At 72.0% G+C, this 57,671-nt stretch carries 46 protein-coding genes and 1 pseudogene (2 of these 47 only partly in view); 35 read left to right on the top strand and 12 right to left on the bottom strand.

Annotated features, from left to right (window positions below):
- The 6 genes from L3K22_RS05410 to L3K22_RS05385 form a co-directional block, all read left to right on the top strand.
- Positions 1 to 52, top strand: partial view of a F0F1 ATP synthase subunit delta gene (locus L3K22_RS05410; protein ID WP_263310498.1) — the end only. Its footprint begins 761 nt before the window's first position; 52 of the gene's 813 nt are visible here — the last part of the coding sequence; the start codon falls outside the window, past its left edge; it ends in the stop codon at positions 50 to 52.
- Positions 53 to 135: 83 nt separating this feature from the next.
- Positions 136 to 1,761: a F0F1 ATP synthase subunit alpha gene (gene atpA, locus L3K22_RS05405; RefSeq protein ID WP_263310497.1), complete on the top strand. Its 1,626-nt coding sequence runs from the start codon at positions 136 to 138 to the stop codon at positions 1,759 to 1,761.
- Positions 1,762 to 1,833: 72 nt separating this feature from the next.
- A complete protein-coding gene (locus tag L3K22_RS05400; protein WP_029360186.1) occupies positions 1,834 to 2,748 on the top strand; it encodes a F0F1 ATP synthase subunit gamma in 915 nt (304 codons plus the stop codon).
- A 62-nt stretch (positions 2,749 to 2,810) separates the two neighbouring features.
- Complete coding sequence (gene atpD, locus L3K22_RS05395) at positions 2,811 to 4,283, top strand: F0F1 ATP synthase subunit beta (protein ID WP_053917592.1); 1,473 nt, start codon at positions 2,811 to 2,813, stop codon at positions 4,281 to 4,283.
- On the top strand, positions 4,280 to 4,561 hold the full coding sequence (locus L3K22_RS05390; protein WP_263310496.1) for a F0F1 ATP synthase subunit epsilon: 282 nt from the start codon (positions 4,280 to 4,282) through the stop codon (positions 4,559 to 4,561). The genes atpD and L3K22_RS05390 overlap by 4 nt, the downstream gene beginning before the upstream one ends.
- Before the next feature lie 17 nt (positions 4,562 to 4,578).
- On the top strand, positions 4,579 to 5,028 hold the full coding sequence (locus tag L3K22_RS05385; protein WP_263310495.1) for a DUF2550 family protein: 450 nt from the start codon (positions 4,579 to 4,581) through the stop codon (positions 5,026 to 5,028).
- 108 nt (positions 5,029 to 5,136) lie between these two features.
- On the opposite strand, the gene L3K22_RS05380 is transcribed toward L3K22_RS05385, so the two are convergent.
- Both L3K22_RS05380 and nucS read right to left on the bottom strand, forming a co-directional pair.
- Positions 5,137 to 6,375 (bottom strand): N-acetylglucosamine-6-phosphate deacetylase, encoded by a 1,239-nt coding sequence (locus tag L3K22_RS05380; protein ID WP_263310494.1) that lies wholly within the window; start codon positions 6,373 to 6,375, stop codon positions 5,137 to 5,139.
- Positions 6,376 to 6,409: 34 nt separating this feature from the next.
- Positions 6,410 to 7,117, bottom strand: a complete 708-nt coding sequence (nucS, locus tag L3K22_RS05375; protein ID WP_010549588.1) for an endonuclease NucS — start codon at positions 7,115 to 7,117, stop codon at positions 6,410 to 6,412.
- Positions 7,118 to 7,349: 232 nt separating this feature from the next.
- On the opposite strand from nucS, the gene L3K22_RS05370 reads away from it, so the two are divergent.
- The 3 genes from L3K22_RS05370 (at position 7,350) to L3K22_RS05360 (ending at position 10,452) form a co-directional block, all read left to right on the top strand.
- The gene (locus tag L3K22_RS05370) at positions 7,350 to 8,336 is read left to right on the top strand and encodes a hypothetical protein (RefSeq protein ID WP_263310493.1); all 987 of its coding nucleotides are present in this window, start codon (positions 7,350 to 7,352) and stop codon (positions 8,334 to 8,336) included.
- A gap of 41 nt (positions 8,337 to 8,377) precedes the next feature.
- The gene (locus tag L3K22_RS05365; RefSeq protein ID WP_263310492.1) at positions 8,378 to 9,421 is read left to right on the top strand and encodes a hypothetical protein; all 1,044 of its coding nucleotides are present in this window, start codon (positions 8,378 to 8,380) and stop codon (positions 9,419 to 9,421) included.
- 137 nt (positions 9,422 to 9,558) lie between these two features.
- Positions 9,559 to 10,452: a co-chaperone YbbN gene (locus L3K22_RS05360; protein ID WP_263310491.1), complete on the top strand. Its 894-nt coding sequence runs from the start codon at positions 9,559 to 9,561 to the stop codon at positions 10,450 to 10,452.
- A gap of 113 nt (positions 10,453 to 10,565) precedes the next feature.
- Here the strand turns inward: L3K22_RS05360 and glgB are convergent, their stop codons facing one another.
- From glgB to glgX, 3 genes are all read right to left on the bottom strand, one after another.
- Positions 10,566 to 12,776: a 1,4-alpha-glucan branching protein GlgB gene (glgB, locus tag L3K22_RS05355; protein ID WP_263310490.1), complete on the bottom strand. Its 2,211-nt coding sequence runs from the start codon at positions 12,774 to 12,776 to the stop codon at positions 10,566 to 10,568.
- A 1-nt stretch (position 12,777) separates the two neighbouring features.
- Positions 12,778 to 14,805: an alpha-1,4-glucan--maltose-1-phosphate maltosyltransferase gene (locus L3K22_RS05350; protein WP_263310489.1), complete on the bottom strand. Its 2,028-nt coding sequence runs from the start codon at positions 14,803 to 14,805 to the stop codon at positions 12,778 to 12,780.
- Positions 14,806 to 14,901: 96 nt separating this feature from the next.
- Complete coding sequence (gene glgX, locus L3K22_RS05345) at positions 14,902 to 17,112, bottom strand: glycogen debranching protein GlgX (protein WP_263310488.1); 2,211 nt, start codon at positions 17,110 to 17,112, stop codon at positions 14,902 to 14,904.
- A gap of 320 nt (positions 17,113 to 17,432) precedes the next feature.
- On the opposite strand from glgX, the gene L3K22_RS05340 reads away from it, so the two are divergent.
- From L3K22_RS05340 to L3K22_RS05290, 11 genes are all read left to right on the top strand, one after another.
- Positions 17,433 to 18,623 carry an AAA family ATPase gene (locus L3K22_RS05340; RefSeq protein WP_263310487.1) on the top strand — a complete coding sequence of 397 codons (1,191 nt, stop codon included), beginning with the start codon at positions 17,433 to 17,435 and terminating at the stop codon, positions 18,621 to 18,623.
- A gap of 24 nt (positions 18,624 to 18,647) precedes the next feature.
- Entirely contained in the window at positions 18,648 to 19,544 is an 897-nt protein-coding gene (locus L3K22_RS05335) for a DUF58 domain-containing protein (protein ID WP_263310486.1), read from the top strand.
- On the top strand, positions 19,531 to 20,046 hold the full coding sequence (locus tag L3K22_RS05330) for a hypothetical protein (protein ID WP_263310485.1): 516 nt from the start codon (positions 19,531 to 19,533) through the stop codon (positions 20,044 to 20,046). Before L3K22_RS05335 ends, L3K22_RS05330 begins: the two co-directional genes overlap by 14 nt.
- Complete coding sequence (locus L3K22_RS05325; RefSeq protein WP_239639325.1) at positions 20,043 to 21,059, top strand: vWA domain-containing protein; 1,017 nt, start codon at positions 20,043 to 20,045, stop codon at positions 21,057 to 21,059. The genes L3K22_RS05330 and L3K22_RS05325 overlap by 4 nt, the downstream gene beginning before the upstream one ends.
- Positions 21,059 to 22,054: a vWA domain-containing protein gene (locus L3K22_RS05320; RefSeq protein ID WP_263310484.1), complete on the top strand. Its 996-nt coding sequence runs from the start codon at positions 21,059 to 21,061 to the stop codon at positions 22,052 to 22,054. The genes L3K22_RS05325 and L3K22_RS05320 overlap by 1 nt, the downstream gene beginning before the upstream one ends.
- Positions 22,051 to 23,016 (top strand): hypothetical protein, encoded by a 966-nt coding sequence (locus L3K22_RS05315; RefSeq protein WP_263310483.1) that lies wholly within the window; start codon positions 22,051 to 22,053, stop codon positions 23,014 to 23,016. Before L3K22_RS05320 ends, L3K22_RS05315 begins: the two co-directional genes overlap by 4 nt.
- A complete protein-coding gene (locus L3K22_RS05310) occupies positions 23,013 to 24,206 on the top strand; it encodes a cysteine desulfurase family protein (protein WP_263310482.1) in 1,194 nt (397 codons plus the stop codon). The genes L3K22_RS05315 and L3K22_RS05310 overlap by 4 nt, the downstream gene beginning before the upstream one ends.
- A gap of 113 nt (positions 24,207 to 24,319) precedes the next feature.
- Positions 24,320 to 25,435: a tRNA 2-thiouridine(34) synthase MnmA gene (gene mnmA, locus L3K22_RS05305; RefSeq protein ID WP_263310481.1), complete on the top strand. Its 1,116-nt coding sequence runs from the start codon at positions 24,320 to 24,322 to the stop codon at positions 25,433 to 25,435.
- Positions 25,432 to 26,556: a hypothetical protein gene (locus tag L3K22_RS05300; RefSeq protein ID WP_263310480.1), complete on the top strand. Its 1,125-nt coding sequence runs from the start codon at positions 25,432 to 25,434 to the stop codon at positions 26,554 to 26,556. The genes mnmA and L3K22_RS05300 overlap by 4 nt, the downstream gene beginning before the upstream one ends.
- Before the next feature lie 47 nt (positions 26,557 to 26,603).
- On the top strand, positions 26,604 to 29,165 hold the full coding sequence (locus tag L3K22_RS05295; protein WP_263310479.1) for an NAD-dependent DNA ligase LigA: 2,562 nt from the start codon (positions 26,604 to 26,606) through the stop codon (positions 29,163 to 29,165).
- Positions 29,162 to 30,061, top strand: a complete 900-nt coding sequence (locus L3K22_RS05290; protein WP_263310478.1) for a dihydrodipicolinate synthase family protein — start codon at positions 29,162 to 29,164, stop codon at positions 30,059 to 30,061. Before L3K22_RS05295 ends, L3K22_RS05290 begins: the two co-directional genes overlap by 4 nt.
- Before the next feature lie 396 nt (positions 30,062 to 30,457).
- Here L3K22_RS05290 and L3K22_RS05285 read toward each other — a convergent pair whose 3' ends face one another.
- From L3K22_RS05285 to L3K22_RS05275, 3 genes and pseudogenes are all read right to left on the bottom strand, one after another.
- On the bottom strand, positions 30,458 to 30,850 hold the full coding sequence (locus tag L3K22_RS05285; RefSeq protein ID WP_263310506.1) for an arsenate reductase ArsC: 393 nt from the start codon (positions 30,848 to 30,850) through the stop codon (positions 30,458 to 30,460).
- Positions 30,851 to 30,906: 56 nt separating this feature from the next.
- Positions 30,907 to 32,072, bottom strand: a pseudogene (locus tag L3K22_RS05280) (IS3 family transposase).
- 70 nt (positions 32,073 to 32,142) lie between these two features.
- Positions 32,143 to 34,362 (bottom strand): RecQ family ATP-dependent DNA helicase, encoded by a 2,220-nt coding sequence (locus tag L3K22_RS05275; RefSeq protein WP_263310477.1) that lies wholly within the window; start codon positions 34,360 to 34,362, stop codon positions 32,143 to 32,145.
- A 165-nt stretch (positions 34,363 to 34,527) separates the two neighbouring features.
- On the opposite strand from L3K22_RS05275, the gene L3K22_RS05270 reads away from it, so the two are divergent.
- Both L3K22_RS05270 and L3K22_RS05265 read left to right on the top strand, forming a co-directional pair.
- Positions 34,528 to 35,079 carry a hypothetical protein gene (locus L3K22_RS05270; protein WP_263310476.1) on the top strand — a complete coding sequence of 184 codons (552 nt, stop codon included), beginning with the start codon at positions 34,528 to 34,530 and terminating at the stop codon, positions 35,077 to 35,079.
- Positions 35,076 to 35,975: an HTTM domain-containing protein gene (locus L3K22_RS05265; RefSeq protein WP_263310475.1), complete on the top strand. Its 900-nt coding sequence runs from the start codon at positions 35,076 to 35,078 to the stop codon at positions 35,973 to 35,975. The genes L3K22_RS05270 and L3K22_RS05265 overlap by 4 nt, the downstream gene beginning before the upstream one ends.
- 6 nt (positions 35,976 to 35,981) lie before the next feature.
- On the opposite strand, the gene L3K22_RS05260 is transcribed toward L3K22_RS05265, so the two are convergent.
- On the bottom strand, positions 35,982 to 36,236 hold the full coding sequence (locus L3K22_RS05260; RefSeq protein ID WP_263310474.1) for a hypothetical protein: 255 nt from the start codon (positions 36,234 to 36,236) through the stop codon (positions 35,982 to 35,984).
- 99 nt (positions 36,237 to 36,335) lie between these two features.
- Here L3K22_RS05260 and L3K22_RS05255 point away from each other — a divergent pair, with 99 nt between their 5' ends.
- The 7 genes from L3K22_RS05255 (at position 36,336) to ilvD (ending at position 45,645) form a co-directional block, all read left to right on the top strand.
- Positions 36,336 to 37,139 (top strand): GNAT family N-acetyltransferase, encoded by an 804-nt coding sequence (locus L3K22_RS05255; RefSeq protein ID WP_263310473.1) that lies wholly within the window; start codon positions 36,336 to 36,338, stop codon positions 37,137 to 37,139.
- Positions 37,140 to 37,226: 87 nt separating this feature from the next.
- Positions 37,227 to 37,523 (top strand): Asp-tRNA(Asn)/Glu-tRNA(Gln) amidotransferase subunit GatC, encoded by a 297-nt coding sequence (gene gatC, locus L3K22_RS05250; protein ID WP_053916864.1) that lies wholly within the window; start codon positions 37,227 to 37,229, stop codon positions 37,521 to 37,523.
- A gap of 17 nt (positions 37,524 to 37,540) precedes the next feature.
- Complete coding sequence (gene gatA, locus L3K22_RS05245) at positions 37,541 to 39,055, top strand: Asp-tRNA(Asn)/Glu-tRNA(Gln) amidotransferase subunit GatA (protein ID WP_263310472.1); 1,515 nt, start codon at positions 37,541 to 37,543, stop codon at positions 39,053 to 39,055.
- Positions 39,052 to 40,563 carry an Asp-tRNA(Asn)/Glu-tRNA(Gln) amidotransferase subunit GatB gene (gatB, locus tag L3K22_RS05240; RefSeq protein WP_263310471.1) on the top strand — a complete coding sequence of 504 codons (1,512 nt, stop codon included), beginning with the start codon at positions 39,052 to 39,054 and terminating at the stop codon, positions 40,561 to 40,563. The genes gatA and gatB overlap by 4 nt, the downstream gene beginning before the upstream one ends.
- A 399-nt stretch (positions 40,564 to 40,962) precedes the next feature.
- Entirely contained in the window at positions 40,963 to 42,657 is a 1,695-nt protein-coding gene (locus L3K22_RS05235) for an alanine/glycine:cation symporter family protein (RefSeq protein ID WP_263310470.1), read from the top strand.
- A 202-nt stretch (positions 42,658 to 42,859) separates the two neighbouring features.
- Positions 42,860 to 43,735 (top strand): IucA/IucC family protein, encoded by an 876-nt coding sequence (locus tag L3K22_RS05230; protein WP_308445905.1) that lies wholly within the window; start codon positions 42,860 to 42,862, stop codon positions 43,733 to 43,735.
- Positions 43,736 to 43,812: 77 nt separating this feature from the next.
- Positions 43,813 to 45,645, top strand: a complete 1,833-nt coding sequence (ilvD, locus tag L3K22_RS05225) for a dihydroxy-acid dehydratase (protein ID WP_263310469.1) — start codon at positions 43,813 to 43,815, stop codon at positions 45,643 to 45,645.
- 76 nt (positions 45,646 to 45,721) lie between these two features.
- Here ilvD and cobA read toward each other — a convergent pair whose 3' ends face one another.
- Genes cobA through nirB form a run of 3 tightly spaced genes read right to left on the bottom strand, consistent with a single transcriptional unit; the run spans position 45,722 to position 50,351 of the window.
- The gene (cobA, locus tag L3K22_RS05220) at positions 45,722 to 47,272 is read right to left on the bottom strand and encodes a uroporphyrinogen-III C-methyltransferase (RefSeq protein ID WP_263310468.1); all 1,551 of its coding nucleotides are present in this window, start codon (positions 47,270 to 47,272) and stop codon (positions 45,722 to 45,724) included.
- The gene (locus L3K22_RS05215) at positions 47,269 to 47,676 is read right to left on the bottom strand and encodes a nitrite reductase (NAD(P)H) small subunit (RefSeq protein WP_263310467.1); all 408 of its coding nucleotides are present in this window, start codon (positions 47,674 to 47,676) and stop codon (positions 47,269 to 47,271) included. Before L3K22_RS05215 ends, cobA begins: the two co-directional genes overlap by 4 nt.
- The gene (nirB, locus tag L3K22_RS05210) at positions 47,676 to 50,351 is read right to left on the bottom strand and encodes a nitrite reductase large subunit NirB (protein WP_263310466.1); all 2,676 of its coding nucleotides are present in this window, start codon (positions 50,349 to 50,351) and stop codon (positions 47,676 to 47,678) included. The genes L3K22_RS05215 and nirB overlap by 1 nt, the downstream gene beginning before the upstream one ends.
- Before the next feature lie 430 nt (positions 50,352 to 50,781).
- Between nirB and L3K22_RS05205 the strand changes: the two genes are divergently transcribed.
- The 6 genes from L3K22_RS05205 to L3K22_RS05180 form a co-directional block, all read left to right on the top strand.
- Positions 50,782 to 52,539: an acetolactate synthase large subunit gene (locus L3K22_RS05205; protein WP_263310465.1), complete on the top strand. Its 1,758-nt coding sequence runs from the start codon at positions 50,782 to 50,784 to the stop codon at positions 52,537 to 52,539.
- 50 nt (positions 52,540 to 52,589) lie between these two features.
- Positions 52,590 to 53,105 carry an acetolactate synthase small subunit gene (gene ilvN / locus L3K22_RS05200; RefSeq protein ID WP_029360997.1) on the top strand — a complete coding sequence of 172 codons (516 nt, stop codon included), beginning with the start codon at positions 52,590 to 52,592 and terminating at the stop codon, positions 53,103 to 53,105.
- 102 nt (positions 53,106 to 53,207) lie between these two features.
- On the top strand, positions 53,208 to 54,239 hold the full coding sequence (gene ilvC / locus L3K22_RS05195) for a ketol-acid reductoisomerase (RefSeq protein ID WP_053916833.1): 1,032 nt from the start codon (positions 53,208 to 53,210) through the stop codon (positions 54,237 to 54,239).
- 183 nt (positions 54,240 to 54,422) lie between these two features.
- Positions 54,423 to 56,030 carry a phosphoglycerate dehydrogenase gene (serA, locus tag L3K22_RS05190; RefSeq protein WP_263310464.1) on the top strand — a complete coding sequence of 536 codons (1,608 nt, stop codon included), beginning with the start codon at positions 54,423 to 54,425 and terminating at the stop codon, positions 56,028 to 56,030.
- Between the two features lie 31 nt (positions 56,031 to 56,061).
- Positions 56,062 to 57,132 (top strand): 3-isopropylmalate dehydrogenase, encoded by a 1,071-nt coding sequence (locus tag L3K22_RS05185; RefSeq protein ID WP_263310463.1) that lies wholly within the window; start codon positions 56,062 to 56,064, stop codon positions 57,130 to 57,132.
- 51 nt (positions 57,133 to 57,183) lie between these two features.
- A protein-coding gene (locus tag L3K22_RS05180) for a branched-chain amino acid aminotransferase (RefSeq protein WP_263310462.1) crosses the window boundary here: on the top strand, positions 57,184 to 57,671 show its 5' portion. The gene runs 604 nt beyond the window's last position; 488 of the gene's 1,092 nt are visible here — the first part of the coding sequence; it begins with the start codon at positions 57,184 to 57,186; the stop codon falls past the right edge of the window.

Here is a 57,671-nt window from a genome sequence, read left to right as displayed (position 1 = left end):
CGCCACCGTGCTGGCCAGGCTCTCGCGGGCCCGGTCCTCGCTCGTGGCCTGAACCAGCCCTCGACGCCCCGGCGTCCCCCAGCACTGACCAGACACTCCCCATCGCGGGGAGACCGAGAGGAAGCGAAGCACCAGATGGCGGAGCTCACGATCAGCCCGGAGGAGATCCGGAACGCCCTGGACACCGCAGTGTCCACCTACCAGGCAGGCGCCACCGAGCGCGAGGAGATCGGTCGCGTCAGCGAGGCCGCCGACGGCATCGCGCGCGTCGAGGGCCTCCCGAACGTCATGGCCAACGAGCTCGTCCGCTTCGAGGACGGCACCCTCGGCCTCGCCCTGAACCTCGAGCTGCGCGAGGTCGGCGTCGTCGTCCTCGGCGAGTTCAGCGGCATCGAGGAGGGCCAGCAGGTCCGCCGCACCGGCCAGGTGCTCTCGGTCCCCGTCGGCGACGGCTACCTCGGCCGCGTCGTGGACCCGGTCGGCGCCCCGATCGACGGCCTCGGCGAGATCGAGACCGTCGGCCGCCGCGCCCTCGAGCTGCAGGCGCCCGGCGTGATGCAGCGCAAGGCCGTCAAGGAGCCGATGCAGACCGGTCTGAAGGCCATCGACGCGATGACCCCGATCGGCCGCGGCCAGCGTCAGCTGATCATCGGCGACCGCCAGACCGGCAAGACCGCGATCGGCATCGACACGATCCTGAACCAGAAGGCCAACTGGGAGTCCGGCGACCCCTCGAAGCAGGTCCGCTGCATCTACGTCGCCGTCGGCCAGAAGGGCTCGACCATCGCCTCCGTGCGCGCCACCCTCGAGGAGGCCGGCGCGCTGGAGTACACCACGATCGTCGCCGCCCCCGCCTCGGACCCCGCGGGCTTCAAGTACATCGCCCCTTACACCGGCTCGGCCATCGGCCAGCACTGGATGTACGAGGGCAAGCACGTCCTGATCGTCTTCGACGACCTGTCGAAGCAGGCCGAGGCCTACCGCGCCGTGTCGCTGCTGCTGCGCCGCCCGCCGGGCCGCGAGGCGTACCCCGGCGACGTGTTCTACCTGCACTCCCGCCTCCTCGAGCGCTGCGCCAAGCTCAGCGACGAGATGGGCGGCGGCTCGATGACCGGCCTGCCGATCATCGAGACCAAGGCGAACGACGTCTCGGCGTACATCCCGACCAACGTCATCTCGATCACCGACGGCCAGTGCTTCCTGCAGTCGGACCTGTTCAACGCGAACCAGCGCCCGGCGGTCGACGTCGGCATCTCGGTCTCCCGCGTCGGCGGCTCCGCGCAGACGAAGGCCATGAAGGCGGTCTCGGGCACCCTGAAGCTCTCGCTCGCGCAGTTCCGCGACCTCGAGGCCTTCGCGATGTTCGCCTCCGACCTGGACGCGGCCTCGAAGCAGCAGCTGCACCGCGGCGCTCGCCTGATGGAGCTGCTCAAGCAGTCGCAGTACTCGCCCTTCCCGATGGAGGAGCAGGTCGTCTCGATCTGGGCGGGCACCAAGGGCAAGTTCGACGACGTCGAGGTGGAGGACGTCCGCGACTTCGAGGCCCAGCTGCTGGAGCACCTGCGCCACAACGGCGGCGTGCTCGAGACCATCCGCACCACCGGCAAGTTCGAGTCCTCGACCGAGGAGGAGCTCTCGAGCATCCTCGACCAGGTCAAGCAGGACTTCCTGGCAGGGATGGGCGAGGGCACCGCGCGCACCGACGAGAACGAGCGCATGGACGCCGGCGAGATCGAGCAGGAGCAGATCGTCCGAGGCTGATGCGAGCTGCCGCCGTCCCGCACGGGGCGGCGGCACCCGCCGGCCACGCACCGATCTCGCACGAGGAGAGCAATGGGAGCCCAGCAGAGGGTATACAAGCAGAGGATCCGCTCCGCCCAGGGGATGAAGAAGATCTTCAAGGCCAAGGAGATGGTCGCGGCCTCGCGCATCGCCAAGGCGCACGCCAGGGTGGAGGCGACCACGCCGTACGCCGAGGCGCTCACCCGCGCGATCGGCTCGGTGGCGACGCACTCCACGGAGATCTCGCACCCGTTCCTGGACAGCGAGCGGCACGAGACCGGCCGCGTCGGCATCCTGATGATCACCGCGGACCGAGGCATGACCGGCCCCTACTCGCACAACGTGATCCGGGCTGCCGAGCAACTGGCCAACACGCTGCGCGACGAGGGCAAGACCCCCGTGATGTACGTCGTCGGCCTCAAGGGCGAGTCGTACTACCGGTTCCGCAACCGGCCCCCGCACCGCGCGTGGACGCCGTACAAGGAGAACGAGATCCCGGAGCTCGGGCGGGAGATCGCCTCGGTGCTCACCGAGGACCTCCTCACCGAGGACCCTGAGGTCCACCTCGATGAGATGTACGTGGTCGGCACCCGCTTCGAGTCCCGGTTCCTCCAGCGCACCACGTCCGTCCGCATGGTGCCGATGGGCCTGGTCGAGGCGGGCGCCGAGCAGGACGCGCCTACCTACCCGCTCTACGAGTTCGTGCCGGACGCGGACGCGGTGATCGAGGAGCTGCTGCCCCGGTACATCCGCTCGCGCATCACCAACATCCTGCTGCAGGCGATGGCCTCCGAGCACGCCTCCACGCAGCGTGCGATGAAGACCGCGACCGACAACGCCCAGACGCAGATCGACAAGTTCACCCGGTTGGCGAACTCCGCCCGCCAGGCGGAGATCACCCAGGAGATCACGGAGATCGTCGGCGGCGCCGACGCGCTCTCGGGATCCGGCCGCACCGAACGCTGAGACATCCGCCGACAGATTGTGGCCGACCTCGCCCCAGCGTCGGCTCGACATGGAGAGAACACATGACCACCACCACTGACAGCCAGGCCCCCGTCGCCTCGGCGCCGACCGCCACCGGGCGCGTCGCGCGCGTCACCGGCGCCGTCGTCGACATCGAGTTCCCCCCGGGGAACATCCCCGACCTCTACAACGCGCTGACCATCCAGATCGAGGACACCGGCTCGGGCCTCGAGGCGTCGACCCTGACCCTCGAGACCGCCCAGCACCTCGGCGACGGCATGGTGCGCGGCATCGCGCTGAAGCCCACCGACGGCGTGGTCCGCGGCCAGGCCGTGACCGACACCGGCGCCCCGATCTCGGTGCCGGTCGGCGATGCGACCCTCGGCACCGTGTTCGACGTGATCGGCACCCCGCTGAACAAGCCCGCCGATCAGCTGCAGATCTCCGAGCGCTGGCCCATCCACCGCAAGGCACCGAACTTCGACCAGCTCGAGTCGGCCACCCAGATGTTCGAGACCGGCATCAAGTCGATCGACCTGCTCACCCCGTACGTCAAGGGCGGCAAGATCGGCCTGTTCGGCGGCGCGGGCGTGGGCAAGACGGTGCTCATCCAGGAGATGATCTACCGCGTGGCCAACAACCACGACGGCGTGTCGGTGTTCGCGGGCGTCGGCGAGCGCACCCGTGAGGGCTGGGACCTCATCGAGGAGATGACCGAGTCCGGCGTCATCGAGAAGACCGCCCTGGTCTTCGGCCAGATGGACGAGCCGCCGGGCACCCGTCTGCGCGTCGCGCTCTCGGCCCTGACCATGGCCGAGTACTTCCGCGACGAGCAGGCGCAGGACGTGCTGCTGTTCATCGACAACATCTTCCGCTTCACCCAGGCGGGCTCCGAGGTCTCCACCCTGCTGGGCCGCATGCCCTCCGCGGTGGGCTACCAGCCGAACCTGGCCGACGAGATGGGCGTTCTCCAGGAGCGCATCACCTCGACCCGCGGCCACTCGATCACCTCGATGCAGGCGATCTACGTCCCGGCCGACGACTACACCGACCCGGCCCCGGCGACGACCTTCGCCCACCTCGACGCCACCACGGAGCTCTCGCGAGAGATCGCCTCGCGCGGCCTCTACCCGGCGATCGATCCGCTGGCCTCGACCTCGCGGATCCTCGACCCCCGCTACGTGGGCCAGGACCACTACGACACCGCGGTGCGCGTGAAGCAGATCCTCCAGCGCAACAAGGAGCTGCAGGACATCATCGCGATGCTGGGCGTGGACGAGCTGTCCGAGGAGGACAAGGTCATCGTCTCGCGGGCACGCCGCATCCAGCAGTTCCTCTCGCAGAACACCCACCTCGCCAAGCAGTTCACCGGCGTGGACGGCTCGGACGTCCCCATGAAGGACACCATCGAGGGCTTCAAGGGCATCTGCGACGGCGAGTTCGACCACATCACCGAGTCGGCCTTCTTCAACGTGGGCGGCATCGACATGGTGCTGGAGAACCAGCACCGCATCGACAAGGAGCTCGGCGCGTGAGTGCGCTCGAGGTCACCTTCGTCACCGCCGACCGGACCGTCTGGACAGGGCAGGCCTCGCAGGTGGTCGTGCCCGCGATCGACGGCTCGATGGGCATCCTGCCGCAGATGCAGCCGACGCTCACGATCCTCGGCGACGGCGTCATCCGGATCCACGACCTGGACGGCCACGTCGACGAGCGCTTCGTGTCGGGCGGCTTCGTCTCCGTGGACTCCGACGTCGTGACCATCGGCGTCGACGATGCGGAGGCCCAGGCGCCGCACGCCGACCGGATCTGAGCGGCGGCGCATCGCAGATGGACGACAAGGGCATCCCGATCCTCCTGGTGGGGGTCGGGATGCTCGTCGTTCTGGTGGTGCTCGCAGTGATGCTGGTCGCCCAGCGCCAGGTGCTGGGCTCGCGCACCCGGGGTGCCTTCGAGTGCTCGCTGCAACGGCGGGGGATCGTGGGCGGTGAGCGCTGGCAGCACGGCATGATGCGCTTCGGCACCGACCGCCTGCGCTGGTTCCGTGCGTTCTCGGTGCGGATCGGTCCCGAGGTCGTGATCCGCCGCGGTGAGATCGTCGAGGTGAACCGGCGCCGGCTCCCGGCCCGTGTCGAGGGCGGCCAGGAGGCCTACCTGCTCGCCTTCACCCTGCGCGACCGCCGCGAGGTCCACGCGATCGTCGACCTCGTCCCGGGTGCGGCGCTGAACTCCTGGCTCGAGGCCGCACCGACCGGCCTCGTCATCGGGGACGCGGACTGAGCCGAGCGGTCGGCGGCGGCGCCGAACGGACTCAGGCGGCGCCGGGCCGACGCCGACCTGCGCGGGTCGACCCGGCCGGGCCGAGCGGAGAGCAACCGGGCCCTGGCCTCAGACCTCCCGGCCGCCCCGCAGCACCGTGACCGGGCGCAACGCGCGGTCCACCATCAGCACATCGGCCCGGCACCCGGTGGCCAGCGCCCCGATGTGCTCCTCGAGCCCCAGCACCCGGGCAGGAACGGTCGAGGCCGCGCGGACCGCCGCGACCAGGTCGACTCCGGCCTCGAGCACCGCATGGCGCAGCACCTCGACCAGGTGCGCGGTCCCGCCCGCGATCGCCCCGCCCTCGGTGAGCGTGGCGACGCCCTCCTCGACGGTGACGTCGAGTGCGCCGAGCCGGTAGCGGCCGTCGGCCATCCCGGCGGCGGCCATCGCGTCGGTGACCAGCACGACGCAGTCCGCCGCGGCGATCGAGAAGACGTGCGCGACGGTGCGCGCATCGAGGTGCACGCCGTCGGCGATCACCTCGACCACCATCTCCCCGCGCGAGGCGGCATCGAGTGCCGCGAGGGCCGGGCCCGGGTCGCGGTGGTGGATCGGGCGCATGCCGTTGAAGAGATGGGTCGCCGTGGGCAGCGGGGAGCGCCCGCGGCGGCGACGCAGCGCCGCGATCGAGCGGTCGACGGCGCGGGTCATCTCCGCGCTGCCGCCGTCGGTGTGGCCGAGCGAGGGGATGGCGCCGCTGCCCGCGAGCGCGTCGATCACCTCGTCGGCCCCGGCGGCCTCGGGGGCGACGGTCATCGTCGCGAGGGCGCCGCCGGCGATCTCGGCGAGCTCGCGCACCAGCGCCGGGTCGCCGTCGGTGAGGTGGGCGGGGTTCTGCGCGCCGCGGCGGGCCTCGGAGAGGAAGGGGCCCTCGAGGTGGATCGCGGTGATCTCCCCGTCGCGGTGGAGACCGGCGAGCTGGGCGACCTTCTCGCGCAGGGTCGCGGCGTCGGCGGTGACGAGGGAGGCGACGAGGGAGGTGGTGCCGTGCCGGCGGTGCTCGAGGACCGCCTCGAGCATCTCCTCGGCGCCCTCGGAGTCGGGGAAGGAGGCGCCGCCGCCGCCGTGGCAGTGCAGGTCCACCAGCCCCGGCAGGATCAGCCCGTCGTGCTCGAGGACGCGGCTGTCCTCGGGAAGGAGCTCGGCGGGCGCGTGGGCGGCGGGGCCTGCCCAGAGGATCCGCTCCCCGGCGCAGAGCACCAGGGCGTCGGGGACCAGCCCCTGCTCGAGCACGGCGGTGCCGCGCAGGGCGAGATCCGCGGGCGGCGCGAAGAGGTCGGTCGGCACGGGCACGTCGGTGGGCATGCGCACTCCCGGGGTGGATCGAAGGGGACGGGGCTCAGAACAGGCGCGACTCCGCGTCGTCGATGCCGCGCAGGGCGTCGTAGTCGAGGGTGACGCAGTCGATGCCGCGGTCGCCGGCCAGCACCTTCGCCTGCGGCTTGATGGCCTGGGCGGCGAAGATGCCGCGCACGGGGGCGAGCAGCGGGTCGCGGTTCAGCAGGTCGAGATAGCGGGTGAGCTGCTCGACGCCGTCGATCTCGCCGCGGCGCTTGATCTCGATCGCGACGGTGCCGCCGTTCTCGTCGCGGGCGAGGATGTCCACGGGGCCGATCGCGGTGAAGTACTCACGGCGCACCAGCGACCAGCCGTCGCCGAGCGTCTCGATGTTCTCGGCGAGGAGCGCCTGCAGATGCGCCTCCACGCCGTCCTTCTGCAGGCCGGGATCGACGCCGAGCTCGTGGGAGGAGTCCTCGAGCACCTCGTGCAGCCGCACCCGGAGGCGATCGCCGGACTTGTCGTGGACCACGTCCCACTGCTCGATCCAGTCGCCCTCGGGATCGGACTCCGCCTCGGCATCGTCACGGCGCGAGGTGGTCAGCGTGCAGGGCGGGCTCATCCAGTTCAGGGGCTTGTAGCTGCCGCCGTCGGAGTGCACGAGCACGCTTCCGTCGGCCTTGACGATCAGGAGCCGGGGAGCGAGCGGCAGGTGGGCGGTGAGTCGACCGGTGTAGTCGACGGAGCAGCGGGCAACGACGAGACGCACCCCGACAGGGTACGACACCTGCGGCGGGCCTCTGCCGACGCGGCGGGGCGCGCCGGGAGCCGCGACGGGGGAGCGGCCCGGCGCCGACGAGAGGGCGATGAGAGGGGTGTGAGAGGTGCTTCACCCCGGGTGCCCATGCTCACGGGGGCCTGGTCGCCGACGCGCCGTGCTCGTATCGTGGAGCGGTCCCGTGTCCGGGGCCTGGCGGCCCCCATTGAAGGAGCAATCCACCGTGCAACGACTCCTGGCCGTCCTGCTGGTCCTGATCGGACTGATCGGGCTCGTGCTCGGCCGTCTGGGCGAGACCACCTGGGCCCCCGAGACCGAGACCACCGCCACGGCGACCCTGGAGGATCCGGGTCCCGCCGTCGTGATCGACCCGGGCGTGCTCTACGTGGGCGGCGAGGAGGGGAAGGTCGTGATCGAGGGCGCCTCCGACGTCTCCGTGATCACCGCCTCGAACAGCGACATCGACGCCTATCTCGAGGGCGTCCACCACACCCGCGTCACCGGCGCCTCCGACTGGAGCACGCTGAGCACCGAGGACGTCGAGCCCGACGGCGCTGCGGAGATCTCCGACCCGACCGGCTCGGACCTCTGGCGCTCCGTGGACACCTCCGCCAGCCCCTACACGCTGGACATCGCCGAGTTCTGGGCCGCGGAGAACGGCGAGAACGAGCAGGTCTACCGCTCCCTGCTGATCGTCACCGACGGCACCGCCGCCGGCGCCGACAAGATCTCGATCACCTGGCCGGTGGACGACGAGAACGAGTGGGTGCCCTACGCCTATGCCGGCGGCGCCGCGATTGCCGTGATCGGTCTGGTGCTCCTGGTCGTCTCGATCGGCCGCCGCGGCGACGAGGGCGAGGACGAGCTGCTCGAGGAGCCCCAGGAGGCGCGCTCGAGCGAGGCGCGCACGTCGCTCGCCACGGGCGGCGCCGCAGCCGGCGCCGCGGCAGGCGGCCTGTCCGATGACCGGGACCGCTCCGACACCGACGGCGCCGACACTGACGCAGACGGCGCCGACGCCCCGCGCGCCGAGGGCCCCCTGGACGCCCCCGGCGCCCGCGAGGTCGGCGAGCAGAGCGTGTGGTCCTTCGGCGACCGGGCCGACGACGCGGGGACCGGCGCCGACGGCACCGCCTCCGACGCCGGCTCCTACGCCGGCTCCCAGGACGCGGACCCCTCCGGCGACGACGCGGACCAGGAGCGACGATGACCCCCCAGACGCTGCGCGGCCCCGCGCGGAAGGACAATGTGATGAGCACTCGACCCGTCGGCCGCCGTGGCCTCCTGCTCGGAGCCGGTGGTGTGCTCGCCACCGGTCTGCTCGCCGCCTGCGGCTCCGAGCCGTCCGCACCGCCGGCGCCGCCCACCGGCAAGCAGCTCGCCGAGCCCACGCCCGTGCAGACCACCGAGCAGATCGAGCAGATCGTGCCCGAGGTCAACGCCGCCGTGGTCGCGGCCGACGAGGCGAAGGACGCCGCGAAGCTCGCCCCGCGCGTCTCCGGCTCCGCCGCGGAGTTCCGCAAAGCCGTCTACGGCCTGATCGAGAAGGCCCCCGAGTGGGCCGAGGACCTCAAGGTCCCCGGCGCCGGGACGATCGTGCCCATGAGCTCGGTCAGCGCCGAGTTCCCGCGCGTCGCGATCGCGCTGGTCGAGGATTCCGTGCAGGACGGCGTGCCGTATTTCCTGGCGATGCAGCAGAAGGACGCGAAGTCCGGCTACACCGCCTGGGGCTGGGCCCAGCAGGCGGTCGGCGTGGACATGCCCACCGTCCCCAACGCCGTGGTCGGCTCCGAGGCGCTCACCGCCGACGCCGAGGGCCTGGTCATGACCCCGGCGCAGGCGCTCGAGCTCTACGCGAAGGTGCTCACCGACGGCGACGCCGCGGACCCCGACGACAAGCTCGCCGCGAACCCCTTCCAGACCGGCACGCACAAGCGCATCCAGGCCGAGCGCAAGGAGCTCAACAAGGGCGTGGAATGGGACGAGGCAGGCACCATCCGCGAGACCTACTCCGTGCGGGACGGCGAGCTCGCGGGCCTGCGCACGGAGGACGGCGGCGCGATCGTGATGGCGACGCTGATGTCCTCGCGCAAGGTCGCGATCAAGGACGGCGCGACCATGCGCTACGCGGAGGACAACAAGTACACCAAGGTGATCGGAACCCGCGAGTTCACCAAGCAGTACGTGCGCGAGTTCGGCACCCACGTGGCCCTCTTCATCCCCTCGGCCGACGCCGGGGGCCAGGTCCAGCCGATCGGCGCGACCCAGACCGCGCTCGCCGCCAGCGGGGAGTGACCCACGGGCGGTGATCGTCCGCGAGAGCCGGCGCCGCCGGCACCGTGATCCGCGTCCGGTCCCGTCGGCCCTGGGGCCGCTCCCGGCGGCCACTCCCTAGACTGGTGCCGTCACGCACCCGTCGAAGGAGTACCTCCGTGTCCGATCCGTACGGCATCATCGATCTCGCCGCGCTCAAGCAGCCCGCAGACGGCACCGGGGCGACCGACGCGGGGGAGCCCTCCGCGCACGAGGTCGCCGTCACCGAGCAGGGCCTCGAGCAGCTCATCGCCGACTCGCAGCAGATCCCGACCCTCCTGCTGGTCACCAGCGGCCGGGTGCCCGAGGGCCCGACCTATCTCGCCGCCCTGCGCCGCGGCGTCGACGCGAAGGGCGGCGCGCTTCGCCTGGCCGTGGTCGACGCCGATACCCAGCAGCGGGTCGCCGCCGCGCTGCGGGTCCAGCAGCTGCCCACGCTGCTGCTCCTGCTGCAGGGCCAGCTGCAGCCGATCGTCGACTCCGTGCTGCCCGAGGCGGAGATCGACGGCCTGCTGAACCAGGTCGTCGACGTCGCCCGCCAGCAGGGGATGGAGCTGCCGAGCGGCGAGGCCGAGCAGGCCGCCGCTCCCGAGGAGCCGCTGCCGCCGCTGCTGGCCGAGGCCTACGAGGCGATCGAGCGGGGCGACCTCGACGCCGCCGTCGCCGCCTATCGCAAGCAGCTCCAGGAGAGCCCCGCCGACGGCGAGGCGAAGGCGGGCCTCGCCACCGTCGAGCTGATGCGCCGCACCCAGGGCGCGGATCTCGCCGCCGCCCGTCAGGCCGCGGCCGACGCCCCCGGCGATCTCGACGCCCAGCTGCTGGTCGCCGATCTCGACATGCTCGGCGGCCACGTCGAGGACGCCTTCACCCGCCTGCTGGACCAGCTGCGCGGCGCGGACCAGGAGACCAAGGACGCGGTGCGAACGCGCCTGCTGGAGCTGTTCGAGGTCGCCGGCGCCGACGACCCCCGCGTGGCCCCGGCCCGCAAGCGCCTCGCGAACCTCCTGTACTGAGTCGCGCCGCGCGCCGCCCTGCGCGTCACGTGATGAGCCGCTGTGTTCCACTCCTGGAGCACAGCGGCTCATGACATTGCGGCAGCCCTGGCGGCGGGCCGCGCCCCTCGGGCTCAGCCCTCGCGCAGGCGGGCGGGGGCGAGGACCACGGCGCCGAGCGGCGGCACCGAGAGGCGCACCGAGTGGTCGCGCCCGTGCTGGGGGAGGGGCTCGGCGTGGACCCGTCCCAGGTTCCCGACCCCGCTGCCGCCGTAGACCGGGGCGTCGGAGTTCAGCACCTCGAGCCAGTCCCCGCCCTCGGGCAGCGGGATGCGGTGATCGTGCCACGGCTCGGGCGAGAAGTTCACGACCACGACCACGGGATCGCCCGCCTCGTCGCGTCGGAGGAAGGAGAGCACGTTGTGCTGCGCGTCGTCGCCGATCAGCCACTCGAAGCCGCCCGGGTCCTGGTCCCGCTGGTAGAGCGCCGGGAACTCGGCCTGGACGGCGTTGAGGTCGCGCACGAGCTGCTGCGCCCCGCGGTGCAGCGGGTACTCCAGCAGCCACCACGGCAGCCCGGCCTGCTCGGACCACTCGGTGCCCTGGGCGAACTCGATCCCCATGAACACCAGCTGCTTGCCCGGATGGGTCCACTGGAAGGTGAGATAGGAGCGCAGCGTCGCGGCCTGCTGCCAGTCGTCGCCCGGCGCCTTGCGCAGCAGCGAGCCCTTGCCGTGGACGACCTCGTCGTGGCTCAGCGGCAGGATGAAGTTCTCCGAGTACTGGTAGACCATCGAGAAGGTCAGCTCGCCGTGGTGGTACTGGCGGTTGATCGGGTCCTGGCCCAGGTACTGCAGGGTGTCGTGCATCCAGCCCATGTTCCACTTGAACCCGAAGCCGAGGCCGCCGGTCTCGGTGGGGCGGGTGACGCCCGGGAAGGACGTGGACTCCTCGGCGATCATCACGATGCCGGGCGCGCGCTTGTACGCGGTCGCGGTGGTCTCCTGCAGGAAGGCGATGTTCTCGAGGTCCTCGCGGCCGCCGTGGCGGTTGGGCACCCACTGGCCGTCCTCGCGCGAGTAGTCGAGATAGAGCATCGAGGCGACCGCGTCGACCCGCAGCCCGTCGACGTGGAACTCCTCGAGCCAGTAGCAGGCGTTGGCGACCAGGAAGTTGCGCACCTCGTGGCGGCCGGTGTCGAAGATGTACGTGCCCCAGTCCGGATGCTCGCCGCGGCGGGGATCGGCGTGCTCGTACAGCGGGGTGCCGTCGAAGCGGCCCAGCGCCCACTCGTCCTTGGGGAAGTGGGCCGGCACCCAGTCCATGATCACGCCGATGCCGGAGCCGTGGAGGGTGTCGATGAGGTGGCGCAGCTCGTCGGGGGAGCCGAGCCGGGAGGTGGGCGCGTAGTAGCCGGTGACCTGGTAGCCCCAGGACCCGCCGAAGGGGTGCTCGGCGACCGGCATGAACTCCACGTGGGTGAAGCCCATCTCGGCGACGTACGCGGTGAGCTCCTCGGCGAGTTCCCGGTAGCCCAGGCCCGGCCGCCAGCTGGCCAGGTGCACCTCGTAGATCGACATGCGGGAGGAGACCGCCTCGGTCGAGGCGCGCTCGGCGAGCCAGTGGTCGTCGGTCCATTCGAAGTCGCTGACGGTGATCACGGAGCCGGTCGCGGGCGGCACCTCGGCCGCGCGCGCCATCGGGTCGGCCTTCTCGCGCCAGGTGCCGTCGGGCCCGAGGATCCGGAACTTGTAGACCTCGCCGGCCCCGACCCCGGGCACGAACAGCTCCCAGACGCCGGAGGTGCCCAGCGAGCGCATCGAGTGCAGTCGACCGTCCCAGCTGGTGAAGGAGCCGATCACCTGGACGGCGCGGGCGTTCGGCGCCCAGACGGCGAAGGAGGTGCCCTCCACCCCGTCCACGGTGCGCACGTGCGCACCGAGCGCCCGCCACAGCTCCTCGTGGCGGCCCTCGCGGATCAGGTGCAGGTCGAGCTCGCCGATCGTGGGCAGGAAGCGGTAGGGCTCCTCGAGATCGACCCAGTTCTCCCCGGCGGACCAGGTGACCCGGATCCGGTAGGAGGGGACCTCCGCCAGCGGCAGGGCGACGGTCCAGATCCCGTCGTGCTCGTGCTCCATCGCGTGGGCGGAGCCGTCGGGCAGGAGCACCGCGACCTCGCTCGCGAAGGGCTTGAGGGTGCGCACCGTGACGCCGCCCTCGTACTCGTGGGCGCCGAGCACGGCATGGGGCTCGTGGTGGCTGCCGGTCGCCGTCGCGCCGAGCTCGTGCTCGCCCAGCGGCATCACCGGGACGGGACGGTCGGTGCTCTCCGTGGTGTGGGACATGTCAGCTCTCCTCGGGGTGGACGATGCGCAGCACGTGGGCGGGCCGGTCGGCGGCGCTCAGGATGACGAAGGGCTCCCGGTCCCAGCGGAACCGCTCGCCGGTGAGCAGGTCCTCGACCTCGAAGCTCCCCTCGACGCCGAGCGCGTCGAGCTCGAGGTGCAGCCGGGTGGAGGCGTCGCGGTCGTGGGCGGTCAGGGAGACGACCAGCACCGTGTCGGGGCGGCCCGTGCCGCTCGCGTCGGCGTCGAGGTGCTTGGAGAAGACCAGCACCTGCGGGTCGTCGGCCTCGTGGAAGCGGATGGTGGTGAGGGTCTGCAGCGCGGGGTGCTCGCGCCGGATCCGGTTCAGGGTGCCCAGCAGCGGCTCGAGGCTCTCGCCGCGGGTGAGCGCGCCGGTGTAGTCGCGGGGCTTGTACTCGTACTTCTCGTTGTCGATCTGCTCCTGCGCGCCGGGCCGGGGGACGTCCTCGACCAGCTCGTAGCCGGAGTAGATGCCCCAGGTCGGCACGAGCGTGGCGGCGAGGATCGCGCGCAGCACGAAGGCGCGCCGCCCGCCGGAGCTCATGTACGGGGTGAGGATGTCGTGGGTGGTGGGCCAGAAGCTCGGGCGCATGTAGGGCGCCGCCTCGACCAGCTCCTCGAGGTACTCCTGCAGCTCCTCGGCGCTCTCGCGCCAGGTGAAGTAGGTGTAGGACTGGTGGTAGCCGACCTTGCCCAGGGTGTGCATCATCGTCGGCCGGGTGAACGCCTCGGCCAGGAAGATCACCTCGGGGTGCTTCTCCGCGAACTCCGCCAGCAGCTCCTCCCAGAAGCGCACCGGCTTGGTGTGCGGGTTGTCGACACGGAAGAGGGTCACGCCGTGGGCGACCCAGTGCTCGAGCACGTCGCGGATCGCGGCGTAGAGCCCCTCGTAGTCGGTGTCGAAGCTGAGGGGGTAGATGTCCTGGTACTTCTTCGGGGGGTTCTCGGCGTAGGCGATGGTGCCGTCGGCCCGCACCACGAACCACTCGGGGTGCTCCTGCACCCACGGGTGGTCGGGGGAGCACTGCAGGGCGATGTCGAGGGCGACCTCGAGGCCGAGCTGCTTCGCACGGGCGACGAAGGCGTCGAAGTCCTCGATCGTGCCGAGGTCGGGGTGGATCGCGTCGTGGCCGCCCGCGGGCGAGCCGATCGCGTAGGGGGAGCCGGGATCGCCCGGCTGCGTCTCCAGGGTGTTGTTGCGCCCCTTGCGGAAGGTGGTGCCGATGGGGTGGATCGGGGTCAGGTAGGCGACGTCGAAGCCCATCTGCGCGATCCGGTCCAGGGAGCGGGCGGCGGAGCGCAGCGTGCCGGAGGTCCAGCCGTGCTCGGGGTCGAAGTGCGCGCCCTCGGAGCGGGGGAAGAACTCGTACCAGGAGCCGTACAGGGCGCGGCGGCGCTGCACCTCCAGGCGGAAGGGGCCGGCGACGGTGACGCCCTCGCGCAGCGGCCGCTCGGCGAGGATGCCGCGCAGGTCGGCGGCGAGCGCCGGGGCGACCCGGGCGGTGACCGGCAGGCCGGGGGAGCGCAGCGACTCGAGCGCGGCGGAGACCACCGGCCCGTCGGAGGCCGGTCGCGTGCCCTCGGCGATCTCGGCGAGCACCCGCTCGAGCACGAGCACGCCCTCGTCGCAGGTCAGCTCCGGGTCGACGCCGGCGGGGATCTTCACCTCGGCCACATGGGCCCAGGTGTCGTACGGGGCGGAGAAGGACTCGATCCGGAAGGTCCAGCTGCCCAGCTCGTCGGGCCGGATCGTGGCCTCCCACAGGTCCAGCCCCGGGTTCGTCGAGCGCAGCGGCCGACGGGTCTCGACCCCGGTGGGGGAGACCAGCACCAGCTGCACGCCCATCGCGTCATGGCCCTCGCGGAAGGAGTTGACGCGCACCGCGACGGTCTCGCCCTCGACGCAGCGGGCGGGGAACCTCCCGCCGTCGACGACGGGCTGGACGTCCATGATCGGGATGCGGCCGATCCCGGCGTCCAGCCCCGTGCGGAAAGTGGTCTCGGACATGGCCTCTCCTGCCTGAGCGCTCCCTGGTCACAGGGCGCTCTGCGACGATCGCGGTGACTGACCTCACGATAGCCGCTCGGGGAGGGGCGGCGTGACTCAGGGAGCGATGCCGAGCACCACGACGCCGCCGGGCGCGACGGTGACCGTGCGGTCACCGACCGGTCCGGGCGGCAGGTCCTCGGGGGACTCCAGCGCCGTGTCCAGCAGCACCTTCGCCGCGCCCTGCGGCCAGGGGGCCTCCGGCAGGCGCACCTCGGTCGCATCCGCGGCGCCGGAGAGTATCACCAGCAGGTGCTCGGCGCCCTCGCGGCCGTGGACCGCCGGGCGCAGCATGACCAGCACGTGCCGGGTGGGATCCATCCACTCCTCGTGCGCCATCGGCGCCCCGGTCTCGTCGAACCAGGCGATCTGTCCGGCGTCGAGCTGCTCCGGGTCCGCCGGGCGCAGGAAGTGCGGGGCCCGCAGCTGGGGGTGCTCGCCGCGCAGCTGGAGCAGGCGCACCACGGTCGCGCGCAGCCTCTCCGCCGCTGCGGTGCGTCGCCAGTCGACCCAGGAGATCTCGTTGTCCTGGCAGTAGGCGTTGTTGTTGCCGCGCTGGGTGCGGCCCCGCTCGTCGCCCGCGGTGAGCATCGGGGTGCCCGACGCCAGCAGGAGCGTGGCCAGCACGCTGCGGGCGGTGCGCCGGCGGGCGGCCTCGATCTCCTCGCGGCGCGGGTCGCCGGGTGGGAGCTCGCCCTCGTGGCCGTGGTGGAAGGAGCGGTTGTCCGAGGTGCCGTCGCGGTTGTCCTCGCCGTTGGCCTCGTTGTGCTTGGACTCGTAGGCGGTGAGGTCGCGCAGGGTGAAGCCGTCGTGGGCGGTGACGTAGTTGATCGAGGCCCAGGGGGCGCGCAGGCTGCGCCCCTCGGGCAGGCCCGGCGGGTCCTGACGGGTGAACATGTCCGAGGAGCCGGCCAGGCGCGTGGCGACGTCGCGGACCCCGCCGATCCCCGGCTCGCCGGTGCGCTCGCGGGCGGCGCGGTCGGCCAGCCAGAAGGCGCGCACGTCGTCGCGGAAGGCGTCGTTCCACTCGGCGAAGGGGGCGGGGAAGTTCCCCGTCTGCCAGCCGCCGGTGCCCACGTCCCACGGCTCGGCGATGAGCTTCACGTCCCGCAGCACGGGGTCGGTGACGATCGCGCGCAGCAGCGGGTGGTCGGCGCGGAAGCCGCGGTCGTCGCGGCCGAGCGTGGTGGCGAGGTCGAAGCGGAACCCGTCCACGTGCACCTCCTGCACCCAGTAGCGCAGGGAGGCGAGGACCAGGTCCATCGTGTGCACGGAGCGGGGGTCGAGGGTGCCGCCGGTGCCGGTGACGTCCTGGGGGACGCCGTGGTCGGTCCAGTAGTACTCGAGGTTGTCCAGGCCGCGCAGCGAGAGGGAGGGGCCGTCGCCGCCGCCCTCGGCGGTGTGGTTGTAGACCACGTCGAGGATCACCTCGAAGCCGGCCTCGTGCAGGCGGCGCACCATGGTCTTGACCTCCTCGAGCACCGCCTGGGCGCCGGCCTGCTGGGCGGCGGCGGTGGCGAGGGAGGGGTCGGGGGCGAAGTACGAGATGGTCGAGTAGCCCCAGTAGTTCGTCAGCCCCAGCCGGGTCAGGTGCGGCTCGTCCATCGCGGCGTGGATCGGGAGCAGCTCGATGCTGGTCACGCCCAGGTCCCGCAGATAGCCGGTGACGGCGGGGTGGCCGAGCCCGGCATAGGTGCCGCGCTGCTCCGACGGCAGCTCCGGGTGCAGCCGGGTGAAGCCCTTGACGTGCAGCTCGTAGAGCACGGTCGCGTCCCAGTCGACCATCGGCCGCAGGTCGTCCTGCCAGTCGAAGGCGTCGTCGACCACCACGGACCACACGGCGGAGTCGCCGCTGTCGACCTCGCTGCGCTGGGGGACCTCGTCCCGGCGGTCCAGCATCGCGTCGACCTCGAAGGGGAAGAAGGCGCTCAGCAGAGGGGAGGAGTGGGAGACGCCGCGCGCCCAGGGATCCAGCAGCAGCTTGCGCGGATTGGCGAGCATCCCGCTGCCGGGTTCCCACGGGCCGTCGACCCGCAGCCCGTAGCGGGTGCCGGGGGTTATGCCGGTGACGTGGTCCCAGTGCAGGCCCCCGTCGTAATGGCGCAGCCTCTGGAGGTGCTCGGCGGCGCCCTGGCGGAGGCACAGGTCCACCGCTCGGGCGCGGGGGGCGGCGACGGCGAAGGTGCCCCGTCCCTGCTCGTCGACGACGAGGCCGGGTGAGGTGGGGGCGACGGGCGGGGTCGCGCGGTCGAAGCGGTCTGCAGGCACGGCCCCAGTGTCCCAAACCGGCCTCCGCCGTCCCACTCGAGGTGGGCGGGGTCTCCCGGGCGGAGGCTGATCCCGTGCACGGCGGATCCCGTCCGGGGCGGGCGCGTCGGCGGGCGGCGTCCCCGCCCGGTGCCGTCGGACCGCTAGGATCGGTGCGGTGGTGCGGCCCCGTCGCCGACGGGGAGGCGCCGCCGGCTGGGCCGCGGACGCCTCGGCGTCCGGCCGCCTCGGGGGAGGGGCCGGAGCGCCCCTGGACCTCTGCACGGCGGTCACCAGCACCGACGGCACGAATCGATCGCATGACGGGGGATCCGCAGCGCATGAGCATTCCACCCACCCAGCAGCCCGGGTCCTCGGCGCGCCCCCCGGCGCCGCCCACCCGCCCCGCGCCGCAGGGCTCGGCCCCGAGCGCCTCCGGACCGGGCGCCCCCGGACCGGGCGCCCCGCCTCAGGGCGTCCAGGGCCAGGCGCCCCAGGGCCACGGCGCCCCTGCGCGACGGCCCGGCGGCTTCGCCCCCGCCGCCCGCGCGATCTCCCCCGGCGATCTCGAGCGCAGCGGCGCGATCGTCTCGACGATCACGAAGGTGTTCCAGTCCCGCGTGGTGGGCCAGGAGAACCTGCGCCTGTCGCTGCTGACTTCGCTCGCCGCCGGCGGGCACGTGCTGCTGGAGTCGGTGCCGGGCCTGGCGAAGACCACCGCCGCGAGCGCGCTGGCCTCCTCGATCACGGGCTCCTTCGCCCGTATCCAGTGCACCCCCGATCTGATGCCCAACGACATCATCGGCACCCAGATCTTCAACTACGGCTCGGGCACCTTCACCACCCAGCTCGGGCCGGTCCACGCGAACGTGGTGCTGCTGGACGAGATCAACCGCTCCAGCGCCAAGACGCAGTCGGCGATGCTCGAGGCGATGCAGGAGCGGCAGACCTCCATCGGCGGCGAGGTGTACCGCCTGCCCGAGCCGTTCATGGTGCTGGCGACCCAGAACCCGATCGAGGAGGAGGGCACCTACGTCCTCCCCGAGGCGCAGATGGACCGCTTCCTGATGAAGGAGATCCTCACCTACCCGCGCCCCGCCGAGGAGCACGAGATCCTCGACCGCTCCACCACCGGCAGCCTCACCGGCCCCCGCGAGGCGGTCGGCAGCGTCACCCTCGAGGACGTCCGCTTCCTGCAGCAGATGGTCGACCAGGTCTACGTCGACCCCGCCGTGAAGCGGTACATCATCGACCTGGTCTTCACCACGCGCGGCTCCGGCCCCCGCCCCGTCCCGAACCTCACCCAGTCGGTGCGCGTCGGCGCGAGCCCCCGCGGCTCCCTCGCGCTGATGCGGGTGGGCCAGGCGCACGCCCTGCTGCACGGCCGCGACTACGTCACCCCCGACGACGTGCGCGCCATGCGCTACGGAGTGCTGCGCCACCGCCTCGTGCTGACGTTCGACGCGCTCGCCAGCGGCATCAAGCCCGAGCAGATCATCGACGCGGTGTTCCACGCCGTGCCGATGCCCTGACCGGCCGCGCACGAAGGGACCACGATGGCGACCTCGCTCCTCACCCGGGTCAAGGCCCGGGTGGACCTGCACACCTCGAACCGGGCGCGCGGCCTTGTCCAGGGCCGCGGCCGTTCGCTGTTCAAGGGCAGCGGCGAGGACTTCGACGACCTGAAGTACTACCAGCCCGGTGACAAGATCTCCGACATCGACTGGAAGGCCACGGCCCGCTCCGGCGAGCCGCTGATCCGCCAGTTCAACGAGGAGCGGGTGCGGCACCTCTCGATCGTGGCGGACACCTCCTCGTCGATGGCGGCGACCGCGGCCGACGGCTCCTCCAAGCGGGACGCGATGGTCCTCGCCGCCGGGATGGTGTGCTTCCTGGCCCAGAAGAGCGGCGACCTGGTCGGCATGGTCGGCGGCAGCGAGTCCTCCCCGCTCCAGCTGCCCTCCCGCTCCAGCGACGGTCATCTCGAGCTGCTGCTGCGCACCATCCAGCAGGGCACCACCACGGCGTCCCCGAGCGCGGACAGCGCCTGGCTTCTCGAGCGCGCCTTCCGCGTCACCACCCGCTCGACGCTGATGACCCTGATCACCGACGAGGCCCATCCCTCCGTGGAGGACTTCACGCTGCTGCGCCGCCTGACCACCCGCCACGACCTGCTGGTGATCCGCATCGCCGATGCGGACCCGCTGCAGGGCGAGGAGCTCGACCACGACGTGGTCGACGTCGACGTCCCGCGCGAGATCGCGTCCATGGCGCGCACCTCGGCGAAGGTCGCCCGGGACGTGGCCGCCTACCGCCGCGCCCGCAGCGAGGGCATCACCGAGATGCTCGACCGCCTCCACGTCAGCCACCTGCTCACGCGCGGCGAGACCACGGTCGTGGACGACATGATCGCGATGCTGCGCGCCCGGGAGTACCGCCATGCCCGTGCCTGACCCGCTGCTGCGCCCCGCCGCGCGTCTGCTCGCCGAGCCCGCGCCCGGCGAGATCATCGACCCGCCCCAGTACTCGATCGCCTGGGTGATCCTCGCGGTGCTCTGCGTGCTGGTGATCATCGCCCTGGTCGTGGGGACGCTGAAGATCACCCGCGCGATCGAGAAGCGGATCGCCTACCGCTCCCGCCCCAGCGACCTCGAGTCGCTGAAGGCCGAGTTCCTGCGCGCCGTGAACGAGCTCGCCGACCGGCACGAGGCCGAGGAGCTCGGCGCCCGCGAGGGCCACCACGAGCTCACCGGCGTCATGCGCCGCTTCGTGGGGCGCACCACCGGCCACGACGTCACCAGCCAGGACCTCGCCACGCTGCGCGCCGATCAGCGCACCCGCGCGGTCGGCGAGCTGATCGCGGATCTCTACGAGCCCGACTTCGCCCTGGCCTCGGACCGCGAGCTGCGGGAGTCGGTGCGGCGCGCGCGCGAGGTGATCCGGGAATGGTCATGACCTTCTGGTGGGTCACCGCCCTGCTGCTGCTGGCCGCGATCGTGGTCTGGGCGATCACGTTCTGGAACCGTCGCTCCCTGCGCCGCTCCCCGGTGCTGATCGCGAACTCGCAGTACATGGACCGGATCCCGAGCTTCGCCCGGGCCCAGCGGGCCGCCCGCGTGGTGCGCGCCGCCCAGGTCGGCATCGCCGTGCTCGCGGTGCTCGCCGCCTCGCTGCTCTCGGGCCGGATCGCGAGCGAGCGGATCGAGACGCCCGAGTTCGCCAGCCGCGACATCGTGCTGTGCCTGGACGTATCCGGCTCGATGTACGAGTACGACACCGAGATCCTCTCCACCTTCGCGGAGATGGTCGACTCCTTCGAGGGGGAGCGGGTGGCGCTGACGATCTTCAACTCGACCAGCCGCACCGTCTTCCCGCTGACCAACGACTACGACCTCATCGAGCGCGAGCTGCGCGAGGGCGCGGAGGCGATCGACTTCGACGAGTTCGGCTACCGGCTCGGGAACAAGGACTATCCCGAGGAGAAGGTGCGCCAGTACGTCGAGTTCGTCGAGGGCACCAAGGGCATCCCCGACGAGGCCTCGATCGTGCCCGACGGGCTCGCGTCCTGCGCGCAGGTCTTCGACCAGGCGGAGCAGGACCGGTCGCGCTCGATCATCTTCGCGACCGACAACGAGGTCAACGGCGAGCCGGTGTTCACCCTGCAGGAGGCGACCCAGCGCGTCGCCGACCGCGAGATCGACCTGTACACCTTCTATCCCGGCGCCTACGAGTGCGGCCCCGGCTGCTTCGAGGAGCTGCAGACGGCGACCGAGGACCAGGACGGCGAGCTGTACGAGTCCTCCGACCCCCAGGCGATCCCCTCGATCATCGGCGAGATCCAGAAGAACCAGGCCGAGGTGCTCGGGGCGGAGCCGTCCGTGGTGCGCACCGACCATCCCGCGATCGGCTTCACCCTGACCTTCCTGTCCCTGGTGGGGATCCTCGTGCTGGGCTGGAGGTCGCGCTGATGCACCTCGAGATGCTGATGCCCCTGTGGGCGATCATCCCGCTGTTCGGGGCGATGCTGGTGCTGTGCACGGTGATGCTCGTGCGCCGTCCCCGCCAGCGGGGAGCCTGGGCGCGGCGCACCCTGATGGTGCTGCTGCTGCTCGTGGTCGCGCTGCGTCCGGTGACCCCGATCGAGGGGGAGGAGACCCAGCGCATGAACGCGAACGTGTTCTTCGTCGTGGACCGCACCGGGTCGATGAACGCCGAGGACTACGCCGGCGAGCAGCCGCGCCTGGAGGGCGTGAAGCAGGACATGCAGCAGGTGATGTCCATGACCGAGGGCGCCCGCTACTCGATCATCGCCTTCGACTCCACCGCCACCGAGCAGCTCCCGCTGACCACCGACGCGGGCGCCGCGAAGGCCTGGGTCGACACCCTGACCACCGAGCCCACCGCCTATTCGACCGGCTCCAACGTGGACCGGCCGCTGCCGTCCCTGCTGAGGGAGATCTCCGACGCGAAGCGCGAGGACCCCGACTCGTCCGTGCTGGTGTACTTCCTCTCCGACGGCGAGAACACCGACGAGCAGGAGTCGGAGTCCTTCTCGCAGGCTGCCGGCTTCGTCGACGGCGGCGGCGTGCTCGGCTACGGCACGGCCGAGGGCGGGCCGATGAAGATCGAGGGCGGCGAGGACCACGGCGAGTACATCACCGGCTCCGACGGGCAGCCCGGCATCTCCACGATCGACGAGCAGCAGCTGCAGACCATCGCGGGCGAGCTCGGCGTGCCGTATCTGCACCGCACCGACCCCGAGGCCCCGATCGAGGGCACCATGGACGGCATCACCCTGCGCCCGGTCCCGACGGAGTCCACCCGCGGCGTGGCGAGCTTCGACGACTGGTACTGGCTCGCCTCGATCCCGCTGACGGCCCTGCTGATCTGGGAGCTGGGGGAGATGACCTACCGGCTCCCGCGCCGGCTGGACCGCCACGACATCCGAGGAGCACAGCGATGAGCACGTCCCTCGACCCGCGCCCCGCGACGCCGGCCCACGACGAGTCCCGGCCGCCCGCGCTCGCGCAGGACACCCGCGGCAGCGCGAAGGACTTCGGGCTGAACCGGGCCCGGCTGCGGAAGGTGCGGATCATCGTGTTCGCGATCCTCGCCCTGCCGATCCTGGCCCTGTCCCTGCTGGCGCTGAAGTTCGTCTCCATGCCGATCGCGCAGGCCACCCACCTGGACGCCTACGGGGAGCAGGACTACCCGGCCGCGATCGAGCGCCTCGCCCCGGTGCAGGTCGCCAACTGGTTCGAGCCCTATCTCCCGCACCTCTCCGAGGGCACGGCCCTCCTCCAGCAGGGGGAGGACGCGGCCGCGGAGGCCGAGCTGCGGATCGCGCTGGAGGAGTGGAACTCCCACAGCGACCTGAACTCCCCGATGCACGCCCAGTGCAAGATCCTCAACAACCTCGCGCTCTCCATCGAGCGCCAGGCCGACCTGATCGAGGACCCCCAGGCCCGTGCCGACCGACTCTTCGAGGCCGAGGAGCTGCTCGCTCCGTGCGCCGGCGGCGGAGGCGGCGGCGAGGGCGAGGGGCAGGGCCAGGGCCAGGGTGGCGGAGGCGGCGGCGAGGGCACCGGCAACGAGGACTCCGAGACCACCGAGGAGAACGGCGAGCGGGTCGAGGAGAAGCGCCGCGGCGCCGACGAGGAGGCCGGCAACGATCCCGACGAGCGCGGCACCGAGCAGGGCGGCGAGGGCGAGGAGCAGGGCGGCATGCCCCAGCAGCAGGACCCCGGCGAGCCGAAGCAGGACGACCCCGAGGGCGACGGCCCCGAGGAGGAGAAGCCCACCGACGGCCCCTCCGAGGAGGACAGCAAGGACGACGAGGTCGAGCAGCGCAACCGCGACGCCCAGGGCGGCGACGGCGGCGACGAGACCGGCGGCCCCCCGCAGGACCCGGAGCGTCCCTGGTGACCGCCGACGCGACGAGCGCGGAGCGCGCCTACCTCGACCACGCCGCGACCACGGTCCTGCGCCCCGCCGCCCGGGATGCCTTCCTGGAAGCCTCGACCGCCTGGGGAAATCCCTCCTCGGTCCACACCGCGGGCCGGCGCGCCCGCGGAGTGCTCGATGAGGCGCTGAGTCGCATCGCGGAGCTGCTCGGCGTGCCCCGCAGCTGGCTGATCATGACCTCCGGCGGCACCGAGGCGGACAACCTCGCGCTGCGCGGCGCGCCGCTGGGCGTGCGGGCGAAGGACCCGGCCCGCAGCGCGGTCGCGGTCGCCGCGACCGACCATCCCGCCGTGCTCGCCACCGCCCGTGCTCTCGCCGCCGGCCCCGACCAGTTCGCGCTGCGCGAGCTGCCCGTCGACCCCCACGGCGTGCTGCGGCCCGACGGGGTCGAGCTGGCGCTGGCCGACTCCCGCGTCGGCGTGCTCAGCGCCGCGCTGGTGAACAACGAGACCGGCGCCGTCCAGGACATCGCCGCGCTCGCCGAGGCGGCCCGCGCCCACGGCACCCTCCTGCACACCGACGCGGTCCAGGCCGCCGGGCACGTGACTCTGCCCGGCTCCGAGGACGTGGACCTGATGTCCCTGTCCGGGCACAAGATCGGAGCCCCCGTCGGCGTCGGCGTGCTCGTGGCGCGGCCGGGCGTGCCCTTCGCCCCGACCAGCACCGGCGGCGGACAGCAGCGCGGGGTCCGCTCCGGCACCCTCGACGCCGCCCAGGCCGCGGCCTTCGCCGCCGCGCTCGAGGAGGCGCTCGCGGAGCGGGAGCAGCGCTCCGCCGAGGTGCGGCAGCTCGCCGCGCGCCTGCGCCGCGGGATCGCTCAGATCGACCCGTCGGTCCGCTTCACCCTGCCGGAGGACTCCCCGCAGTCCGGGCACATCCTCCATCTCGTGCTGCCCGGCGCCGACAGCGATGCGCTGCTGTTCCTGCTGGACGAGCGCGGGATCGACTCCTCCGCGGGCTCGGCCTGCTCGGCCGGGGTCACCCAGGCCAGCCCCGTGCTCGCCGCGATGGGCGTCTCCGACGAGGACTCCCGCGGCGCGCTGCGGCTGTCGCTGGGCTGGACGAGCACCGAGCGCGACGTCGAGCTGCTGCTGGCCGCGCTGCCGGAGGCGCTCCAGCGGGCCCGTGCCGTCGGCTCCCTGCGCCGCTGAGCACGGGGCGCATCTCACGTCCCCGGGGCTCTGGGGGAGGGTTCCGGCTCCGTAGACTCGTGGGGATGCGCCCGCAGGGGCGGGCAGGGACGCACCACGGAGGAGGACGCACCATGAAGGTGCTCGCGGCGATGAGCGGCGGCGTGGACTCCGCCGTGGCGGCCGCACGGGCCGCCGAGGCCGGCCACGAGGTGGTCGGCGTGCACATGGCGCTGTCGAAGAGCCGCGACCAGACCCGCACCGGCTCCCGTGGCTGCTGCACCGTCGAGGACGCCTCCGACGCGCGCGTCGCCGCCGAGCGGATCGGCATCCCCTACTACGTCTGGGACCTCTCCGACGACTTCCACGACCTGGTCGTGGAGGACTTCCTCACCGAGTACGCGGCCGGCCGCACCCCCAACCCGTGCGTGCGCTGCAACGAGCGGATCAAGTTCGCCTCCCTCCTCGAGCGGGCCACGGCGCTGGGCTTCGACGCGGTGTGCACCGGGCACTACGCCTCGATCCGGGCCGACGGCCCCGGCGGCGCCCCCTCCCTGCACCGCTCCCGCAACCAGGCGAAGGACCAGTCCTATGTCCTGGCCGTGATGGGTCCGGAGGCGGCCCGGCGCTCCCTCTTCCCGCTCGGTGAGGACGAGACCAAGGAGGCCGTCCGCGCCGAGGCGCGCAGGCGCGGGCTCGGCGTCTCCACCAAGCCCGACAGCTACGACATCTGCTTCGTCGCCGACGGCGACACCCGCGGCTTCCTCGAGCGGCACCTCGGCGAGGCGCCCGGCGAGGTCGTCGGTGCCGACGGCACCGTGCTCGGCACGCATCGCGGCACCCACGGCTTCACCGTCGGCCAGCGCCGGGGCCTCGGGATCCAGCAGCCCGCCGCCGACGGCGCGCCCCGCTACGTGGTCGACATCGACCCCGCCTCCCGGCAGGTGGTGATCGGCGCGGCTGAGCTGCTCTCCCGCCGCGAGCTGGTCGCGACCGACGTGATCGCCTTCGAGCCGCTCGAGGCCGGCCGCGCCGTCACCGCGCAGATCCGCGCCCACGGCGAGGCGCTGCCCGGAAGGATCCTCGAGGTCCCCGCCGCGGCGACGACACCCGCGAGCGGCGGCACGGCCGACGGCCTGCTGCGCGTCGCCCTCGACACCCCGGTGCGCGGCGTCGCGCCCGGCCAGACCCTCGTCCTCTACGACGGCGACCGCGTGCTCGCCGCCGCCACCCTGGAGCGTCGCCCATGACCCCCCTGCTCACCCTCACCGGTGACGGCACCTTCCGCGCCCCGACCGCGGAGGAGGCCCAGCGCCTCGAGCTGCCCGACGACCCGCACCTCGCCGCGCTGCTGCGCCTGCGCGCCCTGCTGGGCGACGACCTCGAGGAGCAGATCGCGACCCGGCTCTACCTGCCCTCCGCGCTCGGCCTGGACGAGACCGACCACCTGCTGCCCGCGACCCTCGCCCTGCTCGCCGAGACCACCGGCGACCTGGTCAGCTACGGCTGGCGGCTCGGCGCCGGGACGGGGCTGGCCTGGCATCACGCCCGCGAGCTGCGGGCCCGGGTGCTGGACGCTGCGCGGATCGCCTGGCTCGGCTACGAGGGCACAGTGATGGCCACGACCCTCGGGCCCGCGACCCTCGCCGGCGCCACCTTCCTGCAGTCCGGGGAGCGGACCCTCGCCGACCCCGGCGCGGTGCGGGACCTGCCGATGCTTCTGGCCGAGGGCCTCGTGGACCATCTCACCGAGCTGCGTGAGCGCGTGCCCGGCGGTCACCAGCACGTGCTGGTGCGCGAGGACGCGGTCGCCGCGATCCATCAGGGCCGCATCCCCACGCCCTCGGGCCGCCGGCGCTACGACCCGCTCCCTGCTCCCGAGATCGCGGTGCTGTGGCGCTCGCTGTACGTGGCGCTGGAGGACTACGGCCTGGACGCCCGCGACGTGACCCTCGGCGTCGGCGCCGACATCGCCCTGCTGCGGGCGGCGCGCGAGGCGGGCGCCCGGCGCATGGCGATCGCCCCGCGCCGCCTGCCCTCGCTGTCCTCTCCCGAGGGTCGCGCGCTCTGGGAGGGCATCGCCGAGGCCGCCGACGACGGCTGCGCCTTCGAGATCGTGGTCGACCCCCGCCCCGGCGGGAACCTCGCCCCCGAGCTCGAGACGATGCTGGAGACCTGGCGGCGCCTCGGACATGCCGAGACCGATGCCGCGGGCGTCACGGTCATCGCGCACACAGGCGCCTCCCACGGCCTGCACTCCGGCCGGGTGGATCCCTCCGCCCAGCCCGAGCGCTCGACGCTCCTGGACGAGTCCGCCCTCGAGGCGATGCTGCGGATCGCGCCCACCTGGGCGGAGCGTGTCTCGGTCTGACGCTCTCCGCCTCGCCGCCGGTCGGCCCCGTGCGCGACAATGTCCCCGTGACGACGAACGAGCCCGATCCCCGCCCCGCCGACGAGACCGCCGATGCCCAGCAGCGCATCGCCCAGCTCACCGCCCGCATCGAGCAGGCGCGGGTGGACTACTACGAGCACGACGCCCCGACCATGGCCGACGGCGAGTACGACGCGCTGGAGAAGGAGCTGCGGGCGCTGGAGGAGGAGAACCCGCAGCTGGCCTCCGAGGACTCGCCCACCCGCACCGTCGGCGGCGCAGCGGCCGGGGGCCTGCCCACGATCGTGCACGCCGAGCGGATGCAGTCGCTGGACAACGTCTTCTCCCTCGAGGAGCTGCGCGAGTGGTGCGAGCACGCCGCCGCGGAGCTCAGCGCCCCGGTGCGCTTCCTGAACGAGCTGAAGATCGACGGGCTCGCGATCAACCTCCGCTACGAGAACGGCGAGCTCGTCACGGCCGCGACCCGCGGAGACGGCCGCACCGGCGAGGACGTCACCGCCAACGCGCTGCGCATCGAGGGGATCCCGCAGCGACTCGAGGGAGAGGGGCATCCGCCGCTGGTGGAGGTGCGCGGCGAGGTGTTCATGCCCACCAAGGCCTTCGCGGCGCTGAACGACCTGCAGGTCGAGCTGCGCGAGCGCGCCGTGGCCGAGTCCCGCACCCGCTGGGAGGCGCGCAGCACCACCGGCACCCGCGCCTTCGACGAGGACCGCGAGATGCTCGCCGCGACCCGCCGCTTCCCCACCTTCGCCAACCCCCGCAACACCGCCGCGGGAGGCCTGCGCCAGCAGCTGGAGAAGAAGGACGGCCTCGAGCGCGAGGCCGGGGAGGCGCGCCTGGGCTCGCTGCGCCTGACCGTCCACGGCCTCGGCGCCTGGCCGGACCCGCCGGTCGACTCCCAGTCCGAGATGTACGAGCTGCTGAAGTCCTGGGGCCTGCCCACCAGCGCCCACCTCGGCGTCGCCGACACGGTCGACGAGGTCGCCGCCTACGTCGAGCACCACGGGGAGCACCGCCACGACCTCGAGCACGAGATCGACGGCATCGTCGTCAAGGTCGACTCCTTCGCCCAGCAGCGCGCGCTGGGCTCCACCTCCCGCGCCCCGCGCTGGGCGACCGCGGTGAAGTTCCCGCCCGAGGAGGTCACCACCAAGCTGCTGGACATCCAGGTGCAGGTGGGTCGCACCGGCCGCGTCACCCCCTTCGGGATCATGGAGCCGGTGCTGGTCGCGGGCTCCACCGTCGAGAAGGCGACGCTGCACAACCAGTTCGACGTCGAGCGCAAGGGCGTGCTGATCGGCGACACGATCGTGCTGCGCAAGGCCGGGGACGTGATCCCCGAGATCCTCGGCCCGGTCGAGTCGCTGCGCGACGGCACCGAGCGCCCCTTCGTGATGCCGACGGAGTGCCCCGCCTGCGGCACCGAGATCCGACCCGAGAAGGAGGGGGACAAGGACTGGCGCTGCCCGAACCGCCGCAACTGCCCCGCCCAGGTCACCGGCCGGGTCGAGCACGCCGCCTCCCGCGGCGCCTTCGACATCGAGTCGCTCGGCGAGGAGAGCGCGATCGCGCTGACCGACCCGGACAAGCGCCGCCCCGAGGCGCTCGCGGCGCTTGCCGAGGGCCACGCGGTCTACCTCCCGATCCGCGACGTCTCCGACACCGAGCTCGACGCCTTCGTGGTCGTCAAGAACGGTGACGTGGTCCAGGGCACCGACGGGGTGCCGCTGCTGCGCATCACCTCGGTGGACGACCCGCTGCTGCCCGCCGTGCAGGAGCCCGTGATCGACACCGGCGCGGACCTCTTCGACCTCACCGCCGACGCGCTCGCCGACGTATTCGTGTGGCAGCCGGAGCGGCGCGACGGCGTGCCGACGGGGGACTGGCGCATCCAGCCCGCCTTCTGGACCCGCCCCCAGTTCCGCCATTACAAGCGCGAGAGCACCTGGAAGCAGGTCAAGGAGCCCGCGGCGCTGAAGACCACCGAGGAGCTGATCGCGGAGCTCGAGAAGGCGAAGGACCAGCCGCTGTGGCGGGTGCTGGTGGCGTTGTCGATCCGGCACGTGGGCCCGGCCGCCGCGCGCTCGCTCGCCACCGCCTACGGCACGATGGACGCGATCCGCGAGGCGAGCGTCGAGCAGCTCGCCGAGACCGACGGGGTCGGTCAGATCATCGCCGAGGCCGTGGTGGAGTGGTTCGAGACGGACTGGCACCGCGAGATCGTCGACGGCTGGGCCGCCTCCGGCGTGCGGATGGCCGACGAGGTCGAGGAAGGCTTCGTGAAGACCCTCGAGGGCCTCACCGTGGTGGTCACCGGAGGGCTCGACGGCTTCACCCGCGACGGCGCGAAGGAGGCGATCATCACCCGCGGCGGGAAGGCCTCCGGCTCCGTCTCGAAGAAGACCGACTTCGTGGTGGTCGGCGAGAACGCCGGCTCCAAGGAGACCAAGGCCCGCGACCTGGGCCTGCGCATCCTCGACGAGGCCGGGTTCGTGGCCCTGCTCGAGGGTGGCCCGGACGCGGTCGCCCTGCCGGAGGACGAGTCGATGGAGGAGGGCGACGAGACCCCTGAGGAGTCCGAGGGGTGACCGCCTGGCTGCGCGGCCTCAGCGCCTTCCCGCTCACCCCGTTGCGGGACGGGGGCGTGGACCAGGCCGCTCTCGAGGGCATCGTCGACCTGCTCGCGGAGGCCGCCGTCGACTCGATCGGCGTGCTCGGCTCCACCGGCGCGTACACCTACCTCACCCGGGAGCAGAGGCGCCGTGTCGTCGAGATCGCGGCCCGCCGCAGCGGTGACCTGCCGGTGCTGGCCGGCATCGGCCACTGCGCCACCGACGAGGTGCTCGCGCTCGCCGAGGACGCCCAGCGCGCCGGCGCCGATGCGGTCCTGCTCGCCCCCGTCACCTACCAGGGGCTCACCGATGACGAGGTGGTGGGGCTGTACGAGGACGTCGCCCGCGAGCTGTCCGTGCCCCTCGTCGTCTACGACAACCCGTCGACCACGCACGTGCACCTCTCGCTTGAGGCATATGCCCGCATCACGGCGCTCCCGCAGGTCGCCGCCGTGAAGATCCCGCCGGTGCCCGCGGATCCCGCGGAGGCCCGGGAGCGCGTCGCGGCGGTGCGGGCAGTCGTGCCGGAGCGGGTGCGGATCGGCGTCTCCGGGGACGTCGTCGGCGCGACCGGCCTGCTCGCCGGATGCGACCTGTGGTTCTCCGCACTCGCTGGCGCGCTGCCGGGACCGCTGCTCGCGATCTCACGGGCGGCACGTGCCGGGCGAGCGCAGGAGGCGCTGGAGCACTCCGCACGCCTGCAGGGGCTGTGGGACCTGTTCGCCGAGTGCGGCGGCAGCCTCCGCGTGGTCGCCGAGGTCTCTCGTCAGCTCGGGCTTGTGCGCGAGCCCGTCCTGCCCCGGCCCCTGCGCCCGCTGGCTCATGCCCAGCAGGAACGCGTCGCGCAGGTGCTGGCCGCGCTCGAGCGGTGAGCCGAGGACAGTGGTTCATTCGGGCGCGGCTACGTCCGCGTCGAGGAGCCGCTCGAACACCTGGCGAGAGGCCTCGAACCCTCGAACCGCGAATCGCTGTAGGGCTCGTAGTTTCTTTGGGAGGACGAACGGCAGTAGGCGACATATGCAAGTAGTTCGATCGACGACGTCACGTTTGGGTATACCCAGTGCGACAGATGTGTCGCATAAGTGTCGAGCCGGACCCTATTGAGAACCGTAAATGGCCGGCGAGTATCTGTCCTGCTGGGGTGCCCCAGTTCGGCACGCAACTTGCTGCGCGGTGCGTGACCCCTTTTCGTGCGTCAGTCTCCAGTCTGCTGATGGAGGCGACTGGGGATCGCTGGCGTCACCTGATTTGCGTGTTCGTAGTGGCGGTCAGCTGCGTGAAGTCGGGGCAGGGAGTATCTCGGTGAGCAGGTGGCGGATGCGGGTGTCGATCTCGTCGCGGACTTCGCGTGCTTGCTCGAGTGTGCTGTCTGCTGGGTCGCGGAGGTCCCAGTCTTCGTAGCGTTTGCTGGGGTAGATCGGGCAGGCGTCTCCGCAGCCCATGGTGATGACGACGTCGGCTGCGCGGACGACATCGTCGGTCAGGGGCTTGGGGAAAGCCGAGTCCAGATCGATCCCGATTTCTCGCATGACTTCCACGGCGCGTGGGTGGATGGCGTCGCTGGGGGCGGATCCGGCGGAGCGGACGTGCACTCGACCGGCCGCATGATGATCCAGCAGTGCGGCAGCCATCTGTGAACGGCCTGCGTTCTGGACGCACACCAGCAGCACTTCGGGGACATCGGGGACTGCCGCACGAACAGGTGACAGTTGGGGTGTCAGGCCGCGAGGCTCACGGCCGGGTTCATGATGGTCTCGTATTCGATGGGGGTCAATCGGCCCAGACGGGCCTGACGCCGGCGGCGGTGGTAGGTCCGTTCGATCCAGGTGATGATCGCGATCCGCAGCTCCTCTCGGGTTCGCCACCGTTTGCGGTCCAGGACGTTCTTCTGGAGCAGCGAGAAGAACGATTCCATCGCGGCGTTATCACCGGCAGCACCGACTTGGCCCATGGATCCGATGAGGTGGTGACGGTTCAGGGCGTGCACGAACTTCCGTGACCTGAACTGCGATCCTCTATCCGAATGCACGATGCAGCCGGCTGCGTCACGGCGCCTGGATATCGCGTTGTCCAGGGCCTTCACCGCGAGGCGAGCCTTCATCCGGTCACTGATCGAGTAGCCCACGATCCGGCCGGAGAACACATCTTTGATGGCGCAGAGATAGAGCTTGCCCTCGTCGGTCCAGTGCTCGGTGATGTCGGTCAGCCACAGTTCGTTGACGTCATCGGCGGAGAAGTCCCGCTTCACGAGGTCGTCATGGACCGGCGGACCGGGGCGCTTTCCGTTCTTGCCGCGCTTCTTACCGAACACCGACCACCACTGGTTGTCCCGGCAGATCCTCCACGCCGTCCGCTCACACATCACCTCACCGGCCTCGGCGGCTTCGCTGACGAGGAACCGGTAGCCGTACTCGGGGTCGTCGAGGTGGGCGTCCAGCAGAGCGTTGGCTCGATAGGCCTCGGTCAGCTCGGCTGTGGTGACCTGCTGGCGCCGCCAGCGATAGTAGGGCTGACGGGAGAGCTTCAAGACCCGCAGGGACACCGCGACGGGGATGCCGTCAGCGGCGAGCTCGCTCACGAGCGGGTAGAGCTTTTTCCCGGCAGGTTCGCCTGGGACAGGTAGGCGGCAGCACGGCGCAGGACCTCGTTCTCCTGCTCGAGCAACCGGATCCGCTTGCGGGCATCGCGCAGCTAGGTGGAATCCTCCCGGCTCTTGCCGGGGCGGTTGCCGTCGTCGATGTCGGCTTGGCGGATCCATTTGTGCAGCGTCATCTCGTGGACGCCGAAGTCCTTCGCGATCTGCGCGATCGTGACGCCGTCCTCACGGGACCGGGCCACTCGCACGACATCTTCGCGGAACTCCTGGGGGTAGGGAGCGGGCATGGTGCACATCCTTCCAGGCCGCCCTGCGGGCAAGCCAGATCAGATGTCACCTATCCGCGCGGCAGTCCCCTCACGCCTGCTGCGCGAGCGCCAGCGGCAGGACCGGCCCGGAGCCCGCGCGGCGCAGCATCCGGGCGGCCACCGCCATCGTCCAGCGAGTGTCGATCACGTCGTCGACCAGCAGGATCGGCGCACCGTCCAGGGCGTCGAGCCGTGCCTGCAGCTCGGCGCCCACCGCGAAGCGCTCCCAGAGGTCGGCGACGCGGAAGGCGCTGTTCCCGCCGCCGCGCAGCGGTGCGGCGTCGGGGGAGAGGTCGAGGGCGCCGAGGTCCTCGAGCCGTCCGATCGAGGCGATGCCCGCGGCGAGGGAGCCCACCAGCTGCGGGCGCGTGGTCGAGGGGACGGCGACCACAGCGGCGGGGCGCTGCTGCCAGTCCCAGTCCTTCAGCACCTCGACGATCCGTCCACCGATCCGCTCGGGGACGACCGCGTCGACGGGCCGGCCGTCCTCGTCGGTGCGCAGCAGCTCCCGCAACGGCACCGCCCAGCCGAGGTCCGACATACGCGCGATGACCCGGCCCTCCGCGGCGCGCTCGCCCTCGGGGATCCGGCCCTTCGGCGCGCCCGCGCCGAGCAGCCGGTCGAGTCCCGAGGGCCAGCTCGCCCGCGGCTCGACCGGCACGCCGACCCGCTCCACCAGCGCCGCGACGCGCTGATCCGCGCCGTCCTCGGCGCCTCCCTCGCCCGCACTGGTCGCCGGCGCGTCCTGCGCCGGGTACCAGGGCCCCGCGCAGACGTCGCATCGCCCGCAGGGCACGGCGGTCTCATCGTCGAGCTGACGGGCGAGGAACACCATCCGGCACTGCTCGGGTCCGCCGGCGAGCGCCTCGTACTCGAGCATCGCTTGCTGCTCCTCGCGGCGGGCGCGGGCGACGGTCTCGTAGCGCTCGGCGTCGTAGTGCCAGGGCGCGCCGGTGGAGACCCAACCGCCCTTGACGTTCTGGACCGCGCCGTCGACGGCGAGCACCTTCAGCAGCAGCTCGAGGGCGCTGCGGCGCACGTCCACCCGCGCCTCGAGCGCCGGGGTGGACAGCGGCGCGGAGGATTCCGCGAGCGCGGCGAGGACCTGCGAGGCGGACTCCTGGGTGGGCATCGACGCAGTCGCGAAGTACTCCCAGATCGCCCGGTCCTCCTTCCCCGGCAGCAGCAGCACGTCGGCCCGGTCGGTCGCACGGCCCGCGCGGCCCACCTGCTGGTAGTAGGCGACGGGGGAGGAGGGCGCCCCGAGGTGGATCACGAAGCCGAGGTCCGGCTTGTCGAAGCCCATCCCCAGCGCGCTGGTCGCGGCAAGGGCCTTGACCTCGTTGTCCTTCAGCGCCTGCTCGAGCTCGGCCCGCTCCTCCGGATCGGTGCGGCCCGTGTAGGCGCGCACCCGCCTGCCGGGCCGGTCCAGCAGGGAGGCGAGATCCTCCGCGGCGGAGACGGTCAGGGCATAGATGATCCCCGAGCCCTCGAAGGAGTCCAGGTGCCGCACCAGGTAGTCCAGGCGCTGCCGGTCATCGGCGAGGCTCATCGACCCCAGCCGAAGCGACTCCCTGGTGAGCGAACCGCGCAGAGTCAGCACCTCCCCGTCGGCCCCGCCGGTGCCGAGCTGCTCGGCGACGTCGGCGACCACGCGCGAGTTCGCCGTCGCGGTGGTCGCGAGGACGGGCACCTCGGAGCCGAGCTCGGCGACGAGATCCCGCAGCCGGCGGTAGTCGGGGCGGAAGTCGTGGCCCCAGTCGGAGATGCAGTGGGCCTCGTCGATCACCAGCAGCCCGCAGCGGTCCACCAGGCGCGGCAGCTGCTCCTCGCGGAAGCGGGGATTCACCAGACGCTCGGGGGAGACCAGCAGCACGTCGATCTCATCCGCCGCGAGACCCTCCTCGATGTCGCGCCACTCGGTGGGGTTCGCGGAGCTGATCGCCTCGGCCCGCACCCCGGCCCGTCTCGCGGCCGCGACCTGGTCGCGCATCAGCGCGATCAGCGGGGAGATGATCAGCGCCGGCCCCGCTCCGCGCCGCCGCTGCAGCAGCGCGGAGAGGAAGTACACCGCGGACTTCCCCCAGCCGGTGCGCTGGACGACCAGCACGCGGCGCCGCTCGGCGACCAGCGCCTGGATCGCCTCGAACTGGCCGGGATGGAAGCGGGCGTCCTCCCGCCCGGTCAGGGTGCGCAGCGACTCGAGGGCCTCCTCGTGCAGCGCGGCGCTGTCGGTCGGGGCGGCGGGGGAGTGCGGCGTCGTGCTCATGGACCCAGTGTGGCAAGCCGGGCCGACGCCCGACGACCCCGAGGCAGCGTCGTGGACACGCGCACGCTGGGGAGGAACGGTCCTGGGCGGGTGTCTGAGACAGCTCTCATGCACCTCTCATCCCCTGCGCACCCCGTCTCATCCGGTCCCTCTAGTGTTCCGGCCATGACCTCCTCAGCGCTGCACCGTCGCTCCGCCGGAGCCTCCGTCCCCGACACCCCTGCCACCCGCCTCCTCGCCGGCCTCCTCGCGGGAGCCCTGCTCACCGCCGTGGCCCTGCCCGCCCGCTGCTACGCCGCGGAGGGTGAGGTGCGGGACTCCTTCCCCTTCTCCCACTACCCGATGTTCTCCGCCCGGCGCTCGGCTCACTACCGGGTCGCGCACCTGCTCGGCATCGACGCCGACGGCACCTCCCGGCCCCTGCACTACAGCTATCTCGGCACCGGCGGGCTGAACGCCGTGCGCCGCCAGGTCCGCAGGCGGGTGCGCGACGGCGACGGTCAGCGCCTCGCCGAGCACGCCGCCGCACTGCTCGCCGCCCGCGACCGCACCGAGGACCGCGGGATCCTCGAGGTCCGCATGGTCCGCGGCCGCTACCACCTCGATTCCTACCTGTGCGGCAGCGAACGCGAGGACTTCACCCGCTCGATCGAGCTGGTCGGCGCGGCGCCCGTCCCGGGCCGTCGCCCCGCCGCTGTGGTGGAGGCCGGACGATGAGCCCCCTGCTGCGCCGTCTCGCGGACACCGCCCGACGGCACCTCGCCCCCGCCGCGCCCCCGACCGCCCCCGCCCTGCTGCGCCTCGCCGTCGGCGGCTACCACCTGTGGCACGTCGGCCGCCGACGCTCGCTGTATCGAGGCGTGCACCGCACCGCGACCGAGAGCTTCGATCCCGTGGGCGTCGCGCGGGTGCTGAAGAAGCCGCTCCCGCCCCGGGTCGCGGACGCGCTGCTGGACGCCTCCCTGGTCACGGGGGCTCTGTTCACCGCCGGGATCGGGCACCGGGTCACCGGGCCGGTGCACTCGGCCCTGCAGACCTGGAACTTCAGCTACCGCAACTCGTGGTCGATGGTCTTCCACCACGAGAACAACCTGGTGCTGCACACGATGGTGCTCGGCGCCGCCCCCGCGGCCGACGCGCTCAGCGTCGACGCCCTGGTGCGCGATCGGACTGTGCTGCCCGAGCGGCGTTCGTGGATGTACGGGGCGACGCCCGCCGTGATGAACGGCGCCGTCACCCTGACCTACCTGTTGGCAGGTCTCGCGAAGCTGACCGGCTCCGACGGGATGCGGTGGGCGAGCGGTGCGTCGATGCGCAGCCAGGTCGCGGTGGACTCGCTGCGCAAGGAGATGCTCGGCGAGGGCTCGAACCCGCTGCTGCGCGTCCTCGGCCCGCATACCGGGCTGTTCGCGGTGATGGCGGCGGGATCGCTCGTGCTCGAGCTCGGCGCACCGCTGGCCCTCGCGGACCGCCGTCTCGGGTGGCTGTTCGCCGCCGGCGCCTTCTCGATGCACTGGGGGATCAAGGTGATCATGCGGATCACCTTCCCGTACAACCTCTCGGGGGTGCTCTACCTGCCGCTGCTGCTCATGCCGCCGCCGGAGCGGGGCTGAGGGGACTCAGGACTCGGGCTCGGAGTCCCCGGAGGGCTCAGCGGATTCCGAGGACTCGGCCGACGGCGCGCCCTCGCGCTCCAGCCGACGCAGACGCTCCGAGGTGGACTCGGAGTCGCTCAGCGGGTTCTCCTTCGTGGCCAGCGCCCGACGCATCCGGGCCTCGAGCTCCTGCGCCTCGCGGATCTTCGGGTCGTCGGAGAGCTCCTCGCCGTCCTCGGGGTCATGGGCGAGATAGTCGATGTGCGGGTCGACGGGCATGGCGGGTCCCTTCGTGCGATGCGGCGGAGACGGAAGTCTAACCCTCCGCCGGTCGCTGCGGACCGGCCGCCGTCCCGTCCCCGCCGTACACTCGCCGCCATGCCGAAGCGGTCCCGCCCCACCTCGTCCCCGGCCCTCGCCGGCACCGCCCTCCTCGAGACGCTGCTCGGCGGCTGGCGGGCGCTGTCACGCCTCGAGGTGGACGGCTTCGCGGTGCAGCGCTCCCGCGGCGTGACCCGCCGCGCCAACAGCGTCATCCCGATCGACCCGCCGACGGACACCGCGGCGCTCGACGCCGCACTGACGAGGATCGAAAGCCTCCTCGCCGCCGCGGGGGAGAGCCCCACGTTCCGCCTCTTCTCCGCCGACGGACTCGACCACGAACCCGTCCGCGCGGCTCTCGAGCAGCGCGGCTATGCAGCCGGACCACCGGTCCATGTCCTGCTCCGCCCGCTCGCCGACCTCCGCACCGCCCCCGACCCGCGCGCCGCGATCACCGTCGGCGCCCCGCCCGAAAACTGGCTCGAGGCCTCCTGGCGGTTCGCCCCGCGCCCCGATGCCGGCGCTCGAGAGACGCTGCGCGAGATCATGGCCGGCACCCCCGCGATCTACCTCGCCCTCACCGACCCGGGCTCCCGCGAGATCGACGCCGTCGGCCGCGCCGCCCTCGTCCCGCATCGCCGCCGCACGATCGCCGTGCTCGACCAGATCGCCGTGGACCCGGGCCGCCGACGGGAGGGGCTCGGCCGAGCCGTCGTGCGCTCCCTGCTCTCCCTCGCCGCCGTCCAGGGCGCGGACCTCGCCCTGCTCGAGGTCGAGACCGGGAACACCGCCGCCCGCGCCCTGTACCGCGGCGAAGGCTTCACGCCCTGCGGCGAATACCGCTACCTCACCCGGCCCTGAGCCGGCCCGCCGCCGCGCTGCACCCGCGTGAGCGGTACCCCCGCGCGGCCGTCGAACCGGGCCGCGCGACCGTCCTAGACTGTCCCCATGCCTTCGATCGGACGAGATGACGTCGCACGCCTCGCCGACCTCGCACGGATCCAGCTCACCGAGGAGGAGATCACCCGCTTCGCCGGTGAGTTCGACTCCATCATGGACGCTGTCGCCTCCGTCTCCGAGGTCGCCTCCGAGGACGTCCCCGCGACCTCCCACCCCATTGCCATGACGAACGTCTTCCGCGAGGACGTCGTGACCGAGACCCTCACGCAGGAGGAGGCGCTGGCCGGCGCCCCCGATGCGCAGGACGGCCGCTTCGCCGTCCCGCAGATCCTGGGCGAAGAATGACGAGTGTGAGGAGACCGATGCTTTCCCCCGACATGATCCGCCGCAGCGCCGCCGCCCAGGCCGCCGCGCTGCAGGCCCGTGAGACCTCCTCCGAGGAGCTCACCCGCGCCCACCTCGACCGCATCGCGGCCGTCGACGGCGACCTGAACGCCTTCCTCCACGTCAACGAGGAGGAGGCCCTGGCCACCGCGCGCGAGGTCGACTCCCGCCGCGAGGCCGGCGAGGAGCTGCACCCCCTCGCGGGCGTGCCGATCGCCGTCAAGGACGTCCTGGTCACCAAGGGCCAGCCCACCACCGCCGGCTCCAAGATCCTCGAGGGCTGGGTCCCGCCGTACGACGCGACCCTCGTCGAGAAGCTCCGCGCCGCGGGCCTGCCGATCCTCGGCAAGACCAACATGGACGAGTTCGCGATGGGCTCATCCACCGAGACCAGCGCCTACGGCCCCACCCGCAACCCCTGGGACCCGGACCGCATCCCCGGCGGCTCCGGCGGCGGGTCCGCCGCCGCCGTCGGCGCCTACGAGGCCCCGCTCGCGATCGGCACAGACACCGGCGGCTCGATCCGCCAGCCCGGCGCCGTCACCGGCACCGTGGGCGTCAAGCCCACCTACGGCTCCGTCTCCCGCTACGGCCTGATCGCCATGGCCAGCTCCCTGGACCAGGCCGGGCCCGTCACCCGCACCGTCGAGGACTCGGCGCTGCTGCACGAGCTGATCGCCGGGCACGACCTGCGCGACTCCACCTCGCTGCTGGACCCCGTCGGCGCCTACGCCGAGGCGGCCCGCAAGCGCGACGTGAAGGGCCTGCGCATCGGCGTGATCGAGGAGCTCGAGGGCGAGGGCTTCGCGCCTGAGGTCCGGGCCCGCTTCACCGAGTCCCTCGACCAGCTCGAGCGCGCCGGCGCCGAGATCGTCCGGGTCTCCTGCCCGAACTTCGAGTACGCGCTCGGCGCCTACTACCTGATCATGCCCTCGGAGGCCTCCTCGAACCTCGCCAAGTTCGACGGCATGCGCTTCGGCCTGCGGGTGATCCCCGAGGACCACCCCACTGCGGAGAACGTCATGAAGGCGACCCGCGGCGCCGGCTTCGGCGACGAGGTCAAGCGCCGCATCCTGCTGGGCACCTATGCCCTCTCGGCCGGCTACTACGACGCCTACTACGGCAGCGCCCAGAAGGTCCGCACCCTCGTACAGCGCGACTTCGCCGCCGCCTTCGAGAAGGTCGACGTGCTCGCCTCGCCGACCGCGCCCACCGTCGCCTTCCGCCTCGGCGAGAAGATCGACGACCCCACCGCGATGTACATGAACGACATCGCCACCATCCCCGCCAACCTCGCAGGCACCCCGGGCATCTCCCTGCCCTCGGGTCTCGCCGAGGACGGCCTGCCCGCCGGCATCCAGTTCCTCGCCCCGGCCCGCGCCGACGAGCGCCTGTACCAGGTGGGAGGCGCCCTCGAGGCGCTGCTCGAGGACTCCTGGGGCGGACCGCTGCTGGCCAAGGCTCCCGAGCTCGCAGGAGGCGCAGCCCGATGACCACCACCGACATCAGCCCCGTCGACTTCGACGAGGCGATCGACCGCTACGACCCGGTCCTCGGCATCGAGGTCCATGTCGAGCTGGGCACCGCGACCAAGATGTTCGACGGCGCGCCGAACATCTTCGCCGCCGAGCCGAACACCGCGATCACCCCCACCTCGCTGGGCCTGCCCGGCTCGCTGCCGGTCGTGAACGCGAAGGCCGTGGAGTACGCGATCCGGATCGGCCTGGCGCTGAACTGCTCCATCGCCGAGACCTGCCGCTTCGCGCGCAAGCAGTACTTCTACCCGGACCTCACCAAGAACTTCCAGACCTCGCAGTACGACGAGCCCATCGCCTTCGACGGCTGGGTCGACGTCGAGCTCGAGGACGGGGAGATCGTGCGCGTCGAGATCGAGCGCGCCCACATGGAGGAGGACGCGGGCAAGAACACCCACGTCGGCGGCGCGACCGGCCGCATCCACGGCGCGACCCACTCCCAGGTGGACTACAACCGCGCCGGCGTGCCGCTGGTCGAGATCGTCACCAAGCCGATCCCGGACACCAAGGGCCGCGCCCCCGAGGTCGCCGCCGCGTACGTCCGCACCCTGCGCGACATCTTCCGGGCCCTGGACGTCTCCGAGGCGCGGATGGAGCGCGGCAACGTCCGCGCCGATGTCAACGTCTCGCTGCGCAAGGATGCGAGCGCCCCGCTCGGCACCCGCACCGAGACCAAGAACGTCAACTCCTTCCGCTCCATCGAGCGGACCGTGCGCTTCGAGATCTCCCGTCAGGCCGGGCTGCTCGACGCCGGCGAGTCGATCGTCCAGGAGACCCGCCACTTCCACGAGGACACCGGCGGCACCTCCTCGGGCCGCCCGAAGTCCGACGCGGAGGACTACCGCTACTTCCCCGAGCCGGACCTGGTGCCCGTCGCGCCGAGCCGCGAGTGGGTCGAGGAGATCCGCGCCGCGCTGCCCGAGCTGCCCGCCGCCCGCCGGCGCCGCCTGCTGGGGGAGTGGGGCTTCACCGACCTCGAGATGCGCGACGTGATCAACGCCGGTGCCCTGGACCTCATCGAGCAGACGGTCACCGCCGGCGCCTCCGCCCAGTCCGCCCGCAAGTGGTGGATGGGCGAGCTCGCCCGCGTGGCGAAGGACCGCGACGTCGAGATCGAGGCGCTCACGATCACCCCCGCGCAGGTCGCCGAGCTTCAGGGCCTGGTCGACGCGAAGAAGATCAACGACAAGATCGCCAAGCAGGTGCTGGTGAAGGTCCTCGAGGGCAACGGCGACCCCGCCGCGATCGTCGAGTCCGAGGGCCTGGCCGTCGTCTCCGACGACTCCGTGCTCACCACCGCCGTGGACCAGGCGATCGCCGACAACCCCGACGTGGTCGCGAAGATCCAGGGCGGCAAGGTCCAGGCGATCGGCGCCCTGATCGGCCCGATCATGAAGGCCACTCGAGGCCAGGCCGACGCCGGCCGCGTCCGCGAGATCATCATGGAGAAGCTCGGCGTCAGCTGAGCCCTCGCCGCACAGCGCACGAAGGACGGGCCGCCCCGCACAGGGGCGGCCCGTCCTCTCTGCGCATGGCCCGAGGGCGTCCGCGCGGACGCGGACCGCCGCCGCGCTGCGGACCTTCGCGCCGCCGCCCTGATGTGAGTGTCTCCACGGGGCAGGTCAAGAACGGGTAAAGAATCTGCGAGCCGGATTGTCGGACAAGCACGCCGAGGTGACGAGCGAAAGCCCATGTCATGCACAGGTTCCGCTCAGTGGGAGGTGCGCGGCGTGCGGCGGAGCGCGCAGGTTACCCCTGGGTACAGTCATTCGTCGTCCGCTGTGCCGCCTCCCTGCTCGGTGACCGGCGCCCTGCGGGCCCCGAGTACCCGACCCGGCGGATCCCCGCCGAAGGAGAGCCCCCAGATGCCTGGAATAGACGCGGCCGTCGAGACGATCTTCGGCCCCATCGCCGCCTTGCTCAGCGCCGTCGTGTTCTACGAGGCGCCGATATTCGGCGGCGTGCCGATCATCGTCGTGTGGCTCATGGCCGCTGCGATCTTCCTGACCGTCTGGCTGCGCTTCCAGCCGATCACCGGGCTCAAGCACTCGATCCAGGTGATCCGCGGCCGGTACACCGCCAAGACCGATCCTGGTGAGGTCTCCAGCTTCCAGGCGCTCGCCACCGAGCTCTCCGGCACCGTCGGGCTCGGAAACATCGCCGGCGTCGCGGTCGCGATCGCGGCCGGCGGCCCCGGCGCGGCGCTCTGGATCGCGATCTTCGGGTTCTTCGCCATGAGCGTGAAGATGGCCGAGGCGACCCTCGGCGTCATGTACCGCAAGGTCAACGCCGACGGCACCACCGAGGGCGGACCCATGTACTACCTGCGCGACGGCCTCGCGCAGATCGGCCGCAGGCGCCTGGGCCGCGTGCTCTCGGTGCTGTACGCGATCTTCGCCCTCGTCGGCGTGTTCGGCGCGGGCAACCTCTTCCAGTCCAACCAGGTCGCCGCGATCGTCGCCTCCTCGACCGGCAGCGAGTTCCTCGCGGGCAACCAGTGGCTGATCGGCGCGGTCATGGCCGCGCTCACCGCGATCGTGATCCTCGGCGGCGTCACGAAGATCGCCCGCTGGACCTCCGCGATCACCCCCGCGATGGCCGTGCTCTACGTGCTCTGCGCGCTCACCATCATCCTGGTGAACATCGAGGCGCTGCCCGCGGCGGTCGCCACGATCTTCACCAGCGCCTTCACGGCCGACGGTGTCACCGGCGGCATCATCGGCGTGGCCGTCATCGGCATCCAGCGCGCGCTGTTCTCCAACGCCGCGGGCGTCGGCTCCGCGGCAATGGCCCACAGCGCCTCGAAGACGAAGGAGCCCGCCACCGAGGGCTTCACCGCCCTGTGGGAGCCGCTGGTCGACTCCATCGGTGTGTGCATGCTGACCGCCATCGCGGTCGTCATCACCGGTGTCTACCAGCGCGGCGGGGAGGACGGCGTGGCGCTGACCGCGGCCGCCTTCGGCACCGTCGCGGGCTGGTTCCCCTACCTCCTCACCGTCGCCGTCGCCCTGTTCGGCTTCTCGACCGTCCTGGCCTACGCCTACTACGGCGAGCTCAGCGCCAAGTTCCTCTTCGGCAGCTCCGCGCTGGTGCAGAACGCCTTCCGCATCGCCTGGGTGCTCGCCGTGATCGTCGGCGCCGCGATCTCGCTGGACTCCGTGATCGCCTTCTCCGACGCGATGTTCTTCCTCATGTCGGTCCCGAACCTGCTGGGCACCTACTTCCTCGCCCGTGTGCTGCGCCTGGAGATCCTGCGCCACCGCTACCGAGTGAGCGTCGGCGCCCTCTCCGAGGTCGAGTCGGACCTCCAGGTGGGCATGGGCTCCCACGAGCCCACGGCGGAGCAGGTCGCCGCCGAGGAGCATCGCACCCTGACCGAGGAGCTGCGCCTGGCCGACCTCCACCGCCAGCTCGCCGAGGACCCCGACTTCCCCGTCCGCGCCGACCATCACGACGAGGACCTCGCCTCGCCGATGGGGGAGACGGACTACGACGACTGGGCTCAGGATCCCGAGGGGGATGGCGACCCGCAGGCGGAGCGCAGCCCGGCCGGGGCCTGAAACCTGGCTCGCCGTGCATGACAGGGGCCGTTCCGGGCGCACCGGGACGGCCCCTCGTCATGAGCACGGGTGACGGACATCTGTCCATCGCGGAGCCCCCGGGGCGGCACCTTCGCGTGCCTGTGTCCACGGCTTTTGCCCGATCCGGCGACATCGTGGCGCTTCTCATCCGGACCGCGTCCGGGTTTGCGAACACTCCGCCTTGCGTATTCAGGGTAGGCAGCCCTTACTGCGCAGGTCCGGATGGCCCGCGCCCCAGGAGGCCGGCGATGCGGAGCTCTCGGACCACGGCTTCCGCGTGCTGCGCGAGCGCGCCGCGATCGGGTACACGGGCGACGCCTACCACCGCACCCGCACCACGAACCCGCACCGCAAGATGCTCGCCGCGCTCTGGCGCGAGAACCCGGTCGCGCAGCTCGCACCGGGGGAGCGGGTCTTCACCATGGCGGCGCTCCTGCACCGCGACCACGAGGGCCGCTCCGTCGCCGCGGCGATGCAGCGCGCCTCCGGCCTGCCGCCCGAGCAGTGGCTCGCCGGATACCTGCGCGCCTATCTCCGACCGCTGGTCCACCTGCTGCTCGCCCACGACGTGGTGGTGATGTCCCGCGGAGAGAACCTCATCCTGCGCGTGCGGGAGCAGCAGGTGATCGGCGCGTTCTACAAGGACATCGGCGAGGAGATGGCGGTGGTGGGCCGCCGTGCCCTGCCGGAGGGCATGGAGCGGGTGCGGGCCGTGGTGCCGGGGGAGGAGAAGTCGCTGTCGATCTTCACCGACGTCTTCGACGGGGTGCTGCGCCACCTCGCCGGGATCCTCGACACCGACGGGATCCTTCCCGCCGACCGGTTCTGGGGCCAGGTCGCGAGCGTGCTCGACGAGTACGAGGCCGACCACCCCGGCCTCGCCCGAGGCCTCGCCGGCGATGTGGACCTCCGCGCCGGCTCCTTCGCCCACTCCTGCCTGAACCGTCTCCAGCTGCGCAACACCCTGCAGATGGTGGATCTCGGCGACCAGGCCTCCTCGCTGCTGTACGCCGGGAGGATGGGCAACCCCGTCGCGAGGGTGGGGGCGATCGTCTGAGCGGTGACCAGTGTGATCCCCGTCCGGCGTCCGGATGGTGACACCGCCATCTCGAATGGCGGCGTAGCATGACGGGCATGGCTCAGCTCCGTTCCCGCACCTCGACCCACGGCCGCAACATGGCAGGCGCCCGCGCCCTCTGGCGCGCCACCGGCATGAAGAGCGGCGACTTCGGCAAGCCGATCATCGCGATCGCGAACTCGTACACGCAGTTCGTCCCCGGCCACGTCCACCTCAAGAACATGGGTGACCTGGTCGCGAGCGCGGTCGAGGAGGCCGGCGGCGTCTCCAAGGAGTTCAACACCATCGCCGTCGACGACGGCATCGCCATGGGCCACGGCGGCATGCTCTACTCGCTGCCCAGCCGAGACCTCATCGCCGACTCGATCGAGTACATGGTCAACGCCCACACCGCCGACGCGCTGGTGTGCATCTCGAACTGCGACAAGATCACCCCCGGCCACCTCATGGCCGCGATGCGCCTGAACATCCCGGTCATCTTCGTCTCCGGCGGCCCCTCCGAGTCCGGCAAGCCCGTCGAGGGCGTCACCGAGAACCGGATCGACCTGGTCGATGCGATGTCGCTGTCCGCGAACGACTCGATCACCGACGCGCAGCTCGCCGAGGTGGAGGAGAACGCCTGCCCCACCTGCGGCTCCTGCTCAGGCATGTTCACCGCGAACTCGATGAACTGCCTCACCGAGGTGCTGGGCCTGTCCCTGCCCGGCAACGGCACCACCCTCGCCACCCACGCCTTCCGCAAGGAGCTCTTCCTCGAGGCGGGGCGGAAGATCGTCGAGCTCGCCACGCGCTACTACGAGGAGGACGACGAGTCGGTCCTGCCCCGCTCGATCGCGACCAAGGCCGCGTTCTCCAACGCGATGGCCATGGACGTGGCGATGGGCGGCTCGACCAACACGATCCTGCACATCCTCGCCGTCGCGATCGAGGCCGGCGTCGACTTCGGCCTCGACGACATCGACCGCATCTCCCGCTCCGTGCCGACGCTGTCGAAGGTCGCCCCCAACGGCACCGCCCACGTCGAGGACGTCCACCGCGCCGGCGGCATCCCCGCGATCCTCGGCGAGCTGGACCGTGCCGGGCTGCTGGACCACACCGTCCATACCGTCCACTCCCCGGACCTCACCAGCTGGCTGACCGAGTGGGACGTGCGCGGCGGCAAGGCCTCGAAGAAGGCCGAGGCCCTCTTCCACGCCGCCCCCGGCGGCGTGCGCACCACCCAGGCCTTCTCCACCACGAACACCTGGGACGAGCTCGACCTCGACGGCGAGAACGGCGTGGTCCGCGCCGTCCCCCACGCCCACACCAAGGACGGCGGCCTCGCCGTGCTCAAGGGCAACCTCGCCCGCGACGGCGCCGTGTTCAAGACCGCCGGCGTCACCGAGGACCTCTTCCACTTCGAGGGCACCGCGGTGGTCTGCGACTCCCAGGAGGAGGCGGTCCAGAAGATCCTGGACAAGACCGTGAAGGCCGGCGACGTGGTGGTCATCCGCTACGAGGGCCCCAAGGGCGGCCCCGGAATGCAGGAGATGCTCTACCCCACCTCCTTCCTCAAGGGACGGGGCCTCGGGAAGACCTGCGCGCTGATCACCGACGGCCGCTTCTCCGGCGGCACCAGCGGCGTCTCCATCGGCCACATCTCCCCGGAGGCGGCCGAGGGCGGGCTGATCGGCCTCATCGAGGACGGCGACAGGATCATCATCGACGTCGACAAGCGCCTGCTCGAGCTCGACGTGCCCGAGGACGAGCTGGCCCGCCGCCGTGAGAACAAGGGTGCCCTGCCCTGGCGGCCGGAGAACCGCGACCGCAAGGTCTCCCAGGCCTTGAAGGTCTACGCCCACCTCGCCCGCTCGGCGACCTACGGCGCGACCCGTCGCCCGCTCGACTGAGAGCAGCACCCGCACCCGACGAGAACGGCCGTCGCCCCCTTCCGGGGCCGACGGCCGTTCCTCGTGCCGGGACGGGTCACGCCCCGAGCGCGGCCTCGTAGCGCTCCAGCGCGATCTCGGCGACGAGCGGATGATCGCCGAGAGGGGCGGTGACCACGTCGGCCCCCGAGGCGCCGACCAGGTCGTGGAAATGGCCGGGGGCGAGCACATAGCTCGCCACCACCACCCGCGCACCGTCGGCGAGGCCCTCCCGCGCCGCGGCGACGGCGTCCACGACCGTCGGCGTCGCGGCATACGCGTAGCCGGTGCTCACCTCCCGGCCGAGCCGCTCGGAGAGCAGACGCGCCATCTCCTCGACCTGCGCGACGCCCTCGGGATCCCGCGTGCCGGAGCCCGCCATCACCACCGCGTCGCCTTCGCGCAGGCCCGCCTCGGCGAGGCGCTGCGCCATCACCTCCGCGAGCCGCGGGTCCGGGCCGAGCGGCGCGGCGGCGGCCGCAGCACGACCGGCGACCGCCCCGCCGATGTCGTCCTTGACGTGATACCCGAGGGAGAGCAGCAGCGGCACCACGACCGCCTCGACCGCTTCGCCCTCCCGGGTGCGGGCCTCGGCGGGCCGGGCATGGGCGGAGACCACCGCGGCCACGTCCGGGGACTGCACGTCCACGAACGCCTCCCGCACCGCGCCCGGCGCCTGCGCCGCGATCCGGCGCAGCAGGGCGCGCAGCACGTCCCGCCCCTCCCGCGAGCGGGTGCCGTGGGAGCAGCCGATCAGCACCGGGGCGGGGGAGCGGTCGGGAGCGGGCCCGTGCTCCGGCAGTTCGACGGCCTCACGGCCCGAGCCGTACTCCGGGGCCTCCGCCGCGGCGGCCGACTGCTCCGGGCGGAGGAAACCCTCCGCCGCAGTCCGGCCCACCACGATCACGGCCGGGTGCCCGATGCCCGCCTCCCAGGCGACCTGCTCGATGTCCGCGAGGGTGCCGCGCACCTGGCGCTGGCCCGGCAGGGTCGCCTCCTGCACCACCGCGACCGGGGTCGCGGGATCGATCCCGTTCAGCAGCGCCTGGGCGACCAGCCGCGGCAGCCACTCCACGCCCATCATCAGCACGGTCGTGGTTCCCGGATCGGCGAGCGCCGCGAGGTCCGCGGGGCCCAGGTCGCCGTGGGCGTTGACCACGTGCACGGCGACGGCGGTGCCGCGATGGGTGACGGGCACGTCCCCAGCCGCGGGACCGGCCAGCGCCGAGGTCACCCCGGGCACCACCTGCACGTCGATGCCCGCGGCGCGACAGGCGAGGACCTCCTCCCCGCCGCGGCCCAGCACGAACGGGTCCCCGCCCTTCAGCCGCACCACGCGCCGTCCCTCACGGGCGATCGCGACGAGCAGCGCACCGATGTCGTCCTGCCGCATGGAGTGCGCGCCGGGCCGCTTGCCCACGTCGATCACCTCGACGTCGGCCCCCAGCTCGTCCAGCAGCGCGCGCGGCCCGAGCCGGTCGGCGACCACCACGTCGGCCTGCCGCAGCAGGTCCAGGCCGCGCACCGTGATCAGGTCCCAGGCGCCGGGGCCGCCGCCCACGAGGGCGACGGCCCCGGGCTCGAGGTGGGCGCCGGTCAGGCCGTTCACGCCTCCCCGCCCGTGCCGGGGCGCGGCGCGGCGGAGACGTGCACGTGCCCGTCGTGCACCTCGACGTCGAACACCGCGATCGGCAGCTTCTCCCCGCCGCCGGAGTCGAGCACCGCGCCGGTGTCGAGATCCCAGCTCTGCTTGTACATGGGGGAGGAGAGGGTGGGGACGATCCGTCCCTCCGCCTCGCCCTCGGCCGTGAGCAGGTGGGTGCCCACCAGGCCGCGGGAGAGGATGTTCGAGCGGGAGTAGGGGTCGTGCTGCTGCACGGCGCGCACGCTCCCGTCGTCCAGCAGGAACACCGCGATCTGGGTGCCGTCCGGAAGGAGCGCCGCGGCGCCCCGCTCCGGGGTCAGCGCGCCGAGCGGGCAGATCGGCACGAGGGCGTCGGCGGGGGCGGTCATCACTGGTCCTCCTGCGAGATGTGGTCGGCGCCGGCGAGGGCGTGCTCCTTCGCCGCGAGCGGGGTCGGGAAGGTGGTCTCCGGGGCGTCCTCCGGCCGGGCCGGGCGCACCTGCTCGCGCTCGAGCACGTAGCGCAGCGTCTTGTCGTGCAGGTCCGGGGCGTTGATGAAGGACACGAACTTCGCGCGCCGCTCCGGATCGTTGACCGCCTCGGCCCACTCGTCGACGTAGGTGTCGGTGTGGCGCTGCATGGCGGCCTCGAGCTCCTCGCCGATGCCGAGGGAGTCCTCGACGATCACGCGGCGGAGCTCGTCGATGCCGCCGGGGTACTCCTCGACCCAGCGCGCGGTGCGCTGGAGCTTGTCCGCCTCGCGGATGTAGAGGATGAGGAAGCGGTCGATGCAGCGCTGCAGGGTCTCGTCGTCGAGGTCCTCGACGAGCAGCTGCGCATGGGCGGGCTGGGCGCCGCCGTTCCCGCCCACGTACAGGTTCCAGCCGCGGTGCGTGGCGATCACGCCGACGTCCTTCGCCTGCGCCTCCGCGCACTCGCGCGCACAGCCCGAGACGCCGATCTTGATCTTGTGCGGGGAGCGCAGCCCCCGATAGCGGCGTTCGAGGTGCGAGGCCATCGCGGTCGAGTCGCCCACGCCGTAGCGGCACCAGTTGGTGCCCAGGCAGCTCTTCACCATCCGCAGCGACTTCCCGTAGGCGTGGCCGGACTCGAAGCCGGCCTCGACCAGGCGCTCCCAGATCTTCGGCAGCTGTTCGAGCCGGGCCCCGAACATGCCGATCCGCTGGGCGCCGTTGACCTTCACGTACAGGCCGTAGTCCTTCGCCACCTGCGCGAAGACGAGAAGCTTCTCGGGGGTGACCTCGCCGGCGGGCATCGCGGGGATCACCGAGTAGGTGCCGTCCTTCTGGATGTTCGCCATGACGTGGTCGTTGGTGTCCTGCAGCGAGCCGAGCTGACGGCCCACCGGGCTGTGACGCTTACCGGAGAGAGCGCCGAGCGAGGACAGGATCGAGGCGACCGTGGGGCGGCAGACCGCGCAGCCGCGACCCGCCCCGGTGCCGTGCGCGGCGACGACCTCGGTGAAGGTCTCCTGGCCGCCCTCCTCGACGAGCCTGTACAGCTCGGCGCGGGAGTGGTCGAAGTGCTCGCACAGCGCGCGGGAGACCTCGATGCCGCTCTTGGCCAGCTCCTGGTTCAGCAGCTTCGTCAGCGACGGGACGCAGGAGCCGCACACGGTGCCGGCGGTGGTGCACTCCTTGATCGCGCCGACCGTGTGGCAGCCCTGCTCGTTCACGGCGTGGCGCACCGTGCCCGCGGAGACGTTGTTGCACGAGCAGATCACCGCGTCGTCCGGCATCTCCGCGCCCGCGAGCGCATCGCCCGCGCCCTCCGGCGCGATCACCGCGGAGGGGTCGGCGCCCAGGGCCCGCCCGGTCATCGGGCGCAGCTGCGAGTACAGCGCGATGTCGCCGACGAACACGCCGCCGAGCAGGGTCGTCGCGTCGTCGCTCATCACGAGCTTGCGGTACTGGCGGTGCACGGGGTCGACGAAGGACACCTCGAGCGCGTCGGGGGTCATGGCGTTGACGTCGCCGAAGGCGGCGGCGTCAACGCCCACGCCCTTGAGCTTCGTGCCGTCCTCGCCGCGCTGGTGGGTGCGGGTGCCGCCGAGGAACCGGTCGGCGACCACGTCGGCCATGTCGTTGCCGGGGGCGATCAGGCCCGCGCACACCCCGTCGAAGGAGGCGCACTCGCCGATCGCCCAGATGTCCGGGTCGGAGGTCTGGCAGCTCTCGCCCACCACGATGCCTCCGCGCTCGCCGACGGCGAGGCCGGCCTCGCGGCCGATCCGGTCGCGGGGGCGGATGCCGGTGGAGAAGACGACGACGTCGGCGGGCAGCTCGCTGCCGTCGGTGAGCTCCGCGGTGCCGATCGCGCCGTCCTCGGCGGGACGGAAGGCGGTCGCGCCCACGCCGGTGCGCACCTCGATGCCCTTGTCCTGGATGAGCAGCCGCAGCATCTCGCCGCCGCCGTCGTCGAGCTGGACGGCCATCAGCCGGTCCGCGAACTCGACCACGGTGGAGCGGGCGCCGAGGTCCTGCAGCGCGGCCGCGGCCTCGAGGCCGAGCACGCCGCCGCCGACGACGACGCCGCGGACCTCGCGGCCCAGCGCCTCGCCGCGCTCGGCGACCCAGGCGGCGAGGGACTCGACGTCGTCGACCGTGCGATAGCTGAAGGAGCCGGGCAGGTCCTTGCCCTCGGCGCGGGGCGCCCAGGCCCAGGAGCCGGTGGCGAGCACGAGCCGGTCGTACTCGTGGACGGTGCCGGAGGCGCAGGTGACGGTGTGCGCGGAGCGGTCCACGCTCTCGGCGGCGTCGCCCGTGACCAGCGTGATCCGCGGGTCGGCCCAGACCCCGGTGTCCAGGGCGAGCATCTCGGCGCGGCGGTGGCCGAACCAGTCCGAGAGGTGCACGCGGTCGTAGGGATGCTGGGTCTCCTCGCCGATCACGGTGAGGGTCCAGTCGCCGGTGGGGTCCTGGGACTGCATCCGGGCCGCGAAGCGGTGCCCGGTCATGCCGCCGCCGATCACGACGATGCGGGTGCCGGGCGGCATCGGCGTCCCGGTGGCGGGGGCGAGGGGGGAATGGCCGGTGGCGTTCATGGCTCTGCGCACGGTCCTCTCTGGAGCGGGTGACCTCGTCCCTACCGTAAGCAGGACCGGACGCCGTGCGCAGGACTTTCGTCGCTTCGTCGGGCGTCGGGGTGGGTCCCTCCGGGCTTTACACCGCGTTGTGACGAAGCGCGTCGCGCCTGCGCCGATGCGCCGGCTGCCCGCAGGGTCTCGCGATCCGGACAGGTGGCCCCGGCCACGGTCCGGGGCCTATGGTGGGTGCATGCAGACGATTCTTCTCGTAGTTCCCGAGCGCGGCTGACGCCCACTCGTCGCTTCGAGACGTCATCCGCGCCCCTCCCCGAGCCCCAGGCGGAGGGGCTTTTTCGTGCCCGGCCCGCGGGACGGCGCGACGGGAGGGACGGGGAGCATGTTCCACTCACCGCCACTGCCCACCGTCCGAGACGACGAAGGAGTTCCGATGACCGGACAGCAGATGACCGGCGCGCAGGCGCTGGTCGAGTCCCTCGAGCATGCCGGGGCAGAGGTCGTCTTCGGCCTTCCCGGCGGCGCGATCCTGCCCACCTACGACCCGCTGATGGATGCCAAGAAGCTCCGGCACGTGCTGGTCCGCCACGAGCAGGGCGCCGGCCACGCCGCCTCCGGCTACGCCCACGCGACCGGCAAGGTCGGCGTGTGCCTGGCGACCTCCGGCCCGGGCGCCACCAACCTCATCACCGCGATCGCCGACGCCCAGATGGACTCGATCCCGCTGGTCGCGATCACCGGCCAGGTCGGCTCCTCCTTCATCGGCACCGACGCCTTCCAGGAGGCGGACATCGTGGGCATGACGATGCCGGTGACCAAGCACAACTTCCTGGTCAAGGACGCCGCGGAGATCCCGAAGGTCATCAAGCAGGCCTTCCACATCGCCTCGACCGGCCGGCCCGGCGCGGTGCTGGTGGACGTCACCAAGGACGCCCAGCAGGACATGATGGAGTTCGTCTGGCCCGAGACCCTGGACCTCCCCGGCTACCGCCCGGAGCCGCGCCCGCACGGCAAGCAGATCCGCGAGGCGGTGCGCCTCATGCTCGAGGCGAAGCGCCCGGTGTTCCTGCTCGGCGGCGGCGTGCTGCGCGGCGGCGCCACCGACGAGGTGCGCGAGCTCGTCGACGCCTCCGGCATCCCCTTCACCACCACCCTCATGGCGCGCGGCGCCCTGCCGGACTCCCACCCGAGCCACCTCGGGATGCCCGGCATGCACGGCACCGTCGCCGCGGTCTCGGCCCTGCAGCGCGCGGACCTGCTGATCAACATCGGCGCCCGCTTCGACGACCGGGTCACCGGCCGCCTGGACTCCTTCGCGCCCGGCGCGAAGATCATCCACGCGGACATCGACCCCGCCGAGATCTCGAAGAACCTCGTCGCCGACGTCCCGATCGTCGGCCAGGCCGGCCAGATCGCCAAGGCCCTGACCGAGGAGCTCCGCGCCCGCCTGGCCGAGTCCGACCCCCGGGACTACGAGGGCTGGTGGGGCACGCTGGACATGCTCCGAAAGAACTACCCGCTGGGCTGGACCGCGACCGAGGACGGCTTCACCGCCCCGCAGAAGGTCATCTCCCGCATCGGCGCGATCTCCGGGCCCGATTCGATCTACGTCGCGGGCGTGGGCCAGCACCAGATGTGGTCGGCCCAGTTCGTCCAGTACGAGAACCCGCGCACCTGGATCAACTCCGGCGGCCTGGGCACCATGGGCTACTCGGTGCCCGCGGCGATGGGCGCCAAGGTGGGCATGCCGGAGAAGACGGTGTGGTCCATCGACGGCGACGGCTGCTTCCAGATGACCAATCAGGAGCTCGCCACCTGCGTCATCAACGACATCCCGATCAAGGTCGCCGTCATCAACAACAGCTCGCTGGGCATGGTGCGCCAGTGGCAGAACCTGTTCTACGACCAGCGCTACTCGAACACCGAGCTGAACACCGGCCACGGCTCGCGCCGCATCCCCGACTTCGTCAAGCTCGCCGACGCCTACGGCTGCGCGGGCCTGCGCTGCGAGCGGGACGAGGACATCGACGACACCATCCGCCAGGCGATGGAGATCAACGACCGCCCCGTGATCGTGGACTTCACCGTCAGCGCCGACGCGATGGTGTGGCCGATGGTGCCGGCCGGCGTCTCCAACGACGAGATCCAGATCGCCCAGGGCATGAGCCCCGAGTGGGAGAGGGACATCTGAGCATGACCACCAACCAGCAGCAGGCCCCGACCGGTACCCCCGACTACGTCATGTCGCCGAACAGCCAGACTCTCTCGGTGCTGGTGGAGAACAAGCCCGGTGCGCTCACCCGCGTCACCGCCCTGTTCTCCCGTCGCGGCTACAACATCTCCTCGCTCGCGGTGGGACCCACCGAGCATCCGGAGATCTCCCGCATCACGGTCGTCGTCGACGTCGAGCAGCACCGGCTCGAGCAGATCACCAAGCAGCTCAACAAGCTCGTCAACGTCCTCAAGATCGTCCAGCTCGACCCCCGCCAGACGGTCCAGCGCGAGCTGATCCTCATCAAGGTCACCGCCGACAGCTCCACCCGCACCCCGGTGCTGGAGATCGTGCAGATGTTCCGCGCGAAGGTCGTCGACGCCGCCTCGGACTCCGTGACGATCGAGGCGACCGGCACGCAGGACAAGCTCACCGCCCTCCTCGGCATGCTCGAGGAGTTCGGGATCCGCGAGATCGTGAAGTCCGGCGAGGTCGCGATCGGGCGCGGCGGTCGGGCGATCACCGACCGCGCGCTGCTGTCCTGACCCCGCCCCGCTGACCGAATAGCAAGACCGTTTCTCATATCGCAGGACGAGGGGCGCTACCATCGCCCCGAGGCCCACACGCAACCATCGAAGGAGCACAACGTGGCTGAGATCTTTTACGACGACAACGCCGACCTGTCCATCATCCAGGGCAAGAAGGTCGCGGTCGTCGGCTTCGGCTCGCAGGGCCACGCCCACGCGCTGAACCTGCGCGACAGCGGCGTCGAGGTCCGCGTGGGCCTGCGCGAGGGCTCGAAGTCCGCCGCGAAGGCCCAGGAGGAGGGCCTGACCGTCGGGACCGTCGCCGAGGTCGCGGAGTGGGCGGATCTGATCATGATCCTCACCCCCGACCAGGACCAGCGGAAGGTCTTCGCGGACTCGATCAAGCCCCACCTCTCCGAGGGCAAGGCGATCGCCTTCGCGCACGGCTTCAACATCCGCTTCGGCTACATCGAGGTCCCCGAGGGCGTCGACGTGCTGCTGATCGCCCCGAAGGCCCCCGGCCACACCGTGCGCCGCGAGTTCGTCGCCGGCCGCGGCATCCCGGACATCGTCGCCGTGGAGCAGGACGCGACCGGATCCGCCTGGGACCTCGCCCTGTCCTACGCCAAGGGCATCGGCGGCACCCGCGCCGGCGTCATCAAGACCACCTTCACCGAGGAGACCGAGACCGATCTCTTCGGCGAGCAGGCCGTGCTGTGCGGCGGCATGAGCCACCTCGTCCAGGCCGGCTTCGAGACCCTCACCGACGCCGGCTACCAGCCGGAGATCGCGTACTTCGAGGTCCTCCACGAGCTCAAGCTGATCGTCGACCTCATGAACGAGGGCGGCATCGCCAAGCAGCGCTGGTCGATCTCCGACACCGCCGAGTACGGCGACTACGTCTCCGGCCCCCGCGTGGTCACCGACCAGACGAAGGCCGACATGAAGGCGATCCTCGCCGACATCCAGTCCGGCGCCTTCGCCAAGCGCTTCATCGACGACCAGGACAACGGCGCCGAGGAGTTCAAGAAGCTCCGCGCCGAGGAGGCCGAGCACCCGATCGAGAAGGTCGGCAAGGACCTGCGCAAGATGTTCTCCTGGAGCGCGCAGTCCATCGACTCGGACTACGTCGAGGGCAGCGCCGCGCGCTGACCCACCCGGTCCCCAGACGGCGGCGGGAGCACCCACGAGGTGCTCCCGCCGCCGTCCTTCGTGCAACGGTCTCGCATCCTGACCCTCGTTCCCGCATGGCGGACACGGGACTACGCTGTCCCCTGAAACCCGTCGCACCCGAGGGCGTGAGCGACGACCGCCATCCGTACCGGAGGAGATTCCGTGACGCGTCCTGTCGTGCTCATCGCTGAGGAGCTGTCGCCCGCCACCGTCGAGGTCCTGGGCCCCGACGTCGAGGTCCGCAGCGTGGACGGCACCGACCGTCCCGCGCTGCTCGCCGCAGTGGCGGAGGCCGATGCCCTACTGGTCCGCTCCGCCACCCAGGTCGACGCGGAGGTGTACGCCGCGGCCCCGAAGCTTCGCGTCGTCGCCCGCGCCGGCGTGGGCCTGGACAACGTCGACGTCCCCGGCGCCACCACCGCGGGCGTCATGGTCATCAACGCCCCGACCTCCAACATCGTCTCCGCTGCGGAGCTCGCGATCGCGCTGATCCTCGCCTCGCTGCGCAACCTCGGCCGCGCCGACTCCTCCGTGAAGGCCGGCCGCTGGGAGCGCAAGCAGCTCACCGGCGTGGAGCTGCTGGAGAAGACCGTCGGCGTGGTGGGCTTCGGCCGCATCGGCCAGCTCGTCGCCGAGCGCCTGCGCCCCTTCGGCGTGACGCTCCTGGCCTACGACCCCTACGTCAACCACGCCCGCGCCGCCGAGCTCGGCGCACGCGTCGTCGAGCTCGACGAGCTGATGCGCGAGGCCGACGTGCTCACCGTCCACATGCCCAAGACCCCTGAGACCACGGGCCTGATCGGCGCCGAGGAGTTCGCGCTCGCGAAGCCGAACCTCCACGTCGTCAACGCCGCCCGCGGCGGCTTGATCGACGAGGAGGCGCTGTACACCGCGCTGAGCACCGGGCAGATCGCCGGGGCCGGCCTGGACGTGTACTCCTCCGAGCCGCCCGCGAAGAGCGAGACCGCCGCGAAGCTGCTCGAGCTCGAGAACATCACCCTCACCCCGCACCTCGGCGCCTCCACCGCCGAGGCGCAGGAGAAGGCCGGCGTGGCGGTGGCGAAGTCCGTGCGCCTGGCGCTCGCGGGCGAGCTCGTCCCCGACGCGGTCAACGTCGCCGGCGGCGCGATCGACGACCTGGTCCGCCCGGGCGTCGCCCTGTCGGACCGGCTCGGCCAGCTCTTCACCGCCCTGGCCGGCGAGGCCCCCGAGGTGCTCGACATCGAGGTCCACGGCGAGATCGCCTCCCGCGATGTCACCGCGCTGAAGCTCTCCGCCCTGCGCGGCATGTTCCGCTCCGTGGTCACCGAGCAGGTCAGCTACGTCAACGCCCCCGTCCTCGCCGAGGAGCGCGGCATCGCCGTCAACCTCGTCACCGACGAGACCACCGAGCGCTTCCGCAACGTCATCACCCTGCGCGGCACGCTGCGCGGCGGCGGCGTCGTGGCCGTCTCCGGCACGCTCAGCGGCGTGGACCAGGAGCACAAGCTCATCGACGTCTTCGGCCATGCGCTCGACGTGCCGCTGAGCGACCACCTGCTGATCCTGCGCTACTCGGACGGGCCGGGCCTGATCGGCAAGTACGGCGCCCTCCTCGGCGAGGCCGGCATCAACATCGCCGGCATGCAGGTCTCCCGCGTCCGCCGCGCCCAGGGCGCTGAGGCCCTCGTGGTCCTCGACCTGGACGAGTCCGTCTCCCGCGAGTTCGCCGAGGAGCTGGGCGCCGCGATCGACGCGCGCTCGATCCACGCCGTCGACCTCGTCTACTGATCCCACCCCCTTCTCAGGAGCAGCACCAGCAATGAGCACCACCCCCGCCCCGAGCACCCTCGATCTCGCCGTCATCGAGGGCGACGGCATCGGCAAGGAGGTCGTCCCCCAGGGCCTGCGCGCTCTCGAGGCCGCCCTCGAGCCCGCCGGCGTCGCGGTCCGCACCACGGACTACGACCTCGGGGCGGGGCGCTGGCACCGGACGGGGGAGACCCTGACCGACGAGGACATGGCGGCTCTCGCGCAGCACGACGCGATCCTGCTCGGCGCCGTCGGCGACCCCGGCGTGCCCTCCGGCGTGCTCGAGCGGGGCCTGCTGCTGAAGCTCCGCTTCGGCTTCGACCACTTCGTGAACCTGCGCCCCACCCGCCTGTTCCCGGGCGTCTCCACCCCGCTGGCCGAGCCGGGCGAGGTCGACTTCCTCGTCGTGCGCGAGGGCACCGAGGGCCCCTACGTCGGCAACGGCGGCTCCATGCGCACCGGCACCCCCCTCGAGGTCGCCACCGAGGTCTCCTTGAACACCGCCGTCGGCGTCGAGCGCGTGGTCCGCTACGCCTTCGAGCAGGCCGAGGCCCGCCGTCAGAAGCTCACCCTCGTCCACAAGCACAACGTGCTCGTCCACGCCGGGCACCTGTGGCGCCGCATCGTCGAGGAGGTCGGCGCCGAGCACCCCGGCGTCGAGGTCGACTACGCCCACGTCGACGCGATGATGATCTACCTGGTCCAGGACCCCTCCCGCTTCGACGTCATCGTCACCGACAACCTCTTCGGCGACATCGTCACCGATCTCGCCGGCGCCATCGGCGGCGGCATCGGTCTCGCGGCGAGCGGGAACGTCAACCCCACCGGCGCCTTCCCCTCGATGTTCGAGCCCGTGCACGGCTCCGCCCCCGACATCGCCGGCCAGGACAAGGCCGACCCCACCGCGACCGTGCTCTCGGTCGCGCTGCTGCTGGACCACCTCGGCCACATCGAGCCCGCCGCCGCGGTCCGCGCCGCGGTCGAGAACGACCTGGCCGCCCGAGCGGCGGATGCGTCGCTCGCCTCCCGCGGCACCGCCCGCATCGGCGACGACCTCGTCGCCGCGATCACCGGGCGCTGAGAGCCCGCACCTGACACACTGACTCTGCCGAACCCCGCCGAGGAGATCCCCGTGAGCGCACTCGCCTTCCCCCAGACCAGCACCACCCGTCGCGTGGGCGACGACGAGCGCGCCAGCATCCTCGCCGCCCCGGGCTTCGGCCAGCACTACACCGACTTCATGGCCCGCGCCCGCTGGACCGTCGAGGGCGGCTGGGGCCGGGACGAGGTCGTGCCCTACGGCCCGCTCGAGCTCTCGCCCGCCTCCGCCGTCCTGCACTACGGCCAGGAGATCTTCGAGGGCCTCAAGGCGTTCCGCCACGCCGACGGCTCGGTGTGGACCTTCCGCCCCGAGGCGAACGCCGAGCGCATGCAGCGCTCCGCCCGGCGCCTGGCCCTGCCCGAGCTGCCGGTCGAGGACTTCCTGACCTCGCTGAAGGCCGTCGTCGCGGCCGACGAGCCATGGGTGCCCGAGGCGACCAGCGAGGAGTCCCTCTACCTGCGACCCTTCATGTTCGCCAGCGAGGAGTTCCTCGGGGTGCGGGCCGCGCACACCGTGGA

It is taken from the genome of Brachybacterium atlanticum, from assembly GCF_025669985.1.
Lineage (GTDB): Bacteria > Actinomycetota > Actinomycetes > Actinomycetales > Dermabacteraceae > Brachybacterium > Brachybacterium conglomeratum.
The sequence above is the reverse complement of the archived record's forward strand: the minus strand, read 5'-3'. Positions and strand labels throughout refer to the sequence as shown.

Excerpts from the sequence above, each read along its gene's own strand:
- L3K22_RS05275 (WP_263310477.1), bottom strand. The coding sequence starts at position 34,362 with ATGAGCACGACGCCGCACTCCCCCGCCGCCCCGACCGACAGCGCCGCG.
- L3K22_RS05270 (WP_263310476.1), top strand. The coding sequence starts at position 34,528 with ATGACCTCCTCAGCGCTGCACCGTCGCTCCGCCGGAGCCTCCGTCCCC.
- atpD (WP_053917592.1), top strand. The coding sequence starts at position 2,811 with ATGACCACCACCACTGACAGCCAGGCCCCCGTCGCCTCGGCGCCGACC.
- gatB (WP_263310471.1), top strand. The coding sequence starts at position 39,052 with ATGACCACCACCGACATCAGCCCCGTCGACTTCGACGAGGCGATCGAC.
- mnmA (WP_263310481.1), top strand. The coding sequence starts at position 24,320 with ATGAAGGTGCTCGCGGCGATGAGCGGCGGCGTGGACTCCGCCGTGGCG.
- L3K22_RS05350 (WP_263310489.1), bottom strand. The coding sequence starts at position 14,805 with ATGTCCGAGACCACTTTCCGCACGGGGCTGGACGCCGGGATCGGCCGC.
- L3K22_RS05235 (WP_263310470.1), top strand. The coding sequence starts at position 40,963 with ATGCCTGGAATAGACGCGGCCGTCGAGACGATCTTCGGCCCCATCGCC.
- L3K22_RS05400 (WP_029360186.1), top strand. The coding sequence starts at position 1,834 with ATGGGAGCCCAGCAGAGGGTATACAAGCAGAGGATCCGCTCCGCCCAG.
- L3K22_RS05335 (WP_263310486.1), top strand. The coding sequence starts at position 18,648 with ATGGCGACCTCGCTCCTCACCCGGGTCAAGGCCCGGGTGGACCTGCAC.
- L3K22_RS05265 (WP_263310475.1), top strand. The coding sequence starts at position 35,076 with ATGAGCCCCCTGCTGCGCCGTCTCGCGGACACCGCCCGACGGCACCTC.
- L3K22_RS05330 (WP_263310485.1), top strand. The coding sequence starts at position 19,531 with ATGCCCGTGCCTGACCCGCTGCTGCGCCCCGCCGCGCGTCTGCTCGCC.
- atpA (WP_263310497.1), top strand. The coding sequence starts at position 136 with ATGGCGGAGCTCACGATCAGCCCGGAGGAGATCCGGAACGCCCTGGAC.
- ilvD (WP_263310469.1), top strand. The coding sequence starts at position 43,813 with ATGGCTCAGCTCCGTTCCCGCACCTCGACCCACGGCCGCAACATGGCA.
- L3K22_RS05385 (WP_263310495.1), top strand. The coding sequence starts at position 4,579 with ATGGACGACAAGGGCATCCCGATCCTCCTGGTGGGGGTCGGGATGCTC.
- L3K22_RS05320 (WP_263310484.1), top strand. The coding sequence starts at position 21,059 with ATGCACCTCGAGATGCTGATGCCCCTGTGGGCGATCATCCCGCTGTTC.
- gatA (WP_263310472.1), top strand. The coding sequence starts at position 37,541 with ATGCTTTCCCCCGACATGATCCGCCGCAGCGCCGCCGCCCAGGCCGCC.
- L3K22_RS05365 (WP_263310492.1), top strand. The coding sequence starts at position 8,378 with ATGAGCACTCGACCCGTCGGCCGCCGTGGCCTCCTGCTCGGAGCCGGT.
- nirB (WP_263310466.1), bottom strand. The coding sequence starts at position 50,351 with ATGAACGCCACCGGCCATTCCCCCCTCGCCCCCGCCACCGGGACGCCG.
- gatC (WP_053916864.1), top strand. The coding sequence starts at position 37,227 with ATGCCTTCGATCGGACGAGATGACGTCGCACGCCTCGCCGACCTCGCA.
- L3K22_RS05260 (WP_263310474.1), bottom strand. The coding sequence starts at position 36,236 with ATGCCCGTCGACCCGCACATCGACTATCTCGCCCATGACCCCGAGGAC.
- L3K22_RS05325 (WP_239639325.1), top strand. The coding sequence starts at position 20,043 with ATGACCTTCTGGTGGGTCACCGCCCTGCTGCTGCTGGCCGCGATCGTG.
- L3K22_RS05205 (WP_263310465.1), top strand. The coding sequence starts at position 50,782 with ATGACCGGACAGCAGATGACCGGCGCGCAGGCGCTGGTCGAGTCCCTC.
- L3K22_RS05185 (WP_263310463.1), top strand. The coding sequence starts at position 56,062 with ATGAGCACCACCCCCGCCCCGAGCACCCTCGATCTCGCCGTCATCGAG.
- ilvN (WP_029360997.1), top strand. The coding sequence starts at position 52,590 with ATGTCGCCGAACAGCCAGACTCTCTCGGTGCTGGTGGAGAACAAGCCC.
- L3K22_RS05380 (WP_263310494.1), bottom strand. The coding sequence starts at position 6,375 with ATGCCCACCGACGTGCCCGTGCCGACCGACCTCTTCGCGCCGCCCGCG.
- L3K22_RS05255 (WP_263310473.1), top strand. The coding sequence starts at position 36,336 with ATGCCGAAGCGGTCCCGCCCCACCTCGTCCCCGGCCCTCGCCGGCACC.
- L3K22_RS05300 (WP_263310480.1), top strand. The coding sequence starts at position 25,432 with ATGACCCCCCTGCTCACCCTCACCGGTGACGGCACCTTCCGCGCCCCG.
- L3K22_RS05215 (WP_263310467.1), bottom strand. The coding sequence starts at position 47,676 with ATGACCGCCCCCGCCGACGCCCTCGTGCCGATCTGCCCGCTCGGCGCG.
- glgB (WP_263310490.1), bottom strand. The coding sequence starts at position 12,776 with ATGTCCCACACCACGGAGAGCACCGACCGTCCCGTCCCGGTGATGCCG.
- L3K22_RS05315 (WP_263310483.1), top strand. The coding sequence starts at position 22,051 with ATGAGCACGTCCCTCGACCCGCGCCCCGCGACGCCGGCCCACGACGAG.
- L3K22_RS05340 (WP_263310487.1), top strand. The coding sequence starts at position 17,433 with ATGAGCATTCCACCCACCCAGCAGCCCGGGTCCTCGGCGCGCCCCCCG.